The organism is Nocardia camponoti (genome assembly GCF_014646135.1).
Lineage (GTDB): Bacteria > Actinomycetota > Actinomycetes > Mycobacteriales > Mycobacteriaceae > Nocardia > Nocardia camponoti.
The window spans coordinates 1-56790 of sequence record NZ_BMMW01000007.1; the positions used below are offsets into that span (position 1 = coordinate 1).

Below are 56790 nucleotides of genomic sequence, written 5' to 3' on the forward strand. Positions count from 1 at the left end.
AAAAAATTGTGTGTGAGAAACCCCCTCGCGCGCGAGGGTGCGGTGGGAGGGTGTTTTTCGGGCCGGATTCGGTAGCGGCGGGGTCGCTGTAAGTCGGAATTACATCCGTGCGACTCGCAACACCTTGTGTTGTTCCCATCTGTCGGACACAACATCTAGACTATGAGGTGGATCGCCAGGGCGGTCCAGCGAACCATAGGAAAACCCCTGGAAAACGCCGAGGCCCTAGCCGGGAATCGGAACCGGCAGGGCCTCGAGGTGTCTTGGTAGGACCACCCCGATGTTACGTCACCTGGGTTAACGCGGCGCGTTGAACCACGGTGATCCTTTGCTCAGTTCTTGCTTTCCGGCGACAGGCGCCTCTCCTCGGCGTACCCGGTTCCACTACTTCGGCGACCACCGCCGGATCGGAGCAAGAACACGATGACGAGCGAACGGGACGACCCTCCCTCGCAGAACCTGGCCACGACGTCGGCGCCATCGCCGGCCACGACCTTCGCCGCGATGCCGCGCTCGCGGTTGGTGCGGGAGCTGGAAACGCTTCCCCCTGATCAGCTTCGGGTGATCGGACTCGGGCCCTCGATCCTGCTGCTTCTCGATGTCGTCGTGGCCGTCGCGCACGTCGTCGTCGACGACAGCGACCCACGGCCGCTCTCGGAGCGGTTCGACTGGCTCGAGGAGGTGACGGCCCCCCTCGACGCGACGGAGGAGCTCGACGAGTTCCTCCAGCGCTTGACCGCCATGCCGGAGCTCGAGGTGGACCGCTGGGGCAAGCGCCTGACCGATAACGGCTGGCAGCTGTTCGCGAAGCGGTTCCTCGGCGCCGCCCGCTACGACCGGCTGGCCAAGGCTTACCGCGCCGATGCGGCCGCGGTCACCGCGCTGCTGCGCTGGCTCAACGAAAAGATCCAGCCCTTCGCCGTGGCGTTCGACGACCTCATGGCCTACGTGCCAGAGAAGAAGGTCCGCACGCTGCTCGGGCAAAGCGGCGACGGCGCGACCTCGGTCGTGCGGGGGCTGCTCGCGCTCGACTCGGTACTCACCGGTCTGATCGAGGTCGACTTCGATCTGCGCGCGATGGACTCGCGACCGGTCGAGACCGCCGGCGACCTGAGCCAGCTCATCGCCGACCTGCGCACCCTGGCCGCCGGTCCGACCCGGACCCTGCTCAACGAGATGAGCACCCGGCTGAGCAACAAGCTCATCGGCGCCCGGCAGGCAATGGAGACCTCCGTCGACGGCGTCTCCCAAGCCGCGTGCTCACTGACCGAGCTGATCGACCGGCTCATGCGCCAGGCCTTCCCCAACGAAATCGTCATGGGCTGGATCGAGCGCTCCCCCGGCCGCAAACTCAAGGATCTGACCTACCGGAAGAACGACGACCCGGCCAACGAACTGCTGCCGACCAAACGAGCAACGGCCTTGTGCTTCATCTACGGCGGCCGCATCGTCGACGAGCCCTCGCCGTTCCACGATGCGGCCGCGACCGCGGTCGTCGAGATGCGGTTCCAGCTCGAACGGCTCAAGCACGCCGACAGCGGCGACCCTGCCGAGAAGGAAGGCATCGCCCGGCTCGCATTCGGGGTCGAGGCCTTCCTCACCCTCGCCATCCGCATCGGCTGGTTCGCACTCGAAGCCGACCAGCTCCAGGAGATCCGAACTCGGCTCGCCGCCTAGGACGCCAGCGCCCCGCACCGGTCACCAGACCGGCGCGGGGTCCGCGTTCCTGCGGCCCCTCGGCTACGTCGAAAGTGTCGGCCCTGTCCGGCATACTCGCCCCATGGGCGCTGCCGACCAGCCGGACACACCACTCGTCGAAACCCGCGCGACGGTCGCCGACCGGGCGACGGACGCCGAACCCACCTCCAGCACAACTGATCTCGCACCGCAGCTGTCTACGGCTGCTCAACAACGCATCGCGCTCGCCACCGCGGCCGCGAAGGCGCCGAACACACGCGCGGGCTACGCGATCGACTTCGGTCGATTCGAACGCTGGTGCGCGAAAGCCAAGCAGCGTGCACTCCCGGCCCACCCGCACACGGTCGCCGACTACCTCACCGATGCCGCGAGCACCGTTGGGCCCGACGGGAACCCGGCCTACTCCCCCGACACCCTCGCCCGCTGGACAGCGGCGATCGCACACGAGCACCGCGCCGCCGGACATGGCTCACCGTGTAGCGCCGCGGTCGTCTCCGACACCCTCTCCGGCATCCGGCGCCTGTACGCCGCCGCCGGTCTGCGTCGGCCTCGTGGGGCCGATCCCCTTCTCTCCGATGAGATCCGCGCTCTGGTCGGCGCCGCCTCCTCCGGCCATACTCTCGCTCGACGGCTCGCCGCGCGCCGCGACGCCGCCCTCATCCTGATCGGGTTCGTCGGCGCTCTGCGCTCGGATGAACTGTGCGCGGCCGACGGCAATGACATCGTCTGGCACCGGCACGATGGACTGCACCTGATCCTCGGCCGGACCAAAGGCAGCCAGGAGGAAGCGGTCACCGTCGCGGTCCCCCGCGCCACCGACCCGACGGTGTGTCCCCCGTGTGCGTGGCTGCGCTGGCGCGCGGTCCTGCACGCCCACCACGACGGCGGCCGCGGCGCTGTCGGGCTGCTCATCGAGTCCGAGACCGATGCCGGTCTCCCCCACCACATCTGCCTGCGTCCCCCCACCGCTGTGCTTCCCGATCGGTGCTCGGCGTTCCGGCCGATCGACCGCCACGGCAACGTTCGCCCGATGGCACTGGACGCGGAGTCGTTGACCGACATCCTGCGCCGCCACCTCACCACGCTCGGCTACACCACCGCCGAGATCAAGAAGTTCAGCGGCCACTCGCTGCGCGCCGGGTTCGTCACCGCCGCACTGCGGGCCGGAGCCAACGAGCGGCAGATCATGCGCCAGACCCGACACAAGAGCGAAGCGATGGTGCGCCGGTACCAGCGCGAGAACGCTCCCCTGGTCGACAACGCCGTCAACTCCCTGCCACTGCTGTGACCACCGAGAGGGCGCTGGCCCGCTACGGGTACGACTGGGCGCGCTGGACGGACTGGGCGACCGCACGCGGCTACGACGCGTGCCCGGCCGACCCGCTGGCGATCATGGCCTACCTCGCCGCACACGCAGGGTCGACGAGCACCAAGCGCGGCTGGGTGTCGGCGATCAACCACCACCACCGCGCCGCCGGCTACCCACCGCCCGGCCGCGCCGCCGCGGTCAAGGCCGCGTGGACCACGGCGCGCCATCGCGCACAACGAGATCGGGTCGATGAGGTGGTCGCGACCCTGCCGGAGTGGGGCTGGCCGCAGGGCTTGTTCGGTCGCCGTGACGCCGCGATCCTTGTCCTCGCGGCCGCGGGTCTCCCCCACTCGACCATCGCCGCGCTGCGCCACAGCGACATCGTCATCGCCTCCGATTGTGTGATGGTCGGCCCTCAACCGCTGGCGGTCCTCGATGAGCGTGATGACCCTGACCGGTGCCCGGTCGCGATCATCGACCGGTGGCTAACGGCCACCTCGTTGATCGGCGCGAGCATGATCCCGGTGCGGGAGTGGCTGACGACCGGGATCATGAGGCCGGGCAGCCGGTCACCGTCGACTCCGTCCGCGCCGCTGTTCGTTGCCATCGATCGCGATGGTCAAACACCCTTCCCTCCAACGCATCTTGCCCCGAGCTCGGTCCGGGCGATCATCACGAACCACCTCGAGGGGCGATCCCCTGCTCACCAAGCGCGGTGCCGCATCCCGATCGCCAGCTCCCCGCCGCCCGAACCCGAGCCCCCACGGCTACCCGACACGCACGCCCACGGTGTAGCCGCTCGCCGCGCAGCCGTGGATGCGTTCGCCGCGATCGATCAAGAACTGGAAGCTGCTGAGCTACAGTTCGATTTGCGCATTCGCCAGGTCATGACCGAGCTCGGCTGGGAGTAGATTCTTAGCGCGCCTTCAGCGTGGCACCGGACTTGAGCCAATAGTTCGAGCATGCACACGAAGCCTCGATCTCCCCGCCGGTCGGGGGGTGATGCACGGTGCATCACTCGACACGTGGGCCGTCTTCGCCGTGATCAGCGAGGGGGCTGATCGGCACCCGTCGGAGGTGCTACCTCGGCGCCGCCAAACTCCCGACCATCAGTCCGGACCTCGTACGCCATTCACAGATCGCTGTTCCAGCGATACCATGCTTCGAGACGGTCGGGCCGCCTCGTCTCCACACTTCGTTGAGCGATAGGCACTTTCGGCCGCTCCCCGCAGTGATGCACCGTGCATCACTGCCACCACCTACTCTCACTCACCCTCCCGGTGTGTCGCGCCAATTGAGTTCCATTTCGACTGCGCCTCGAGTATGGTGATCAATACAGGGAATACATGTATTTGGGAGGCGCAAGTATGACGACACCCGGTTCCACTGGCAAAAGGCTGCAAAAGCCCGGCTTTCAGAGTCGCATCTTGGGTCGCCCGGGCGGAACCGGCCTCAAGCCCAAGGCTTACGAGGCCGAGATCTCCGGCGCTCAGCATGATGAGATCCCCCCGCAGACTGGAGGACTGGTCAAGGCTCTAGCGTCAATCGCTGACCGCGCTGCCGCTGAAGGTGTTTCCATCGCCCAGTTGCCGGTCAGTCGATTGGCGCCTCATCCGCACAACGACCCGGAGCGCTCCGCGCCTCAGCCTGAGTCAACGCAGTGGAAGGTCCTGCTGAAGTCTGTTCGGGAGCAAGGCGTTCAGATCCCCTGCCTTGTGGTCACCCGCGCAGCTTTCGTAGAGGCTCACCCAAACCTCGCCAGTACGTTGGCCCCCGAGTGTGAGTATGTAATCATCTACGGCCACCGACGGTGCGCGGCGGCAGCTGCGGCGTCGGTGGAGCTTGTGCCAGCGATTGTCGACGATTCGATCCTGGTTGGGGCCGGTGACCTCGATCGAATGACGATGGAGAACTGGGGCCGCGAGGACCTCAACCCCATCGCTTTGGCTCACCAGTTCGCTACGTACAGCACCGAACTGGGCCTGGGACAGCGCAGCATTGGTGAGCGACTGGGCGTCGACCAGGCCACCGTGAGCCGCCACATGCGGCTGCTTTTCCTGGTTCCCGAAGCGCAAGAGGCCGTCCGAACCAAGAAGCTCACGATGAACGTGGCCGTCGAGGTGGCCACCGACTTGCCCTGGGGACCAGCACGTTCATGGCAGAAGAGCGTGGCCCCCGAACAGGACACCGATGAGCGGGCGGAAACGCAGCGCAAGGTGCTCGCATTGGTCACCGAGCACGGGATGACGCCGACTCGCGCAGTGTCGAGGATCGTCGCCGAACGCGAGGCTCGCGCGACCGCGGCAGCTGCTGGAATCGAGGTGATCGCCGATCCCGCCGAGCGCTTCGACTCTGATCCGGAAGCACACCGGATCGCCGATCCCGCGGAGGCTGATACCGACGCGCTACTTGCCGCCATAGACCCTGACACCGGCAACCTCGCCTACTACTCCACCGCCGTACCTGAGCGCGCCACTGGCGAAACGAGCGAAGCTACTGATGGTCGTACCCCGGCCGGGAACAATGACCCCAAAGGCAATCCGCAGCGGTCGAGCGGAAACGATGTCAAGTTGCGCGCGGAGGCACAGAGACTGAGGAGGGTGGCTGTCGCGAAGGTCGCGAGCCGGGGCGTAGGTCGCGACAAGCTCGGCGCCTGGCTGATCGATCAGTTCCGCTTCCGCATTCGAGCCACCGACAACTCGCGCGCGTGGAAGCTCGCCTTCGACTGGGCTACAGCCAATGACGGCCTCGACGCGGCGACCGTAGAAGCCTGGCAATCCGAGCTGGAGCAAGGCGTCGACCTCAAGGCGCGGAACCGTGCCGTGTGGGCAGTCTCGCTGGCCGCTGCTGAACTTCGCGCCTCCGACAAGGCGCATGTCTGGGACGGGGGCGAGCGCGCGTACTTGACCCTGCTGGCCGATGAGGGATACACGCCGACTGAGTGGGAGGCCGCTCAGCTTCGGGGTATCGGGAGCGGCGAATGATGAATCCACTAGGGCAGTCGCGCAGGACTGATGCACGGTGCATCACCCGCGATTCCATAAGCCGGAGCGCCCAAACGACTGCCGCTGATGCACCGTGCATCACCAATGAACTCCACCTGTCCAACGCGGTGATGCACGGTGCATCACTGACGAAGATCGCCGCATAGGAGCCCGATCATGCCCACCTACGCCTTCATGAACCTCGCGGGTTCGACAGGGAAGACGACCACTCTGATCGCCACAGCGTGCGGACTCGTCCGACGCGGATACAAGGTCGAGGTCTACGACTTCGACATGCAGGCCAACGCTTCGACGGTGTTCGGCTACCCCTACTACGAGGGCAACTCGATCGTCGAGGTGATGACGGGGGCCAAGACGATCGCGGAGACCGCGCTCCCTGCGCGCGTACTCAAGGGGCTGGATCCCGAAACTGGCGCCGAGGTCTACGAGGAAATCAAGAACCTCACTATCGTGCCTACCTACCGCAAGGCGTTGTCGGAGATGAGCGTGGACATCCCTCGTAAGCCCGCCAACGTCAACCGCCTACGACGGGCGATGATCGCCGATCTCGACCAGCGCGCTGATGACGAACTTCCGGATGTGCGGTTGATCGACTGCGGCGGGGTCGCCTCTCCACTGCACCCCGTCGCGGCGTTGGCGACTACCGCAGAAGACGATGACCGGCCGGGCGCATCGGGGATCATCACGTGCGCCAAACCGGCTGGCAAGGAAGTCGAGGGCGTGCCGGACTTGATCGAGGAGCTGAGCGAGTATGGCGAGACCTACAATCGTTCGGTCGAGTTGCTGAGCATCGTTCCGTGCATCATCCCCGTCCAGGGCGGAGCGGTGAGCAAGGCCGAGCAAGACGAGCGCCAGTATCACTTCCGGGTCGCGAGTGGGTACCGGCCGATGCTGGACGACCTGACGGACGCATATGGGGATGCGTTGATCGGAGGTGTCACGCCTCCTGTCCGGCGGACGACCCACGTCGATCATGCGTTCACCGCCCGAGTGCCTTTCCCGCACTACCGCCCAGCCGAGACCCGCGACGTCGTGGCCGACTACGACGCTGTCGTCGACTTCCAAATTGCTCGTGGCCTGTTCCCGGCGCGGGTTCAGTGATGGCGGAGCGGCAATCGACGGTCAACGTCCCACGAGCACTGCTTGAGCGAGCGCGGAAGGCGGTCCTCATCGTCCGCGATGCGGGCAACCCGAGCTATTCAATGGCTCGATTCACCCGTGAAGCGTTCACCGCCAAAATTGCCGAGATCGAGCGCGTCTACAACGCGGGCCGGGCGATCGTGGGCGAGTCCCGCCCTTTGAAAGCCGGCCGACCAACCAATGAGTGATGCACGGCGCATCACGTCCATTCGACCACGGAGCAGGGGACTGCGATGGTGACCAAACAGCAAGTGAATCCGGCCGAGATGTTGCGCGATCAGGTGCGTACCGCAGCCGAGCTCGTGCCACTTCAGACCGACCCGGTGTTGCTGCAACAGCGGTCAAAGTTGGAGATGCGCAGGGAAGCGCAGAACGCCCGGCGGATCCGTCGGGCCTACCGCCGTGATGCGCTCGCCGCGGAGCTTGAAGAGGTGCGGGCGTTGCGCCGGGCTCGGCGGGCGGTCCGCCGCGAGGAGCAGACACGTCGGTCGATGGAACGTCTAGCCAGCGTGGAGTTGCGTCGCCTGCAGACCTACCGGCGCGCGATGTGGACCTCGCGAGGGCTTGTCGTGTTGGTGTGTGCTGCGCTCGCTTGGTCGGCGGTTAATGTGCAGAGCAATCTCGCCGCGGGCATGTCGCCAACTGACCCACTGTGGTGGTTGTCGTTCGCGGTCGAAGTAGTGATTAGCGGCTTCGTTGTGGCACTGATGCTGGTAGCCACGTCGGCTTCGTTGTGGGGTGTTGACCTCGACCGGGGAAAGATGGTCCGATTCGAGATCGGGCTCATGGCCGTCACCGTCGGCCTCAACGTCGGTCCACATCTGGCCGCGGGGGAGTGGGGGACCGCCGCGCAGTTCTCTGCCGCACCGGTCATGGTGGGTGCCGGAATGTGGCTCCATGGCTGGATCGCGCAGCGCTATTCGCTCATCTTGGCGGAGGCGGACAGTCGTGTCGCGACTGCCGAAGCTCAGGAGGCGGTCCTTCCCGAGCGAGCGGCCGTGGAGGGTTCCTCGGCGCCGGCGGGCGCCAACTCGGAGTCGGCGCCGATGGCGCACCTCGACTTGCGCCGACTGGCCGAGGAGATCGTGGACAAGGTGGGCTACTCCAACCACTACATGCCTGATCGAGTTCGCGTCGTCGAAATCGTAGAGACGATCCTGACGACCTACGAGTCGGGTGAGAGCGTCGACGCGATCGCCAATCAACTCAATCTGCACACGGCCGACGTAGTCGAGGTGATCGATCAAGCAGGACGGCTGGTTGACGAGCACGCTGACGCTTTCACTGTCACAGTGACGTAATTCGGCTGCATTCTTGGCACCCAAGAATTCCTGCCCAATGCCGACTCTCCGGCGGGTTCGACGGAACGGTGCGGCGCTTCTCGAACGACAGAATGTGGTGGAGACCATGGATGAATACGCACGGTTTCCGTGTTAATCTGGACAAGCAAAGAACCATCCCTCGGGGCTTCGGCCCTGACAGACGGTCTGGCCCCTGGTGTCAGCTACGGCCCCCAGGGGCTGCTCTGTATCTGGGGTCAGGTGACCGGATCGACGAAGTGCATACGGGCCCGGATCGGCTCCACCAGATTCTGATCACCGCGGCCGGTAATGGACTTCCGAAAAGCCGAGGAGACCAAGTCCGGCAACCACAGCAGGTGCTCGAACTTGGGGGAGACCATCTGCACCTGCATTCCGCGGTGGATCTTCCCCTCTCGGCGAAGGTCGGCGACGTGCTTGCGGTCAAAATTCGCGCGGTTGCGCGGAGTGCGTTCCTCGAAGACTGCGAGATCGACACGCGGCCAACTGGGGCCGCCGGACGACAGCGCCGACAGCAGGCCTCGCAGGCACGCGCGCCGGGCTTGCTCGACATCGGTGTCGGTTTCGTTCACCTGGTGCTCGTGGGCGAGTAGGCACAGTTCGGTGCCTTGCCCGAGGTACTCGAGCATCGCCAGTGTCTTCTTCCAGCCGTCACCGGTCAGAAGCTCGTCGGTTGTATGCCAGAAGGTTCCTCCGGCAATCTCGCGCAGCCGAAACCGCAGATCGACCATCTCTGCGCGGTCGACTAGTACGGCCGTGAACACGTAGAACGCGGGCAAACCAGCACCAGGGCGCTGGAACGTCTCGTCGAGGTAGGCCACGGGGCCGGCGGTGTTCGCGTACGCCCGATCCAGTCCGGGGTGCGAACGTTCAGCTGACATCGGAACATCCTGGCACACGAGCGATTACTGCTCGACGGGGAGCAATCGGCTGAGACCGAGCTTGGGGCCAAGGCAGCCTCAATGACATCGCTCAGTCCTCCTCGATGAGGGCTGCGCCGAGCTCGCTCATCAGCAGCGCCAGCGCGAGTTCGTCCGGATCGCCGGGGTCTTCGGGCCCGGTGTCGGGCGGCGCGGCGGGTTCTGCGCAGGCTGAGCGGGCACCGGGAGCCACGGATTCCATGTAGTCGTCGTGGTCGGCGGCCACTGCCGAAGCGTTGACGTAGCCGGACAGTTCGCGGGCTGTCCAGTTGTCCAGGACCATGTCCCAGAACCCCCAGAACTCACTGCGTTCGCGCTGATGCCGAGAGATTCGGTCGTTGCGCCGTTGATCTGCTTGTGCGCTGATCAGCGGGATATTCTGGGGGGTGCGCGGTGTCCGGGAGATCCAGCCGTGTCCGTGGTCGACCATGCCTTCGGCGGCCAGGGTAGCGGTGGCACGGGTGACAGTCGCGGCGCTCACCCGCGCCGCGGCGGCGAGCGCACGGGAGCCGATCGAGGCGCCAGGGGAGGGTTCGATCGCGGTCAGGATCGTGTGTACCCACCAGGCGGACAGACCGAGTTCACCCCACACTTGATGGACTGGCTCAGGTTTGGCGGCAAAGGCCTCCCATTCGGCCGCTCGCACGGGTTTTCCACCGATCTGGGGTTCGACCAGGGTTAGCCGGTCGCCGGCGTGTGTGCGTGCCGACCAGGCTTCTACGAGGCGAACAGGTGAGCCGTCCGTGCGGATCAGTTTCTGCAGAACTGTCCGGGTTGTGTCGTCGCCGAGTACCCCGGCTGCCACTGCCAGCCAGCGACCTCCCACCGCAGCGTTTCCTCGTCCGCTGAGGGAGATCGCATAGGCGAGAGCAGTGACGACGGCCAACGCGGAGAAGGTCTGTTTGCCTGTGAATTCACCACTTTCGAGAATCCACTTTCGTGCGGCCGCGAGTTTCCAGCGAATCGGTCGGAGTGCAGACATCCCCCCTGTGTGTAGTTGCTCGGGTTTATGCGCGGAGTGAGACGATTTTCCTGCGATCTTCGCCGCGGCTCGGCCGCGAGCGTGGGCGATGGCCTTGTTCCACTCGACGCCGAGCCGGTGCTGTGCGTCGCGGCGGCTGGTGTAGGCCGCCCAGAACGCGGCCCAGGGCGGGGACTGGCGGGTCGCGCGAATGTCGTTCAGCGACCAGCCGCGTGAGGCGTAGTGGTACAAGGTCGCCTGGCGGGACTCGCTGGGGGACTTGTGGTGTGGCGCCATGGTGCCGTGCGCGCAGAAGTCTGGAACCCACCAGGGCACCGGCTTACGGGTCGGCGCCGGGTCCACGGAGTAGTCGGCGTCGACGACAAGGGCGTCGAGGGCGGGGCCGGTCGCGCGGTCGTGATCCTGTTGTTCCGGCTCGCTGAGTCGGCTGCTCAAGAAGAGTTCGGGCGTCGCGGCCGCGCGGAGCTTTCCGACGAGACCCGGTGCGGAGCGGTGTTCGATGACGTGGAGGGCGTCGTCGAGCTCGCAGAGCAGGGTGCGGAATCCGCCTCCCTTGCAGCGTGATCCGGGGATGGTGATACATCCCTGGCCGGGGTTGAGCATCGGCTGGGCGTCCAACGTCGGCAGTTGCTCGCACAGTTCGCGATACAGCGGCCGAATTGTGCGCTGGGAGACCGAGTCCTGGAGCGGGACGTAGACGTGGACGCCGCCGCGGGGGCTCGCGTCGGCGAACCAGCGGCCGCCGACGATCGTGAGCCAGGACGTGAGGCGGTCGACATCGCGGGCGATGGCGGCGCGACGGTCGGCGAGTGGGCCGGATTTCGGGGGATCGAAGTCGAAGAACAGCACCCAGACGCGCTCGGCGCGGTCGTGTGTCATCACGGCGGCGGGTCGGTCGGGCAGACGGCCCCAGAACAGGCGCCCCTCGTCGTCGTACTTGCCGGTTTCGGAGGCGTACAGCCGCATCCAGTGGCGCCCGGCAAGGCGTGGGGCCAGTTCGCGCCACAGGCGGTGAGCCGTGTCGCGGTCGTCGAACCCGATCGGGGGCTCGAGCAGCGCAGATGCGCTGGTGATGTCAGGAGAGTGGGTCTCGGAATGGTCGACACGGCTCGATCCGGTAGCGCCGGAAAAAGGGCGTGTTGTATCCTCGACCTCAGGTTCCTTCAGCAAGAGAGGTCCTTCTCTACGGGTTGCTGAGGGTGCACCAACGGGGACGAGTTCGCAGCTCGTCCCCAAGACTTAGATTGATGACTCTCGGCTCTGCCAAGCCGGGGGTCATTGGTCTTTTTGGGGCACTTTCGGGTCTATTGAGTTGTAGTTATCGCCGGTCTCGGCGGTTGGGTCTTACGCGGACTCTCGCAGTACCTCCTGGTTCAAGTCCCGCAGCAGTTCCTGTTCTGGGACGCCCACTTCCCGCGCAAGCAGCGCGGTCACGAAGCGCCCTGCGCTGAGCCCACGCTCTTTCGCGATCTCGTCGAGCTTGGTCTTCGCAGTTTGCGACAGCCACAGCCTCTTCGCGACCAGCTCGAATTGCGGGTCGGGTCCGGGTTTTCCGCTCTGACGTGCCATGGCGACCATCCTTACATGCGTGTCATTCAGGAGGCTAGGCGACACGCGAAACCCTGGGTCCAAAGTTCGGGGCATCGGTTTCCTGCACCTCCTTGTCCGCATCGGCGCCAACTAGAACCATTAGATACATTAGTCGGCGAATTGGCAACTGGACGGTAGGTGCCCTAGGCAGTGCAGGTTTCGTGTTGTGCCTGGTCGCGACGGTATTCACGGCTGGACCTCCCGTCGTGGTCGGCGGGCGCGGAACAGGGTCACGTCACCGACTTCGGCGATCTGGAAGTGGCGGAAGGACTCACGCAACGCCCGCTCAAGTCCGGCTCGGTCGTCGGCGTCGTTGTTGAACGCGCCGATGCGGCGGTAGGCGAAGGAGAGTGCGCGCCCGAATCGGGTTCGGGGCCGGCGGTTGAGGATCGTGGATCCGAACAGCACACCGTCATCGGCGAGGATACGACCGAGGTGGGTGAACGCGATGCCCTTGTCGTCAAGCCCGCCCGGTGCGCAGTGCAGGACGAAGTTCATCCCGATCGAGTCGTACTGTGTTCCGGCAGATGCGGGGACGGGCTCGAGTACGCTGCCGATCACTGTGTCCACGGTGGTGTCGCGGTCGGCGAGGCGGCGACTGGTGAACTCCATCGGGGTGGGATTGAGGTCCATCAGAGTGATTTGCTCGCTGGCTGCGGTGGTGTTGGCCAGGTACCAGCCCGATCCAGGTCCGACTTCGAGGTGACGGCGGCCGAGGTGTTCGTCGTAGAGGCTGAGCATCGTTTCGGCGGCGCAGCGCCAGGCGAAACTGTTGGACAGCCGGATGACCCAGAGGTCGTAGATCGCCAGGAAGGGGCTGGTGTAGGGCGCCACGGCGTAGCGCGCGGCGCGGTCTGTGTCCATCGCGAGTTCCTGGATCATCGTCTGGGCGTGGGCCGTAGGCGGAACCCGGCCGGCTTGAGGGTGATCTGTTCGGCGACATCGAGTTGGTAGTCGGGTTCGGGGGCGAGATCGAACGCGAGCAGGATCCGCGCGAGCGAGAGGACGATTTCGTGCTGGGCGAACTGGCGTCCGATGCACGCGCGGGTGCCGGTGCCGAAGGGCTTGTAGACGCGGTTCTGGGGGAGTGCGCGCAGCTGCTCGGGCAGCCAGCGGTCGGGGTCGAATCCCTCAGCAGTCGGGCCCCAGGTGGCCTTGTCGCGCTGGGCCTGCAGCGTGAGCACGAAGACCCAGTCGCCGCGGTCGAATCGGTAGCCGTCGCCGATGGTGATGCCGTCGTGGCGGGCTTCGCGGAAGTACCCAGGCGCGATGGGCCACAGGCGCAGTGTCTCGTCGACGACGCGGCGCAGGTAGCGCAGTTTGGCGACGTCGTCGAACGCGATGTCGGGGCTGTCGCCGCTGCCGAATCGCTCGTCGACTTCTGCGCGGGCCTTCTCGAGAAGGTGCGGGCGGCGGGTCAGCTCGTAGAGGGCGAAAGCCAGGACGCCGGCGGAGGTTTCGTGTCCGGCGACCATGAAGGTGAGGATCTGGTTGCGCACGTTGACCAGGTCGAGCTGTTCGCCGGTGTCCGGGTCGGGCACGGTGAGCATGCGGTCGAGAAGGTCGCCATGCTGGCCGAGGGTGCCGCTGGCTCGCCGGGCGGCGATCACCTCATCGACGACCTTGTGCATGTAGGCAATGTCGCGTTTGTGCTGGGCGGCGGCGCTGCGCCCCAGCGTCTTCTGAAGCAGCGGTGGCAAGTTGGCGTTGCGGTTGATGTAGGTCATCCCGCGCAGCATGGCCTCGACGAACGGGTCGGAGCTGCTGCTGGCAAAGGAGTCGAAGGTGTAGTCGAACCCGGCTCGGGAGATGATTTCCAAGGTCAGCTTGTTCATGTCCTCGGCGACGTCGACGCCGCGGTCAGCGTGCTGCGTCCAGTGGTCGACCAGCTCGTCGACAACCTGCGACATCGTGGCGTGGTAGCCGCGCATCGCGTCCTTGGTGAAGGCTGGGGCCAGGATGTTGTGGGCCTTAGCCCAGTTCGGCTCGTGGTTGTAGGCGGTGAAGAGACCGTCTCGCGCCACCGGCCTGATCTTTTTGAACACGACCCCGACGTGTTTGGTCCAGTTGGTCTCGTCGTTGACCTCGGCGATCAAGTCCGCGCCGGTCACCACAATCATCGGCCAGTTGACGATCAGCCGCTCGAAGATGGGCCCGAGCTGTTGTGCGTCGCGCATCGAGGTCTGGGTCGGCTTGATCGGGTTCATCGTGAGAAGGTCGCCGAGCAGCGGGAGCCGCCACCGTGGGTGGGGCAGAGGTGGCGGGGTAGAGGCCGGGGTCGTACGAACTGCCATGGGTGCTGACTCCTTATCGGCGCGAGTACGTCAGGGTCGGGGCCGTGGTATCGCGCGGAGTGCGCGACCACGCTTTGGCCAGGGCCACAAGCTGATTGAGTTCGGCGGCCAGATCACGGGAACCAGGCTGGACGGCGCGGCTGGCGGCGGTGTCGGCGGCGGGTGGTTGGCCGGCGGACTTGGCGGCGATCGCGGCGGCGATGGCACGGGCATACGTCGCGGGGTCCTGAGCGACGGTGTCGTCGACGCCGTATCGCTTGAGGAACATCAAGCTGTCGCGGATCTCGACGATCAGCCGGTGCAGCCGGGTCGCTGGTTCGACCCGCCCGGCGGGAAGCGGCAAGACGATCTCGGGGACCGCGGCGGTGAGGTCTTGCCAGAGGGGGTGCAGCTGGCGGCACGCTCGGCCGGTGCGGTCCCAGCCAGAGCGCGTCAACACCGTGGCCATCAGTGGGACCGCGACGACCGAGGTCGCCCACACCGTCGCGATGAAGAACGTCCAGGCCTTGGTGATCATCTCCGGATCGGAAGAAGGCTGCCCAGCATGTACTTCGAGCGCGGTGATCACCGGAGTGGCCAGCGCGTCGAGTCCGATGAGTGCAGCGATACCGAGCACGCCGAGGCACAAGATCCGCTCGCGCCAGGTCGTCGTCTCGTCCGCGCCACGTAGTTCGCGGATGCTGATGCGTCCGACAAGGAATGCGATCGCGCCGATCGGCAGGTAGAAGGCTACCCACGCCACGACCGCAGGCCAGCCGAGGGTCTGGTCGATGAGTTCGTCGGCGCGGCGCGCGGGCGTTCCGGCGATCAGGATCACCGTGGTCGAGGCCAACGCGACCAGGTCGTAGCGCCGTTGGCGCTGCCTGGTCATGGTGGGATCGGCGCCAGCCCACAGCTGCGCGAGTCCGTAGATGGCGGCGACGCAGAGCAGAATGCCGCCGAAGGAGAGTTGGCGGGCGACGTTGACGACGTCGGAGTCGGGGAACGGCAGGATGTCGACCAGCATCTGCTCGACGAGCCGTTCCCTCAGCAGCAGGCCGACGAGGGCGGCTGTCAGGGCGCGGTCGATGAGGCGGTCGCCCTCGCTGTCGCTGAGCAGCCACCAACGTCCGAGAAGGACGACCGTCACCAGCGCGAGCGCGGGCCAGGCCAGGAGGCCAGGGATCGGGGAGGTCATCGGTGCCGGGCCCGGAAGAAAGTGGATCGGAATGGGCTGGGCCGCCGGCGGGGCAGCGTGGCCTCCACGAGCAGCATGTCGGCGAAGGTCTCGGCGTCGCGCTCGCGCTCGGTGCTGTAGTCGCGCCGACGCAGCACACTCATGATCGCCTCGGCGGACAGTGACGGCATCAGCGCGCGCAGCGGCAAGTCGCTGGTGTCGGGGGTCTCCTCGGCGCCGTCGTGGCCGTGGCCAAGCAGCATGTGGCCGAGCTCGTGAGCGATGATGTGGTCGGCGTGCCAGGCGGTGTCGGCTCCGTACATAATGACGTCGTCGTGCTGGCGGGCAATCCACACGCCGCTGCCGGTGCCGCACCCGGTTCCCGACAGCGACCCGGGTTCGATGGGGCACAACGTGATCGGTCTGCCGCGATACTCCGCCACCCGCTCGACGTAGGCGACGGTGTCCCAGGGATAGGGGATCGGGACGACCCGGATCAACTCCTGGAACTGCTCGTTCAGCTCGGTCACTGCTAGCCCCCTTCTCGTGGTCAGTGGATCGGCGCGTCCGGTCGATCCTCAGGTTCGTCGCCGCTGCTCGGCGGTTCGCCGTCGGCGAGCCGTTGCAGTTGCGCGATCAGCTCTTCGACGCTGATCTCGGTGCCTCGTAACTCGAGACGCCGGACTCCGGCATCTCGAGCTGCCGCGAGCAACCGAAGTTCCCGGTCGATCGTGACCACGGCCCCGTCGTCACCGAGCAGGTACGTGGCAGGGACCTGGAAGTGTTCGGCGAGCGCAACAAGCAACTGTGGATCAGCCTCGTTGGCGTCGGCGCTCGATCGCAGCGCGGTGATCTGCTCGGAATCGACAGCGCGGCCGAGCCGTGCGCTCACAGCCTGAGCGACGTGTTCGTCGGACTGCTGGGGTTCACCGCGACCATGGAAGGTAGCAAAGAGCTGAGTCACCCGCGCATCGAGCGCTGGGCGTGTTTCATCGATCATCTTCACCACCTCGCTGCTGGTACCTCTGTTCGAACCTGCGGTAGAGATCTTCATCGAGATCCGCAGCCGAACGACCCCCCACCAGCCAACGCCGGTACAGACGCTCTTCCGCGTTCGGATCGTCGGCGGAAACAGGTCCGGACAGCGCCTCGGCGAAGATCCCCTCGATGCCCGGGTGCACGTGTCCTTCGGTGCGATTGCGCTCCAGCATATCGGTCGCCCATCTTCCGAACAGGAAGCTGACTTCCTGATCGAGTCGCGCCGCGACCGCTCGTACCTGCTCCGATGAAATCGGGTCGTCCGACAGCACAACTTCATTGAGGTCGCGCTGAATGTCGAGCAGCGTGTGCAAACGCTCGAGCGGTACCTCGACGGTGGGCTCGGCGAAGCGGATCGGTCGCGCCGAGCCGCGTGGGGTAGCGAGCGGCTCGGGCAGTTCGGCGTCCCAGTACAAGCGGGCAGCTGATCCCTCGACCCAGTCGAGGCCGCGGTCGAACTTGTCGAAGGTCGTCTTCTTGGGGTTGAGCAGTTGCCCCTTCTCCGCGCGCACCGTTGTTGGGACCGTGGGCCCGCCACGGTCGAACAACTCGGCCATCGACAGGTTGAGGCTGTTGCGCCTCGCCTGGCCCACTTGGCCGAAGAACTCGGGATGTCCAGAGGTCCCCATGGCTGGAAAGTGTAGCGATACTTTCCTGAAAACACAGCAACCCTGACCGCAAACCTCCTCATCGTTGCCGATTCTTTTCTCATTTTTAAGTCGTATATTCTTGCTCGCAACCGATCAGCGAACTAGGCTCCTCGAAGAGCGGACGATCGACGCAGGTAGCAGACCAGTCGAATGTTCGGTGAAACGGCGGTGGAACGCGGGGTCCGGACGGTTCCGAGGGCGAGCCAGAGGGCTGATGCTGTGAGCGGCACACGCGATCGAACGCCGACGGGATCGACGTCGACACAGCACAAGGAGGGGGTCCAACATGAACGCAACATCGACCACTCCGGCCACGGGGGCCCGGAAGGGCGAGTCAGGCAGGCTCGCCGGGATTGCGCGCACGACCTCGTTCGTAGGCGGCTTGGACCTCAGGGACGGCGATCTCGAGCGCTGCCGCCAGCCGCTCGGCCGTCGCCACCGGCAAGCTGACGACCTGACCCGCCTCGAGTCGCGCGACATGGGAGATGCTGAGTTCGGCACGCCGGGCCACCTCGGGCAGCAGCAAGCCGCGCCGCACTCGCCAGTCGCCGAGTCGCATCTCATCGTCAGGAATGTCGACGACATCCTCTATCGAGACACCGAGTGCCCGACAGACCTGCGCGAGCTTGTCGACCTGCGGCGACTTGGTGCCGTTCTCCCAGTGCTGCAGTGTGGCGCCGCCGATGTCCGCCAGTCTCGCGACCTCGGCGCGGGTCCGCAGAGCGGGGTTCGGATTCTCTTCGCGCGCGCGACGAAGCCGCGCAGGGTCAAAGCCCCGCGTGACCCTCCTGGTCATCGCATCCGTCCGCGCTGGTCCATCGGTAGACACTGTGCCGCACCCCCTGGCTAAGTTGATCAAGGTATGTGATTATCGGATGGGAATAACGTATCATTGCAGAGTGAGGGGATGTACCTGGTTCGACTCGACACGTGACGACTCGTCACACCCCGCAGTGATCTGACAATTGAAGGGGCCTCCCCCCTGCTGCAAACAGGGAGGAGGCCAGATCGCTCCGGACCGCGGCTGCAACCGCGCCCGGCGCATTGCAGAAACTAGGAGTCCTGCATGTCAACGGTATCTCTTTGGAGGGTCGCCGTGGCAGCACCTGCTGCCGCCGCTGTCCTATTGACCGCAACCGGAGTGGCCTACGCCGCTCCCGCTCCGTCGGAGCAGCCCGGCGTCACCGGACCGGCCGACCAGCCCGGCGTCACCGGCCCCCAGACCACGCCGCCCCAGCCGGTTCAGCCCGAACCGGTTGCGCCTGTGCAGCCGCCACGTCCGGCCGAGCAGAGCCCGCTGGGCGGGCTGGTCCCCGAGCCGCGCAGCTACAACCCCGAGCAGTACCGCGCGCCCCAGCCTGCCCCGCAGACGCGCCCGGCGCCGCCGGTCGCACCGCAGACCACCCCGCAGTACCCGCGCTCCGGGGGCGGGCAGAGCGCGCCGTCGGCGCCCGTGGCCCCGGCCACGCCTGCTCCCAGCCTCGGCGAGGAGTTGCAGGGTCTGCACGCGCCGACTCCGCTTGCGCCCGAGGAAGTTCCGAAGGTGTTCGTCTCTCCGGCAGCGACCAAGCTGGGCCTGGGTGAGTTCTCCATCGACTCGCCGCTTCCGCAGGATGTGAACTGGAAGGTCAACGGCCACTTGGCCAGCGCCCAGCACGAATCGGATGTGTTCCTGCGCAGCATGGGTGTCAGCCCGGAGCGCTCGGAGCGGATGACGATGTTCGCCGTCCTCGGTGGCGCGAGCGCCGGCGCGGCGGGATTCGCGGTCGGTTGCATTCCCGTCGGCCTCGTCGGCGGCGCGGTCGGCGCCGTCGGTGGCGGCCTGGCCGGTGCTGCGATCGGTGCGGCCACCGTGCCCGGCGCCGGGGCGTTGCCGGGTGCGGCGATCGGCGCCGGTGTCGGCGCGGCGGGCGGCGCGGCTGCTGGCTGCCTGGCTGGTGGAGCGGCCGTGGGCATCCCCGCCGCCGCCGCGGGTGCAGTCGTTGGTGCGGCCATCGGTTCCGGCACCGGCGATCAGGATCTCGGCCCGGCACCCCAGCCGCCGACCGTCCACGATCAGGTCGAAGCCACGATCGACAACACCGTCACCACCGCCGAGCAAGCCACAGAGTGGGTGGAGGCTCAGCCCGGTGGCAACGAGGTTGTGGAAGCGGCCGCCGATTTCGGCGAGCAGGCCGTGGCGACCTGGCAGGCCACCGAGGGCCACGAGCAGATCGACGCCACCGTCACCCAGGCCGCGAGCGACTTCGTGGACGCCGCAGCCACCAACCCGGCCACGGCCGAGGTCACCGAAGCGGTCATCGACGTGGTCAGCGAGCAGAAGCCGTTCGAGCACAACGAGTTCGGTGCCCTCACCGACGCGGTGAACAACGGCCTGGCCGTCGTGCAAGGGGTGATCCGGTGATGGCCGCCACCACCGTGAAGCTGGCTACCGCGCTGTCAGTGGCGGGCCTGCTCGCCGCCGTCACCGCGGTGCCCGCCTTCGCCGATCCCGAGACACCCCCGGCGAGCACCGACTGCGCCGACGTGGTGGTGCTGGCAGTCCCCGGCACCTGGGAGACCAACGCGGGCGCGGACCGCAACACCGTGCCGGGAATGCTCGGCATGATCGCCAACCCGCTGGTGCAGATGGCCACCGGTGCCCCGCCGCCCGCCGATGCCGCGACGCCGACGGCCAACCGTCCGGCGGGGGCCACCAGCGCCAAGCCGAGCGCGGCGCCGAAGGCGAACAAGGGCACCACCGTTCGCGCCGAGCAGATCCCCTACGTCGCGCAGGTCGGCGGCCCGATCGCCGGAATGGTGACCGGAAACCCGTTGACGCTCAAGCAGTCCCGCGAGAATGGGTTGGACGCGCTGGAGGCCAGGGCCAAGGAACTGGCCGAGGCCTGCCCGCTGACGAAGTTCGTGCCCATGGGCTACTCGCAGGGCGCGCTGATCGCGGGCGACTTCCTCTCGGCGGTCGGCAACCGCAAGGGCGTCATCGACCCGTCACGGGTCCTGGCCGGGGCACTGCTGTCGGATCCCCGCCGCTCGGCCAGCGCTGCCGAGACGACCTCGGGCTCGTCGAGCTCGTCGACGCAGTCCTCCTCGCGGGCCTCCACGAGCAAGCTGTCCTCGGTCGCCGAGACCATGGTCGGGCCGAACGTCGAGGGCCAGGGTGTGCTGGGCGAACGTGACGGCGGCATGGGTGTCCTCGCCGAGCGAGTGGTCACCATGTGCGCCGAGAACGACACCGTGTGCTCACTGTCAGGCAAGTCCAAGGTCGTCGCCGCGGTGGTGCCGCTGCTCAACCTCACCCCCGAAGACCTGCCCGACTACCTGATCGGGCGGGGAGTCGAGCTGCTGCGCAACGTCGCATCCGCCGATCCGGCGACGATCCAGAAGGCCGTCTCCTCGACCATCACCCAGCTGACGAAGCTGACGGTCGCGGCATCGGTCAACCCTGCAACGCTGCCGATCGAACTCGCCGAGGTCGTGTTCAACTCCACGATGCTCGACGACATCGCCAAGGTCGTGAACATGCCGGAGTTCGACGCGCTGGTCAGCTTGACCAAGCCCGACGAGCTCATCACCCAGGTCAGCCAGGCCGCGTCCTACCTGCTGCTGGATGCTCACCGCTCCTACGGCAACTACAAGGTCGACGGCAACGGCGACACCGCCACCGAGTGGATCCTCAAGTGGCTCACCTCGAAGATCCAAGCCGGATTGTGACGCACTAATCAATTTCTCGGCCGGGCCAGGTATGGGAGTGCCCGACCCGGCCGAGAAACCGGAAACAAATTCACCCGATTCCATTCGGGACAACACACGGATACCGGGCACGGTTTCCGCACATCCAAAATAGCCAGCCATTTCGACATAGGGCCGAGCTGTATCCAATTCTTTCAATTCTGGGGAGTAGTGACGCGATGAACAAGCCGATGAGATGGGCGGTGCTGGCGCTGCTGGCCGTCCTCTTTCCGGTGCTCATCGTCACCGTTTTCGTTGGAGACGACAAAGACAATCCGAGCTTCGCTCAGGGCCAGTTGGCCACCGGCACCGTGCCACCCGAGTACGAGGCGTGGGTCATCCGCGCCGGAACTCTCTGCGACGAGGTCAGCGCCCCGTTGATCGCCGCGCAGATCGAGCAGGAATCGGGATGGAACCCCGAGGCGGTGTCGCCGGCGGGCGCGCAGGGACTGAGCCAGTTCATGCCCTACACCTGGCCTTCATACGGCCGCGACGCCAACGGCAACGGCGTCATCTCACCGTTCGATCCACCCGACGCGATCATGGCCCAGGCCGTTTTCGACTGCCAGACAGCCGAACAGGCCAAGAAGGACATCGCCAGCGGGCGCATCAGCGGCGATCTGATCGACATCATCCTCAACGCCTACAACTGCGGCTACGGCTGCGTCTTGGCCAACGGCGGACCCTCGATCGTCAACGGCGAGACCGAGGGCTACGCCCCCGGCGTCAAAGCGAAGATGGCTAAGTACACCCAGGTCGGCACCGGTGGCGGCGGGTCCATCGCCAACTGCAGCCAGTTCAAGCCCAACGGCGGATTCGGTGCCAACGTGGCCGCGGCCGCGCTGTGCTGGCTGGGCACGCCCTACGCCTGGGGCGGCGGCACGATGGACGGCCCGTCCCAAGGCGTACGCGACGGCGGCGTCGCCGACAGCTTCGGCGACTACAACAAGACCGGATTCGACTGCTCGGGATTGGTGATCTACGCCGTCGGCCAAGCCAGCGGGCGCAGTCTGTCGCTGCCGCATTACACCGTTCACCAACTCAACGATTCGCGCGGAAAGCCGATTTCCGCCGACCAAATCCAGCCGGGTGATGTCGTTTTCCCGGGCGGCGGAAACCCGCAACACGTCGCCATATATGTCGGCGGCGGAAACATCGTCGAAGCCCCGCAGTCCGGCGATGTAGTGAAGGTCTCGCCACTGACCAATCTCGGCTCCGGCATCGATATCAGGCGGTTCGGATGACCGCACACACATTGCAGCAAAAGGAGACACACATGCGCGATCTGACCGACCCGACCTATTACACCGACGCTGTCAATTACCCCGAACAGCTGATGCGCGCGGATTTCGCGCGGGCCTACCAACTGCGTCTGAGCCTCGGCTCGGCGCCCACCGACGTGCACGCCGGTATCCGTGACCAGATCGCCGAGATCGAGCAGCGCTGGATCCGCCCCGACGGCGCGGTGTTCAGCGACTGGCAGACCTTGGTGGAACTCGTCACGACCGGACTTCCCGCGAACCCGGTCGCCGACTGGGTGCTGCCCATCGATGCACGCAGCCGCGAGCAGGCCAGCGAGCTCGTCGCGCTCGGACGCATCGAAGGAGCTTGGCGATGACGGCCCGGACGCGGCGGAGCCTGACCATGCTGGCGGGGATCTGCGTCGCCGTGGCCCTCGCCAGCTGCGCCGACCGGGGCCGCGACACCGAACCGTCAACGCCCGCCGACGGTGCGTCGTCGACGACGACGACGTTCGTCACCCCGACCGCGACCACCTCGCGGGTGCCCGCAACAGTCCCCTCCACCCCGGTGGCGGCGCCGAGCACTCTGCCGCCGGAGATCGGTGCTGTCGACGACAACGATCCCGCCGCAGTAGCGACGGCGGTCGCGCGGATCTGGTTCAGCTGGGACACCACCCGTGACACCTCGCCCTACGACGCGAAGTTGCGTGCGGTGCCACTGCTGGAACCCGCTGTCGCAGACCAGCTTCGCCAGTACCCGCCGGTCGCGGGTCCGGGCGCGGACTGGCTGGAGCTGACCGCACAATCGGCGCGCCTGACAGTGCCCGCCGACGGTGTACGTCCGGCCGCCGAAGCCGGTGGCCCCACCGACACCGACATCTCGGTGTCGCGACTGTTCGAAGTCACGCAGCGCGTCACCACTGCGACCGGACCGAAGCCGGACCGGCAGTTGATCGTCGCCGTGGTGGTCCACCGCATCGACGGCGCGTGGCGCGCAGGGCAGGTGGCGACGCGATGAGCACCCACACCGAAACGCTCTCCGCCGCCGCGCAGATCACCGGGACCTGGAAGCTGACCCGCCGCTGCGGCGTGCTGGTCGCCGCCGCCGGGGCGCAGCTGGCGGCCGGGTTCCTCCTGTTCGCCCTGCTGGCCGAATTGCCCACCGCGCGGGCCGGATTCGGGACGGTGTGGTTCTGGGCCACGGTGCAGCTGCTGGCCTTCAGCGCCGCAGCCGGTGCGGCACTGGCCGCAGCCACCCTGCACGCCACCGGCGAGCCCGTCGGCGCCGAGCGCGCCCGGCACGTGAGCGCACGGATCGAACAGTTCGGGTCATTGGCCGTGGCGGTCGCGATCGCCGCCCTGGGCGCATTCGGAGGTTGGCTGTGAGCACGCAAACACGACGCCCGATCGTCGGCGGCATCGCTGGCGGAGTAGGCACCACCACCGTTGCCCACCTCGTCGACGGCGTCGACGTCGGCGTCGTCGACGCCGAGGGCACACGCCAGGTCGATGTCCTGGTCACCCGCGCTACCGCGGTGGCTGTGAACTGGGCGATCTCGACCGCCAAGGCGATGCGGACCCGGCCGATCCTCGTCGTGGTGGCCAACAGCACCGGGCACTGGCCCGCCGTCGTCGAGCGTCGACTGAAGATGGCCGCGACGAACCTGTCCACCCCGGTCGTTCGGCTGGGCTGGTGCAGCCCCCTCGCCGCGAGCGACAACCCCTGGGAACTGCTGGCCGAGGCCGCCTTCCACCCCGACCGCAAGGCGCACCGCTGGGCCAACGATGCCCTCGAGTGCCACATCGCGGTCGTCAAGGCCGTGCAAGAGCGGCACAGCACCGAAAGCTCGTCGGTCCCCGCCCCTTTCGGCGGTGAGGTCGCCGCCTACCCCGATCCGGCGCCGCTCGCGGCCGTCGACCTCAGCCATCGCCCCGTCAAGCGGGTCTCCTGACCCGCACCAACGAAAGGAATCCACGATGTACCTGCTCACCACCACCACCGACTACCTCGCCACCGCCAGCGACTACCTCGCCCAGGCGGCCGTTCCCGACCCGCCCGCCAAGGAACTGCCGGGCAAGCTCGGCACGTTCATGAACGACCTCATCGGCTGGGGGAAGATGATCTGCCTCGGCCTGTCGGTGCTGGGCATTCTGGCGATCGGCAGCATGCTCGCGGTGGGCCTTCGCGGTCGCTCCGACACCGCCAAGAACGCCCTCGGCCACCTGCCCTACGTCATTCTGGGCACCGTGCTGACCGGCGGCTCCGCCGGTCTGATCCAGGCCTTCCAATGAAGATCCGCCTGCTCGTCGGCTCGGGTATGGCCGCGCTCGCGCTCACCGTGCTCGGCGGGCCCGCGACGGCCCAACCTCCGACGACACCCGCCGCGCCGAGTGGACAGCTCTCGCCGCAGAGCCCCGGCGGTGGGGGCAGCGGCGAACAGATTCCGGTGCGCGACCCGAAGACCGGTGGGGTGCGGTGGGACCAGTTCGGTGGTGACCCCGCCGGAGCAGCAACCGACCTGGACTCCTTCATCGACCAGATCCTCGGCTGGCTCCAGACTTTCGCCGCCTACGCCGGCGTCCTCGGGGTCGTGATCTGCGCCGCGTTGACCGTCATCGGCATCCGCGGTCGATCCGACGCAGCCAAGAAGGCCATGACCTCGCTGCCCTACGTGCTCGGCGGCACGGTGCTCGCGGGCAGCACCGCCACCATCCTGACCGCCATTCTGTGAAAGGCCGACTCCAATGTCACTGACCACCAACGAATTCCGTGAAAACAACCGACGCTGGATCGGCTTTGCCGCCGCAGCAGCGGTACTGGTCACCGGCGCCCTCGTGGTGCAGCTTTTCGTGAGCGACAACGCCGACACCAGCGGCGGGCAAGCTGCCAGTGCCACATCCTCGGTCATGTCGGGCTCGGGCACACCGTCGCCGACGACTTCGGCGAAAGGTTCGCTCGTCGCGCCCGTGCCGGTCTCGCGCACCGCGACCGATCCGGACTGGCTCACCGCTGCGCCCCAGGGCATCTCGTGGCAGCGCGTCGACGGCGTCCCGTTGCCGTTCACCGCCTCCGACGGGCCCACGGCTATCGACGGCGCGGTCGCCAGCCGCTACGCCCACACCCCGCAGGGCGCGACCATCGCGGCGCTGCAGATCAGCATGCGGATGCTGTACTCGCCCGACTACGCCCGCGTGGTCGCCGCGCAGACCGCGCTGCCCGAGGCCGAACGAGCCAAGATCCTCACCGCCCGCGCCGCGAACCCCCGCCTGGACTCGGCTGCGGTACAGGCCGCCACTGTCCAGCCTGCCGCGTTCAAGATCGGCGCCTACAGCGACACCGCGGCCACCGTCTACTACGCCTACCCCCGCCCCGGCGGCTCCTTCCGCGTCGCCCGAATGGCCGTGACCTGGGTCGACGGGGACTGGCGCTACACCAACGCCTTCGGCGCCGACGCCCATCCCGACACCGCCGACCTGACCGGTTTCACCAAGCTCTGACAAGGGGAGACACGCTGATGTTCACGACCAACGAATTCGACGATCGTCCTCGCCGGACGCCGCGGTGGGTGCTGCCGGTCGTGGTGGTCGTGGTGGTCCTCGTCGTCGCCGCGATCGCCTGGCGCATCGTCGAGCGATCCGACGCGGGTACCACGACATCGACGCCGACGGCCATCGACGGGCCCGACCCGGTCGCCGCGCCGAAGGGCTTGGAGTGGCGGCAGGTCAACGGAGTACGGCTGCCCTTCGGCGCCGACGGGCCCGCCCGGACCGATGGCCCGCGCGCGGTCGGCTTCGCCCACACCCCCCAGGGCGCGGTCCTGGCGGCCTGGCAGATCTCGACCCGGCTGATGACCGACGCCCGCTACGAGCAGATCCTCAACACCCAGGTGCGCACTGATCTCGCTGGCCAGCAGCAGATCCGCAACGCGGTCACTCAGGTCCGCAACTTCGACGCCACCCAGTTCTCGATGGCTTTCGCGGCTCCGGTCGGGTTCCGGGTCGAGTACTACTCGCCCAGCTTCGCGCGCATCTACTTCGCCGTCCCCTCCGCCAAGAACGGCGGCTACGACTTCGAGCGCCGCGCGGTGCTGTGGGACCACGGCGACTGGCAGTTCCAGGCCGACTCCGGTCTGCCGCCGCTGCCCAACGCCACCACCATCACCGGCTACACGACCTTCTGAAAGGGCAGATGATGACGACACGAATGCCTGCCTGGACAGCGCGGTTGGTGCTGCTGGCCATCGTGGCGGTCAGCGCGGTGCTCGGCACCGGCTCGACCGCGATGGCCCAGCCCGCCGCGAACATCCCGCAGAAATACTCCGAGCTCACCGAGGAGCAGAAAAGTTGGCGCGACGCCCAGGGCGTGATCTGGTGCGGCGACCACTCCGAGTTCCCCGGCTGCGCCGGGAACCCCACCCAGGGCTACAGCTACCCGAGCGACAACAGCCTGTTCACCGTCCTGCTCAACCGCGACAACGGTGACGGCGCCAGCGGCACCAGCATCGACCTCAATCCCGGCAACGCTGTCGATGCCGCGATCGGCAAGGCCGTCGACTCGAGCTTCGGCAAGGCCGCCGAGAGCATCGGCAAGTTCGCCGGTGACCTGCTGGTCGAGTCGATGACCTGGTGGATCAACACCGACTCGATCAACCTGTCCTACGCCAACGTCATGTCAGGATCGGCGCCGGTACAGAAACTGGTCGTGTTCATCATGATGGCCGGGATCATGGTCTCCTCGATCATCATGATGCTGTCCCGCCGGGCCGAGCCGGGCGTCCAGATCCTCTGGGGCGGGCTGAAATACATGGTCATCTCCTCCCTCGCGCTGGTCGTGCTGTCCGGAGCGCTCAAGGCCGGCGACGACTTCGCCCAGCAGATGGTCGACAAAGACGCCGTCGCCTTCGGCGAACGAGTGCAGATGATGCTGGGCACCAACGTTCTCGGCAACCCCGGCGGCGTGCTGCTGCTGGGCATCATCGCGGTGATCCTCGGATTCGTGCAGTGGGTGATGGGCTTCATCCGCCAAGCCGGAATCCTGGTGCTCTACAACATGATCCTGTTCGCCGCCGCGGGACAACTGACCACCTGGGGCCGCCAGTGGTTCCCCCGCATCGCGGCCGCGTGCATCGCCCTGGTGCTCTACAAGCCGATGGCGGCGTTCATTTACTCGCTCGGGTTCAAGCTGATCGGCACCGAACAAACACTGTCGACCCTGGTCACCGGGCTGATGGTGATCGCGCTGGCGGTGATCGCGCTGCCCGCGATGATGAAGTTCTTCGACTTCATGGGCGCGCACGTCAGCGGCGGCAGCGGTGCGCTCGCCCCGATCATGGGCTCGATCGCCGGTGGCGCACTGATGGCGAACGCCTTCGGCGGCAGCTCCGGCGGATCCGAAACCTCGGGTGGGGACTCCCACGCCAACTTCATGTCCGCGACCGGCCCCTCGGCGTCCTCCGCCGAACGTGACCCCTCACCCGGCAACGGCATGACCGCGCTGCCTGGCGGTTCAGGCGGGGGCGCGATCGAAGGCGGCTCGGGCAAGGCGCTGCCACCAGGCGGCGGGAGTGGCTCGGGGAGCAGTGGCGCGGCTGGCGAGCTTGAGGCCGGGCCGAGCAGTACCAACATGCCGTCCGAACATCCCGATGCCACCGGCACCCCGAGTACCGGTGCCGCGGCGGCCGCCAATGGCGTCGACGTCTCGACCGCCGGTGGGGCCAGCACCCTGGGTGCTTCTGAAGGCGCGGGCGCGGCGGCCGGTGCGGGTGGCGCGGCTGGCGCTGGAGCAGCGGCCGCGACGGGCGGGGTCAGCATGGCAGTGAGCGCCGGAATCTCAGCCGCCTCCACTGCGGTGGACGCCGCCGACTCGGTCGCCGGGGAAATGTCCAGCGGGGCCGAGACCGGGCCGGACATGAAATGAGCAACAACACCGTTGGCGCGTTCGCGCCTCAATTCGTCATCAGCAACGCAGCACAGGGAAGGAATGACCGATGAGCGAAACACCTGGGTACGGCGGATACCGAGAGGTGACTGGCTTCGGGCTGGGCCGGGTTGGCCCGGCGGGAACTGTCGTGATCATCGCGACAGTGGTCGTGCTGGCGTTCATGACCTTCATCGACCTGTTCGTCGCGTTCTTCGGCGCGATCATCGCAATCCCCGTCCTCTCCGTCGCGGTGATCCCGATCGGCAACGCCCGTCGCACAGCGATACAGCATCTGATGTGGAACCTGCGACATGCATGGGGAAGTCGCGGTGCCAGCGACGCCTACGCCGCCGACGTCCTCACCGAGAATCCCCGGGGCGAGCACCTGCCCGGTGTTCTTGCCCCCTTGCAGCCGCTGACGGTGGAAGACGGTCAGGGCGGGCACCAGTGCCTGATCTGGAATCGCCGCACGGGCATCCTGTCGGCAATTCTGCGGGTCTCGCCAGTAGGCACTACCCTCGCCGACCAACATGACGTGAACACCTGGGTCCGCAACTACGGATCCTGGCTCGCCGACCTCGGGTTCACCCCGATCATCGCCTCGGTCGTTTTTACCTGCGAGTCCTCTCCGACCGGCGGCGTCGATCAGCGCTCCTACACCCTGGACCGCATCTCTGCTGACGCTCCCAAGCTCGCCCGGGACATCATGCAAGAGATCGTCGATCAATCGCGGCAGACCACCGCCGATGTCACGATGCGGGTGACGATCAACTTCGATATGTCCAAAGCCTCCCCGACACCAAAGACATTGTCGGCAGGCGCATCCGAAGTCGTGCGGTGGCTGCCACGCATCGAGTCCGCGCTTGCCGCCAGTGGTGCCACGGTGACCGGCCGCGCGACCACAGCGTCGGTAATCCGCAATATCCGCGCGGCGTTCGATCCGGCGGTACGCGTCGATCTCTCTGATGCTCCCGATGCAGAGGCCGATGAACTGCTCACCTGGACGGACGCAGGACCGATCAGGCACGAGACGAACTGGGACGTCTACCGTCACGACTCCGGCTACTCGGTGTCGTGGGTGTTCGATGTTCCGCCGTCAGGGGTTGTGCGTCAACACGTTCTGCTTGGGCTGGTCAGCCCTGGCAAGTACTACCGCCGGTTCTCGATGGTGTACCGGCCCTACCCTGCCGCCGAAGCCGCAGAGATTGTCGAGAACGAGATCCAGGCGGGCACGCTGCGCAGGCTCTGGAACTCCAAGACCAAGAAGGACGAGACCCAACGCGAGTTCGACGATCGCGCCCGTGCTCGCCGGGCCGCGCAGGAAGAGTCCATGGGCGCCGGCCTGGGCAGGTTCACGATGTACATCACCACGACGGTCCGCAACGAGGAAACTCTTGGTCCTGCCTGCGCAGACGTCGAGCAGCGTTATGGGACAGCCAAGCTCCAATTCCGCCGCGCTCGGGGAGCGCAAGCCGCAGCGTTTGCGACCTCCCTCGGCTACGGCATCGATCCGACCGCAGGTCTGTCGAAGTCCAAAGCTGTGAGGTGGCTCGGATGACCAGCATCCTGACTAAGGCTGAGGCCGAAATCGAGGAGACCCATCGCCGCACCGGCGCTCGTGCTGGTGTAGCGGAGCGGATGTTGTCCAAGATCGGCGTTACGCCTGCATATCGGCGCGACGAGCAAGACAGCGACGAAGACTCGACCCCGTTCAACCCCTTCGCGCCGTTCACCAACCTGCCGCCTGTCCCGGATGCCCGTGGCGACGGACGCCGCTTCGGCGGCCGCGCCCACAACGTGGATGCTGGACGGCTGTGGGGCGGGACCACCGCGCAGATCCAGGGCCTATACCCCTTCCCGGCAGCTTCCGGGGCCCGAGTCCGCGGTGTGCCATTCGGCCGACACCTGCATACGGCCGAGCCGATCGGGCTCGATCCCTCTCAGTGGATGCACGACGGGCTGGTCACCAACACCGGGATGTGGTTCCAGGGACAGCCGGGCATCGGCAAATCCGCTGGAATCAAGCGGCTCGGTGTCGGGCTCGTGGCATTCGGATTCGCCATGGTCGTGCCCGGCGATATCAAGGATGAATACAGCGAGCTTGTCGAACAGCTGGGCGGCAAGGTATTTCGCATCGGCCGCGGCCTGGACTCGTTGAACCCGCTCGATCTCGGACCGCTGCGCGCAGCGGTGCGGTCCTCAGTCGGTGCACGGCGCGAGCAGCTTGAGTCGCAGTCACGCGGCCGCCGACTGGACCTGGTGGAATCGCTGATCACGATCGTCGGTGGGCAGGATCTCACCTCCACCGAGCGGCTGCTACTGGCCATGGCCGTCGACATTGCCGACGCCGCGAACAAGCGGCACAACTTGCCTGACCCGACGATCCCCGAGATCGTCACCGTCATCGACAGCGGTAACGCCGAACTGTTCCGGGTGGTCGCCGCCGAGAACGACATCGAATACCGTCGGGCGGTCCGCGACTTCCGCAACACGCTGATGCTGTTGTGCGAGGGGCCGATCAAGGGCATGTTCGACCGGGCGTCGTCCTTCTCAGTCGACGCCGATTTGCCCGCTGTGTCGCTGTCGCTGAAGGCCGTCGAGGACGACGGCGACGACGTCGTGTCGGCGGCGATGATGTGCGCGTGGGCCTGGTCCTCTGGCCTGATCGAGGGTAAGCAGGCTGCGGGTCAACGCCGCAATGTCTTCCAGCCCCAGGACGAGCTGTGGCGCGCGCTGCGCGCCGCACCCGGATTGGTCGAGAAGTCCGACCGAATCACCCGTCTCAACCGCCACCGCGGCGTCGTCTCCGCGCAGTCGACACACTCGATCACCGACCTTGAGGCACTGCCTACCGAGGCCGACCGCGCCAAGGCCAAGGGCATGGTGGCGCGCAACGCGGTCAAGGTGATCGGCGGGCTGGACAACGCGGAAATGGAACGCCTGCACGCGATTTCGCCGTTCACGTCCGGCGAGAGAGACATGGTGACGCGCTGGTCGGCACCGCCGACCTGGGTGCCCGGTCAGCGCCACCCCGGCCGCGGCAAGTACCTGATCAAGTCCGGCAGCCGCATGGGCCTGCCGGTTTCAGTCGACCTGACCCCCGCAGAAATGAAGCTCTACAACACCGACGGCGCGTTCAGCACCACCAAGGCCAAGCGATGAGCGCCCAGCGGCCGACCCGAGAGAGGATTGTCATGCGCGAGGTCATCTTGCCCACCGCCAGGACGGACACCATTAGCGACGAGCTGGTGCTCACCGTTGTCGACGAACCGTCGGCACTACCGAGTGTCGGTGCAGACCGGCTGATCTGGTGCCCGGCGTCGGCGGCGACAGGGACCTGCAGCTGGAATCTGCTGGCCGCCATCAGCTCGGCGGCGGATGCTGACAGCATTTGCGAGCATCTGTTCACCGTCGTGGTCGACGATGCCGCGATGTTCTTCGTACCCGAAGCGAGCCTGCTCACCGCGAACCTGATGCTCGCAGCCGCTCGGGGCGGGCGAACGCTGGGAGAGGTCATCGCCTGGGTCCGGGGAGGGCAACTGGCGCCGGCGGCCGCGCTGCTCGAATCGGTCGGCGAAGCAGGAGCGGTCGAAGATCTGGAGGCCTTCGCTGCGTCCTCGCCCGGCGAGCAGGCCGCGATCTGGGCCGTTGTTCGGCAGGTGATGCTGCCGTTGGGCGCCCCAGCGACGTTGCGCGCTCTGGGCGGGCGCCCGATGCAGGGGTTCACACTGGCTGAGCCTCCGCATGTGGTGTTGTTCGCCTACTCGGTGCCGCACCTGGTCGAGGCGATCACGATCGTCGTCGACCCGCGCTCGCCCCTGGCGGGAGTAGCGAACGCTTTTCGCGCGTGGCTGGTCGTCACCGCTGCACGCTCCTACCGGCCCGTCCGGGTCCTGCGCAGCACGGTCGGAGGCCGGTGATGGGCGACAACGGGCTGGCGTGGTTCTGGATCGCGGTGATCGTCCCGGTGCTCGTCGCGGTCGGCCTCATGCGCCTGCACGCCAGCGGCACGCCCTGGTGGGTGATCATCGTCGGCGCGCTGCTGCTGGTGGTGCTCGCCGCCGCTGCCGGGTTCGGGGTGTGGAAGGTGTGGCCGCGCAACAGCGCGGAGGCGAAACTGCGGGACCACAAACAGATTCCGGACATGCTCGGCAAAGCCGCGGCCCAACGGGGTGTGGGGCTGCGGGCCTCGATCGAGTCGGCGGTGGGTGTGCCGATGCACGAACTGGCCATCAAGATTGGCAAGCTGGGCAAGCGGATGGTCTACGCCTCCTTAGAGGACTTCGTCCTGGTCATCATGGGTCCGCGCTCGAACAAGACCAGCGCCGTGGCGGTTCCGCGCATCCTGTCGGCGCCTGGCCTTGTCGTGGCGACCTCGAACAAACCCGACCTGTGGATCCTGACCAGCGAGCTGCGCGCGAAAATGACCGGCGGCCCGATCTACACCTTCGACCCGGGCAACATCGCGTACGTCTCCCAGACCTGGTGGTGGAACCCCTTTGACGGGCTGCGGACGCTCAAGCATGCCCGCAAGTTGGCCGAGCACTTCATCGACGACAATCGGGCGGGCGGCAGCGGGCAGAACGAGGACCCGTTCTTCGCTCCGACCGGCAAAAACTTGTTGTCGTGGTCGATGCTGGCGGCCGCGGTGTCGGGGCGGTCGATGCGCGATGTGATGGACTGGCTCGACTATTACAAAGACGATGCCATCGACATCCTCAAGGCACACGGACACGCCCGCGCCGGGCGAGCTCTGGCCGCGGTCCTCGACCTGCCCGCCGAGACCCGGGGTGGCGTGTTCGGTGAGGCCCAGACCGCGCTGGCCAGCGTCCAGGACGAAGACACCCTGCGCTGGATCACCCCGCCCTCCACATGGGAGCAACCCACCACCGAGAAGATCGTCGAGCTGGACCTGTGGGACCTGTTCGCCTACGAAGACGGCAAGGCACCCACGCTCTACCTGATGACCCAGGAAGGCTCGGGCAGCGCCGGAGCGGTGATCTCGGCGATGGTCGACAAGCTCTTCGAGATCGGCGATCTGGTCGCCTCCGCTCAAGGAGGCCGGATCGACCCGCCGCCGACGTTCGTGCTCGACGAGTGCGCCAACATCTGCAAGATCAAGCGGCTGCCCGAACTCGCCTCCCACCTGGGATCGAAGTCGATCTGCGTGTGCGCGATCTTCCAGTCCGAAGCCCAGATGAACTCGGTGTGGGGCAACGACAAGGCCTCAGCGCTGTGGGGCGCGTCCACGGTGCGCATCCTCGGCGCCGGTCTGCAGGACGAGCCGTTCCTCAAGAAGATCTCGGCGCTCGTCGGCACGCACCGCCCACGGGAGTCGCGGCGCTCCCACGGACCCGGCGGCACGACCTGGTCGCGGGACCTCGGCAGTCACGAGCCGATCATGCCCATCGAGGAGATCGCCGCCATGAAGAAGCGCAATGCCCTGTTGATCAGGCCGGAGAGCAAGCCGGTCCTGATCGACCTGGTTCCGTGGTACACCGAGCCCGACAAAGACGACATCGAAGCGGTCCGGGACGCGGCCTTGGCAGAGGTTCGCAAGGCTGCTGTGGAACATCTCGGCCCGACCAACCCCGTCGCGATGAAGCTGATGGCGGTCAAGACGCCGGTGGAGCTGCCGTGACCGACCCCACCCCGGACCCGAACGCGCTCGACCCCGCAGCGGTCGCTGCGCTCGTCGAGCAGGTCCGAGCGCTGTCGGAGGAGGTCTTCAACCTCCGTAAAGAAGGTCGGGTGCTGTCGACCACGGTCGAGCGCGTCGCGGGCACTGCGGCCCGATCCGCGCAGGGCCTTGACGAGTTCGAGGCCTCGCTGAGCGAGATCAGCGCCCGCCTGGCCGCTGACGTTGCTGCTGCACCTGGACCGTCGAACGCGGGCCCGACCCCCGCCGAGCAGGCCGCGCCGCCTGCTCCAGCGGCTGCTGAGATCGACGAGCTCGATATGAAGGTGCTCATGGAGTGGGTGATCGAGCACATCGGGAATTGGGCCCAGCGCAAGCTGGCCCGGACGTCGGGCTCGGCGACGGGCTGGTTGTGGTGCTCGTACTGGTACGAGCACCCCGAAGCGGTGACGATCTTGTGGCTGCTGCGCCGTGCATGGCTCGAAGCGGTCTCCCAGCCCGGCGCCGCGTTGTTCGTCTACTTCCGGGACTGCTACTACCCCGCGTTGCGACTCATCGGTGACCCCACCGGGCCGTTTCACGGGTGCACTCACGAAGAGCACAAGGACTCCCCGTTCGTCCCGGTCTACCCGCGGGGGTTCTTCGACCCGCTCCCCTAAAACCACCGCCAGGCACTTACAAATCCGTCACCGCACACTCCCCTCGGCCGTGACGAACCGTGCCTGGCGTTCATGGCGGGAGGACGTTGCGACCCGACACATGCAAGGCTGGACATCCCCAGACCAGCCGTCGGGGCAACGTCCTCCCGCGCTCGGCCAATTCTTCTGCGCCACAGCCTGATTAGTAGACGTAGAGGGCGCTCGGCAGCGACTAATTCGTGTGCAAAGCTGGGCGAGGTAGCACCTAGCTCGCCCAGCGGGCCGCCTACTGGAGCGGCCTCGGGGACTGACCACCGCCCTTTCACCGAACTTCAGCATCCGTCTAGGTCCGCCTCCTGTCCAGGCTGGGAGACTGGGCGGATGGAACTGAACGGCAGGCCGGTGACGCCGCAGGAGTTGGCAGTGCTCGGGCTGGTTGGCTATGGACACTTCACCTCCATGAGGGTCGAACGCGGTGGCGCGGTGCGCGGTCTATCTCTGCACCTGGCCCGATTGATCCGTGACTGTCGCGAGGTATTCGCGATCGACCTCGACACCGATCACGTCCGCCGACTCGTCCGCGACGCGGTGGGCGAGGTGAGTGAGCCGATGGTCGCGCGGGTCACCGTGTTCGACCCCCGGCTCGAACTCGGCAGGCCGGGCGCGGCCGCCGACCCGCAGATCCTGGTCACCAGCCGCAAGGCGCCCGCCACCCCGCTCGGCCCGCTGAGTTTGCAGTCCGCGGTCTATGCCCGCGATTTGCCCAGGGTCAAGCACATCGGGTTGTTCGGCGCCATGCACCAGCGTGCTGCGGCCCAGCGCGCCGGTTTCGATGACGTCGTCTTCACCACCGCGGAGAGCGCGATCAGCGAGATCGCTACCAGCAACATCGGTTTCATCCGCGACGGTCATCTGATCTGGCCGCACGCCGACGTGCTGCCCGGCACCACGATGCAACTGATCAGCCAGACCCGCGACGAAGATGTGCTCGTCGAGAAGGTCACCCTCGCCGACCTAGACCAGTTTGATGCGGTGATCGCCACCAACGCCGCAGTCGGTGTGCGAGCGGTCAGCAACATCGACGACACCACCTGGTCGACCGAGCACGAGATGATCGAGATTCTGCGCAAGCAGTACGAATCGATTCCGCCAGAACAGATCTAGCGAATCGGCAGTTTCCCATCCCTGTGGCTAGGCTCAGGTGCCAGCGCACAGGGATGGGAGCCTGCACTCGATGATCACGCTGCTCGACAAGTGGACCGGTGCCGAGGTGCGCGCGCTGCGCCTGGCTCGTCGGATGAGCTTGGTGGAGTTCGCGGCGCATCTCGGTGTCGATGACCGGCTGGTGTCCAAGTGGGAGGCTGGCGGTGCGAAGGTGCGGCCACGACCGGTGAACCAGGCAGCGCTGGATACCTCCCTGTCGCGGTTGACCAACGACGAGCGACTGCGTTTCACCGAACGGGTTTCACCGGACATGGTCTCGGAGACCCGTGACACCGATGTGCCGATGCAGCCGACCACCGCGCGGCACCCGATCGACGGCAAGTTGATGACCTGGATCCCGGCGGGGATCTATCTGTCCGGTCTCCAGGAGACAGTCGAGTGGGTCGACGGGTTCTTCCTCGACATCTTCCCCGTGACGAACTCCGACTATGCCCGGTTCGTCGCGGCGACCGCGCACCGGCCGCCTCAGCATTGGATCGACGGACGGCCGGCGCCGGAGATCGCCGATCACCCGGTGGTGTGGGTCAGCCACCACGACGCGGCCGCGTACGCGCGATGGGCGGGCAAGTCGTTGCCCTCCGCGACCCAGTGGGAGAAGTCCGCCCGCGGCACCCGGGGCAACGACTGGCCATGGGGTAACCAACCAACCCCGGCCAAGGTGAACTGTCGCGGCACCGGACCCAACACCACGACCCCGGTCGACCGGTACAAGTCCGGGGTGAGCCCGTACGGGGTCTATGACCTGTGCGGCAACACCTGGGAGTGGCTGGCCACCGAAGGCCAATCGCCTGGCCGCTATCAGCTCAAAGGTTCGGCGTTCACCAGCCCGTTCGACCGGGCCTTGCCCGCGATGTTCAACGACGCCGACTCCACGATGCTCGACGACGACACGGGATTCCGTTGCGCCACAACCGACATGGCGTCAGCGGCAGGCGCCCGCTGACCATCCGGTCTCTGTACCCTCGAGGTATTCCGGCACGTCGAAGGGGACTTGGGTCGTGGCCACGTTCGAGGACAAGTACCAAGCCGTACTGACCTACCTGCGCGACAACCAGCCGAACCTCGGCCAGATCGCCAAGGTCGACACCTACCTCACCGAAACAAACGCAGCGTTCGAGGCAGCCGAGCTGGACCCTCAGCGGCGGTTGGAGCTGATTGAGCTGCGCAACGAAGCGATGACCGCCGCGACGTCGGCACGCCGATCCGCACAACAGGCCGACCAGGCTCTGCGCGACGAAATCGCGGCTGCACTCTCCATTCGCAAGGCCTCACCCCTGACAGCCGCCCGCCGAATTTCACCCTCAGTCGCCACCGACAACTACACGCCACCACTGCAGTACCCGGGACATGACCGAGACCGGGGCATCTCACGTTAGTTGCTCGGTCACCCGGATGTGTCGGTGTGGTCTGCGATCCTGGGGAGGGATGAGCGCGGAGGTAGACCGGTGACAACTGACAGCCAATTCGATGCCGCTGGGCCAACGGTGCTGTCCGACGCCGACGTTGAGCTGCTGTCGGGTCTGTCGGCGCCGACGTTGCGCGCGTTCGCCGCGGCGCTTCGGATGTCGTCGCTGGCAGAGAAGACGCAACTGACTTACGTCGAGCGCGTGCACGATTTCCTGCGCTGGCTCGACGCAGCCCGCCATCCCGCCGCGCTGACGACGACCGCTGGACTGAACGGGGCAGCGGCCGCCTACATCACCGGGTTGCAGGACCGCGCCGTCGCCGACTCCACGCTCAACGTGTCGCTGGCCGCGCTCGATGCGCTCGGCCAGTGGCTTGGGCTCGGTTCGATCAGCGCGCCGCGTGCCGTGGTCGACCAGATCACGCCGAAAACGCTCGATCAGCGCCAGCACAGTGCCCTGCTGCGGGCCGCGGCCGCGCGACCGTTGCGGGACTACGCGCTGATCAGCGTCGCGCTCGATGCAGGTCCGCGCCAATCGGAGCTGGCCGCGCTCAACATCGCCGACATCGAACTGGACCCCGCCGCCGGGCGCGGCCGCGCCACCCTCACCAGCCCGAACAAGACCCAACGTCAAGTCCCCCTTGGGCCCGGATGCGTGGCGGTCCTCAACGTCCTGCTGGCAGATCGACGGCGCACCCCCGACGCCGAATCCCGGCGGCAGCGGGCATTGTTCGTCGGCTCGATGCGGCCGACGCGGTTGTCCGAGCGCAGCATCGACCGCATCGTGCGCGAGGTCGGCCGATCGGCCAACCCACCCATGGAGATCTCCCCCAGCACGCTGCGCAACACCTGCGAGGCCCGGCTGCTCGCGGCGGGTCGCAACCTCGACGAAGTGGCGACGTTGATGGGTCAGCAGCAGCCCAATCTCACCCGCATTCGGGCTCTGGTCCCGCCGCCGCAGATGGAACTCGACTTCACCGTCTAGGACCGGGACCAACCGGAGTACGGCTGTCGCCGAACCCCTTCGATATCGGTCGCCGACCTCGTGCCCGCCGGTAGCCGCTGGGCAGCAAGTGCCCCGCACGTGAGTCGAATCTGTGAATACCTCCCGGCGTAGCGCGCCCGCGCCGATATCTGTCGGTGCCCTCGTCTACAGTGCGAAATCGCGGTGAATGCCGTGGGCCAAGTTCAGGCCCGAGCGATGAGCGACCCGTGATCGCCTATCAGTGTCTCGCAGGTGCCCCGCACCGAACCACCTCTACACCTTCACTTTTGCCGCGATGCTTCGGCCTGATATCCGCGCGGTGGTCACGGGCTCACCGTCGATGGGGTTCGCCATGCCGAAAGACCATGCCCGCAAAAACGCTCTCGCCCAACTGAAGCGCGAGTACGAGATCCGCCATCACGACGCGATCGCACTGCTCGACCATCCAGACGGCGACGAGCGCGACACGATGCTGTTCTACCTGGCCAGTTACGAGCACATCACCACCTACGACGAGGCGCTCGCCGAGCTGCACGACCCGCTCAACCAGACCCTGTGCGAGACCTGCGGCTGGACTCTTCGGATGGTCTGCCCGGAATGCCCCGGATGTGGCTGCTACAACGGCCGATGCTCGGGATGGCGCCACCGCGAAGACATGGCCGCGACCGGCGATGACGATGGCTTGCGGGAGATGCGCAGCTGCGCTGAATGTGGCGGGGACACCGAAGCCTATTACGGATGCGACTGCGACTGATGACCCCTCCGCGTTGCCCTGATCCCGGTCCGCTGCTGAACCGCGGACTGGCAGTGTTCCCGCTCCCACCAGGGGCCAAAGCCGCGCCGGCAGGCTGGCAGCACACCATCATCACCGTCGGCGCGTCCGCGCTGGAAGCAGTTCGCGCGAGCTGGCCGACGATGTCCAACATCGGTATCGCCTGCCGCGCATCGGGAGTCATCGGCATCGACTTGGACCGCCACACCACCGGCCACGGTGCCAATGTCGGCGCCGATGGCGTAGACCAGTTCGCCCAGATATGCCGGTGGCATCGCCGACGATGGCCGCACACCTTGGAGGTCGCGACTCCCAACGACGGCCGCCACCTACTGTTCCGAGTGCCGCCAGGTGTGGTCGTGGAATCAGTGTCGGGCGGGACGTCCCGGCTCGGTCCGGGAATCGATATTCGAGGCACCGGCTACAGGCTCGGCGGCTACCTAGCAGGACCGGGGTCGGTGGTCGGCGGCCGCGAGTACACGATCGCGGTCGACACCGACATCGCGATGCTGCCGGACTGGCTCGTCGCACTGATCGGGAAGCGAGATCGTCGATGAAATTCCGGATCACCGGTACCCTCGACGAGCTGCGGCGTGCCCGTGCCCTGCTCGGGGAGACCTTCGATGTTCGTGAGGCGTCCCAGCCCTACCTCAACCGTGGCGATTCCACCCTGTACCGCCTCTACATCGACGCCGAACTCCCCACCGACGCAACAGACCCTGCGGCCGGGGGCTGACCAACCGAGTCAGGAGGACGCCGCCACAGGCGTGACGGTGAAGCTCACCTTGCGGGGATCCATGCCCGCCGAGACCACCTCGTCGATCACTTCGTCGAGGATGTCGATCCAGCGCATCGCCTCCGAGACGCCCTGCAGCCCATGCAGTTCGTGGCACTCGACGAGGAGCCTGGTCACAGCGGCCTCGTCACCAGTGAGGTGGGCGAGATGGATCGCGCACGCTCGGTTCATGATGTCGTGTGTGGGACTGGCTGGTTCGGTCATCGGTTGATCATCGGCCACCACGCCGGTATCGCGTGTGGGATCGGCCGTGCTCCGCGCCGATACTGCCAGGTCGATCCCGGTAGCCGTACGCTGGTCGGCCCAGTCCCGCCGTATCCGTTGGTGTTCGGCAACCACTACCGGAAGCACTGGAAACGGCAATGCCCCCCGAGGCTTAGGTCAGAGGCGCCTCCCGGCGAAAGTGCCGGAAGTGGCGTGTCCCAGAGGCGATCGGGGGGCGTACACCACGAGCGTATCGCACCGAATGCGCGCTCGTCGAGGGGATTTAACGCTGGCGCGGCCCCCTTCCGGCGTCGCGGGTGATCACCATCGGGCCCACCGGCCCGTTGACGACGGCGGCGCCGCCCATCATCCCGACCATCGCCGCGGCATCGTGCATGGCCATATCGCTGACCGACATCTCCTCAGCGGCCGCCCCGCCGTCGCCAGCTGTGCCGTCAGGATCGTCGGCGTTGCTGCCGAGCAGTTCGGCGTTGATCTCCTTCTGCCGCTCCTTCAGGCTGTCGAGACGTTCGGTGTGCTCGAACGGTTTACCCAGCCGGGCGGTAGCCCGGGCGAGTTCATCCTTCTCGGTGGCGAGCTGGTTGGTGGCCACCTCGAGCCGCTTGTCCAGCCCCTCGAGACCATTTTCGAGCCGGACGATGACCGCCATGCCGCCCTTTTCCAGCGTGGCGCGATCGAGGGAGACGTGGTGGTTGTCGCCGAGCTCGGCGAACTTCACCGCAACCTTGGCGTCACGTCCGGTCGGAACGTTGCACGCGTTGAGAGTGAAGCCACCGAGTGTTCCGATGCCGTTGTCCTCGAAGGGCTTCCAGACCGAACGCGGGTCCTCGAGCAGCTTGCGCAGGCGCGCGGCCAGGACGTCACCGGCTTCGACACGGTTGTCGAACCAGCGGCCGCTGATCGTGGCGGTGAACGCATCACCACGGGTCGGCTGGCGCCGGGCGATCGCGGCGGTGAAGTCCGTGATCTCCTCCTCGAGCCTCGGGATGGCGTGTTCGGCGTCGCGGATGCGGATTTGGAGCATCGACTGGCTGCGCTGGTGCGCGCGGCGTAGCCGGTCGAGTTTGGTGACCTCGACGTCGAGTTCGGCCTTCTCCAGCACCAGCGGGTTGCCCGAGGCGATGGCCAGTGCCTCGTTCGCCGACAGCGCCGCATCGCCGATGTCGTCGACCTCCCGGACATCGAGATTGCCCTTCATGAACTGGTTGATGAAGGTGGCCTTGCGGGCTTGGGTCGCCCACATCCGGGCGTCGAACGTGCCCTCGGTGACCACGCGGCCAATCGCTATCTCAGCGTTCTGGTTGCCCTGCCGAACCCCGCGCCCGTCGCGCTGCTCGATGTCGGCGGGGCGCCACGGGCAATCGACGTGCAGCATGGCGACCATGCGGAACTGGACGTTGGTGCCCACGCCCATCTTCGAGGTGGACCCGAGCAGGAACTGGATCGTGCCGTCCTTGGCCTGGGCGAACAGGCGCGCTTTGGCGCGGTCGTTCTTGGCGTCGTGGATGTAGGCGATCAGCTCCGGATCGACGTCGTGGTGGGCGACCAGGCGCTGCTTGATCGCGTCGTAGGCGTTCCAGTTCTCCGACGGGGTGCCCAGGTCGCAGAATCCGGTGACCAGCCCGCCGCGGCGTGGGTGTGGCTCACCGGAGCGGTCGAGATAGACCGTGTCCTTGCTCTGTTCCCACTTCTGATACAGCCAGTCCGCAGCCGCGTTGATCTTGAGCCCGTACTCCTCGGGGTCGTCGATCGCGTCGGCGCCGCCGTGGTCGAACAGCTCGTCGTCCCGGGCGATGTTGCGGGCAGTCAGCAGTCGCAGATCCAGGGCGGCCGCGCGGCCGTCGCTGCTGATCGAGAGCATGTTGTCCTGGGAGGGGTCGACCGCGCGCGACTTCACCAACTGGGCACGGTGGCCCAGGCTCTGAACGTAGTCGAGCTGGGCGGCTGTGGCCGGGACCGAGATGATCTCCGGGGCCCGTTCGCCGTCGCCGGGCCGGCGCGCCAATAGCGGCACCGGCAGGTTCAGGTCTTCGGGCAGCTTCACATCGGCGGCGACGTGGAACATCCGCTGGAGTTCTTGGATGTTGCGGAACCCGGCGAAGCGGGTCTTCATCGCCCAGGAGTTGCCGTCGACCGACATTTCGAGCTGGGTCTTGGTCTTGCCGAATGTCGCGGCCCAGTCGTCGAAGTGGTTGATTCCGGCCTTTTCGAGCAGGTCCGGGCGCAGGTAGCGCTGCATCACGTAGGCCTCGGTGATGCTGTTGGCGATCGGGGTGGCTGTGGCACCGGTGAGGGCGCGCCCGTTGTGCTTGTCGCGCAGGTACTCCACCACCATGTGCAGTTTCTGCGCGCGCTGACTGCCCTCGATCGCGGCGGACTCGATGTTGGAGTCGGTGGCCAGGTTCTTGTAGTCGTGGAGCTCGTCGACGACGAGGTAGTCCATCCCGGTCATCTCGAAGGTGATGCCCGGATCCATCTGGCTGTTGAGCTTGGCCTTGAGCTTCTCCTCCACCTTGAGGATCGCGTCTTCGATTCGTTTGACCGTGTGGTTCTTCGCGCCGTTGGCCTTGAGCTGCTGCAGATGCTGGCGGCGTGGTTCGATCTCGCGATCGAAGTACCAGTGCGCGGTCTCGTTGGAGACCTCGAGGCGCTGGAACGAGCCGCGCGTCATGATCACCGCGTCCCAGTCACCGGTCGCCGCGCGGGCGACGAACGCGCGCCGCTTCTCCCCCGCCAGGTCCTCGGTGCCTGCGGCCAGCACACGGGCCTGCGGGTAGGCCTGCAAGAACTCGGAGGCGAACTGGTCGAGCATGTGGTTGGGCACCACGATCGCGGGCTTGTTCACCAGGCCAAGACGTTTGAGTTCCATGACGCCCATGGCCATTTCGAGGGTCTTGCCAGCACCCACGGCGTGGAACAGTCCGACATTGGGTTCGGCGATCATGCGGGCGACAGCGGCGCGTTGGTGCGGCCGCGGTTCGATGGTCTTCGACAGGCCGGGAAGGCTCAGTTCGGAGCCGTCGTAGGTGCGCAGCACCAGGTTGTTGAAGCGCCGGTTGTAGACCTCGGACAGGCGGGTGGCGCGGGCTGGGTTCTCCCACACCCATTCGGAGAACCGCTCGTTGAGGATTTCGCCCTTCTCGATCGCCGCCTCGGTCTCGGTGGCGTTGAAGATGCGGGCCTCGCCGGATTCGTCGACGTCATAGACCCGGATCTGGGATTGGCGCAGCAGGGCTTGGGCGATCTTGGGCGCCGGGACGCGGCGGGTGCCGTATTCCTCGACCGAGAGCATCCCGCGGTTGCCGCCGGTGATCTTCCATTCCCCCGTCGGTGGATGTTCCACCGTGATCGAGGTGTCGTTGAGTACCTCCTGTAGGAAGGTCTCGACATCGCCGGCGTCGATCCAGGCCGCGCCCAGCCTGGCATCGATCTCGGCCGGTCCCAGGTCCGGCGGGATCACCTCGATCAGCGGCGCGACGTTGTCGGCGTAAATATCGGGGTTCTCCGCGGCCGCCGTGCGGGCGGAGTCGAGCTTGGCTCGCACATCCCCGGACAGGTACTCCGCAGCCGGGACCAGGCGCCCACCCTGATCCGGATCGGGGAAGGCCAGCCCGCGTATCTGGACGCGAGCCTGGTCGGGTTCCACGCCGAGCAGCTCGGCGATGGTGTCGAGTTCGATGCGGCCATGGGTATCGAGGCAGATCGCGACCGCGTCTTCGGCGGTGTCGGCGCCCAGCCGCGCGGTGCGCGGCGCGACGACACGCTGGCGCATGATCGCCATCTTCGAAGCGGTGTCGGTGGTGTCGTCGTAGGACTCGAGTGCCAGCACCACCGGCGAGTGCGGGTCCTCGCGGAAGACCCTCATCACCGGCGGGCGCCGCATCGACAGCACCGGCTCGCCGTCGGCGTTGGTGCGTCCCGTCGGGTGCCACGAGCACCGGTTGATCGCGCCGAAGCGGTCGACGTAGCGGTCATAGCGCAGGTTGAGTTGTGTTCGCAGCGACGCGATCTCGTCGGTGTCCTCGGCTGATGCGGCTTCAGCGCTCAGCAGCGACACGGCGGTGTCGCGCAGATCGAGCAGCGCACTGAGCTCGCTGGCCTGGGTCCGTGGAACCGCGATGTCCTCGTAGACACCGTAGGTGTTGAGCTGCTGGAACCCGATCGCCGTCGGCACGATGTGGCCGGGGAACTCCTCACCACGGGCGGGCGCGGCGGCCGCGGCGCGACGTTCTCCGGCTTCGAGCTCACGGGGGCGGTGCGTGGTCCCGGCCGCGTGCGCCCGCTCGCTGATGCGCGACAGGGCTGCTCGCAACTGCTCGTCGAGATCCCCGGTCGCGCGGACTTCGACCGTCTCGCTGCCGTATTGGCTGGTCCCGGCCCGCAATTCGCCCAGCACCATGTCCGGGTTGGCGGTGAAGTACTCGTTGAGGTTGACCGAGACTTCATCGGCGTCGGTGTTGAGCAGCACCGTGGGGCGCGACCGTTCGAACTCCCCGGCATGGTGGGGTTCGCCGTCGCGGCGGCGCAGCACGAGGATGTCGGTGAGGACATCGGTGCCCGCGACGCGGCGGTGGGCGCCGTTGGGAAGGCGGACCGCGCCGAGGAAGTCGGCGTGCTCGGCGATCTCGCGTCGGGCCGCCGGGTTGAGCGCGTCCATCGTCCACGAGCTGGTGATCACCGTGACCACGCCACCGGGCTTCACCAACGCCAGCGACTTGAGAATGAAGTGGTTGTGCATCGCGTGGTTGCCCAGGTTGTGCACTGGATCGTGCAGCTTGGCCTGCCCGAACGGCACGTTCCCGATCACCGCGTCGACGCTGCCCTCACGCAGCCGGGTGTCGGCGAAGGACTCCGCGCGAATGGTCGCGGCGGGGTGCAACAGCTCGGCGATGCGCGCCGTGGTCGGGTCCAACTCGACACCGACCAAGTCGGTCCCTGCTGGCGCTTGCCCGATGAATGCACCTGCACCGCAACCTGGTTCGAGCACACGCCCGCCTGTGAAGCCCAGCGCGCCGAGGTGCTGCCACATCGCGGAAACGATGCGGGCATCGGTGTAATGCGCGTTGAGGACGGTGCGGTTAGCGGCCTTCCAGGCTCGGTCGTCGGCCAGGAGCTCACGCAACCGTTCGGCTTCGGCAGCGAACTCGTCGCGAGAGGGATCGAATATCTGCGAGGCAGCGCCCCAGGATGTCCATCGGGACAGGACTTCCCGCTCGGGCTCGGTCGCGGCGCGCTGCTCGGCGGTCAGACGCTGCACGAGTTCGATGGCGGCAAGATTGGCGGCGACTCGCGCCTTGGGCGACTGCGGGATGGCGACCGGCGGTGCCGGGCGCAGCGCCGGGGAATCCGGGGCGAGCTGGTGGTCGAGCTCATCCGGTCTCGAACCGGAAGGATTCTGCTCGGTCGCGGGTGGTTGCTGCTGTGACTGTCGGGTGGGCTGGCTTTCAGGTGCTGCATCAGGAGCAGCGTCTTGACCGGGGTCGGTCACCGGCGGCTGTGCCGCAGCGCGGGTGGGACTCACATCGTGTTCGGCGTCCCCGCCCGCGCCGGGTAGTCGGCGCAGGTCCTCGGTCGGCTCGCCGACCAGCACCGGATCGACTACTTGCGTCGGGTCCGGCACCAGGCTGGCACCGCTGTCCTCGGTGAAGGGCAGACCGAGCCTGGTGAGGTCGGACCGCAGGGTTTCCACGCGCCTGTTGCGGATCGCGAAGTCGGTCGCGCGGCGCTGGTACCAGAACTTCTGCGAGCGGGACCAATTGAACTTGCCGTCCCGCAGTGCCTGTCGGAGTGCGAGATTGTCCTTGTCGGTATTACGGACGATCGTGCCCTCGGTGGTGTGCTCAATGGCGATCGGCTCCGGAACTGCCGAGGCAGTAACCGTGTTCGCGGCCGCCTCCTGCGGCTGGTGTTCTCCGTCGGTCGGAGCGCCGGCGTCGAGAGCCTGCGTCGGCGGCGCCGGATTCTGTGCGGCGGGGAGCGCGGCCAGATAGGCGCGGACCCGCGGCATGACCTCGGTGGTCGACACCGCGTCGGCCACCCGGGTGTCTGCGTCTGCGCCGGAACGAGGGTGCACGACCCAGCGATCAGCTCCTCGCGGTTCGATGACGAACTGGTGGTCTCCCACCGACACCGCGGCCTTCGCCCCTCCCAGGAGCCCATCGAAGCGCTCCAGTGGTGGCGTGAGCCCGAGATCCTCGACGATTCCGGCCAGGCGGTCGATGCGGGACCGAATTCCGTCGTGGGTGCCGAGTGCGTAGGGGTCGGTGAGGGTGGCCCGATCGACGAGCTGCCGAGCACTAGCGAAGCGGCCCGCACGGAACTCCGTAGCGGCCTCGCTGATCAGTGGTGCCGCGATCTCGGTTCGTTCGGTCTGGCGAGCCTGCACTGAAGCCGGAGTCTCGTCATAGAGGTGCGGGTTGGCGCGTAGGTAGCACTCCACCAGCAGCCACGTCGGCCCGAATCGATCACCGCCGCTTAGCGATTTCAGCGGACCCTCGGTGAGATAGCGGGGTGCGGTGCCCGGATTGAAGATCTCCTGCGGGCGGTCGTATCCGCCGTAGGTGTATGCCTGGTCTTGGATCGTGCACCGCAGCAACGCCAGCTCGACCGGGGTGAACATCGCGTCGGCCTGCGCCAGCCGCGTCGCCTCCCCCGCGCTGGTCGCGGTGCCGAGGTGGCGGGTTCGGTTCCACTGATCGTCATAGCGTGGAGCGAGAGCGGGATCGGAGATTGGGCGCAGCCCGTCGCCGGTGTCGAGGTAGGACGCCTCTCCGCCGTCGTAGATGCCGCGGTGGCGCGACACGGCCGCGATGACCTCGTTTTCATGGGACCGCTGTTGCCCGAGCTCGACCTCCCGCCCGGCCAACAACAGCCAGCCTTCTTCTACCTGGGATGGCCTGACGACAGTCCGGTAGTCGCTGTCCAGATCGGCCGCGCACGCGCGCGCCGAAGCCTCGTCATCGAAGTACGCCCAATGCGTGTACGGGAAAGATCCTTCGGGGATTTCGCGGGGAACAACCTCCCACACCTGCAAGCCGTCGACCAGGTACTTGCGGTCTCCCGCCTCGACGAGCTCGAAAGCTACTGCTGCAGTGCCGCTCTGGCCGCGTCCTGCCGCAGCATGATCTCGGCCAATTGCGCCCGCTTCTGCGAGGTCGTCAGGTCGTCGTGATCGCCCAGCATCCAGGTCACTTCCTCGACCAGATGCGGCCACCGGCGATCCCACTCGATCGCCTCCGGGCTGCCCGGCTCCATCTCCAGCCGCCGCTCCACCGCCGCTTCTTCCTGCTGCATCGTCAGCAGATCGCGTTCCCGGCTGCTCGGCTCCGGGTCCTCGTCGGCCTCCGGCTCCGGTGGAGTCGAGAACAGCAGCTCGTCCAGCGCCGTCTCCTCGGCCTGCAGCCGCATCGTGTTCAGCGTCCCGACCCGGGCCAGGTAGTCGTCGGGCAGGGTCGGCTGATTCGCCGACAATTTGGCCGCGATCTGATCCACTCGCTCGCTGATCTGCCCGGCCAGGTCCCGGAAGTGGGCCTCCGGATCGCTCAGTTGCGCTGTCGCCTGCGGCAGGTAGGTCCGCCAGTAGCTGCGGACTTTCTCCACGTAGATGGTCATCTCGTTCATTGTCCTTTCTGACTTCCACGGTGGATGGGGTCGGCGTCGGGTCGCCCCATAGATCCTCCAGGCTGAGCTGGTCGTCGCTGTGCTTGTGCCGCGTGCGTCGCGCCATGGCTCCCCCTATCGGGTGTCACGGGGCGACGACTGATTTCTATCACCCCTAATGTATCTAATGTATCTACACTGGAGGTTTGCTGCGATCACGAGATGGCGACACAGCGCGCCATCAGCCCTGGTGAAGGAGGCCTCGCATGTTTGCCAGAAGCGACATCCGGCCGGTCAGACAACGAAAATCGGCCCGCCCCCCGGCTTACACGGCCACCGGGCCAACCTCATTCGTTGATGCGTCATACGGTTCTTCCTCGGGTCGCACAGACCGCATTGGCTCGCGGAGACGAGGTGACGACATAGGCGAAGCAGAGGTCAGTCAGATCGCCGAGGGAACCCTCGCAGTGTCCGGACCGTCCAACATGGGTATGGGAATGGACTCGGTCGACCGCCAGGCGCTACTCGACGCCGGTCTGGATCCGGATGATCCGCAAGTGTGGGCCGTCCAGCAGCGGATCAGCGATCTACTCGTCTGCTACGGCATGATGCGTGCCACGCGCGCGGTGGGAAAGTAGGCGAATCGCAGACAGGTCGGCCCCAGCACGACGAGCACTTCGGGCACGGTTTCAGGGCCGTCGATGCTCCCGCTTCGCCGTGTCGCGCGCGCCTTCCGCAGCGTCGAAGTCGCCGCGCTGCCCACGTTCGAGCAGCCGGGTGGCCGCCGCGACCCGCCGCGCGCGCTGCACGTACTCCCGCAGCGCGGTGTTGACGGCCTCGTCCTTTGTTGCGGCACCCATCAAGCGCATCGCCTCATCGAGCACGTCGTCGTCGAGATCGATGCGGGTGATGGCCATACGCCCACTATCCCTCCATCGCCACCAAATCGGGCAGCGGATCGGGCGCCCTGCTTACGATCTGGACCGATGTCACCACCATCGTCGCCGGGCCTGCTAGCACTGACCCCATCGGGCCAACGATCCCGATCATGTTGTTCGGCAACACATGTCGGACGGGACCGGCACACTGCTCCCATGCCGCAATACCGCCCGAGAGAACTCACCCCACAGGAAGCTCGTGAGCGTGGGATCGAACCCCGATTCACGATCACGATGGTCGATCCCGAGGACCTCAATCCAATCATCGAACTGATGGAACTCGCGGGCATCGAGCAAGGGGGTACATACACCGCGGCCGGACCGTTCACGTTCGACCAGGTGTGGGCGTTGATGGCGCTGTCTCGGAGGGAGGATGTCCGGGTCGACGTATGGCCACGAGGCTGGATTCCCTAGCCCGAACATCGCGATGCGGCACCATCTGGCGCGGAGGACGCCACGGATGGATGCTTTAGATACAGTTGACGGTGAAGGGGGCGATCGAGTGGCAACAGCCGCGACCGGGGCGTCGCAGATGGAGAGGATCACGGTGACCGACAGCGAGGAACGCCGCAGAAGTCCCGAACGATCGAGCTTCTCGGCCACCGACGAGGTGTGGAACGCCGCCAAGACCGAATGGATGCGCCGCCGCCGCGACTACCCGGCGTGGGCGGAATGGCTCGAAGCAGCCCTTGACGAGAAGAGCGCACGAGTTCGCGCCGCGCTCGGTGTCGACGAGCTCGAACCCGCTCCCGACCGGCTGCCGCCAGGCCGTCGAACCACCGAGAGCGGCACCGCTGGGCGCAAGCGCCGCAGCTTCACGTGTACTCCGCGCACCTGGGAACGGGCACGAGCAGCCTGGTGGGCACAGGCCGAGCTGTACCCGGCCCTGACGGACTGGATCGAGGAAGCGATCGAGGAGAAGACCGCGGGCGCCACCTATCCGTCCGAGAGCGCGAAGTCGGTGGCCAGCTCGACGTCCTAGGAGTCGAGCTACAACAGGATTCCCTGTCGTAGCTCAACCCGAAGTCTATTTAGATACACTAGATTCACTAGAACCCGACAAGGAGCAGACCATGGCCGACAGCTCGCTCGACGCGGTGATCGCCGAGATCATCGCGCAATGGCGTACCGACAACCCGACCGCACGCCAGATCCCGCGTGCGGTCCGCAAGGAACTCTCCCGCGCCGTGCGCGAGGACGCCCAGAACCAACGCATGGATACCGAGATCGCGCGCAGCCAGATCGGGTTGGAGATCCTGCATCACCAACGGGCGATGGTCACCGGTTCGCGCCGTGCGCCGGGCCAGAGCGAAACCGATTGGGCGGCGGCCCAGCAACGTCTGGCTGCGCGCGGTGAAGCACTCGAACGCCGGATCCACTCCTTCCCAGGGCTCAACGTCGAGGATCGCGGCAGCGCCGTGGCCGCGCTGCGCCGCGCACACAACGCCGAGGCCTCGGCACCGCCACAGCAGGTGCAGTGGGCGCCGGCGGCGGGCAAGCCCTCTCTCTCGGCGCGGGTCGTCGCGCGACTGTCCGCGATCCGGCTGGGCATCGTCGTGGCGACTCACGGACTGCAGTCCCCGTTGTTCGTCGCGGCGCAGGCCGAGGCCGCCCGCCGCGCGGAAAGTCCACAACAGGCCACCGGTGACTGGCTCACCCCCGCCCAGGCAGCTGCGGTGCAGGAGCTGACCACCGTGGCCACGCGCTTCGAGCAGACCGCCGCCCTGGCGCGCGGCGGCGAGTCCGCCTACCTGAGCAAGGTCGTCGCCGACTTCGGCGCCGCACTCGATCATGCACGCCAGCTGGGCGTGCCCAGCGAACGCCTCGACAGCGAACTCGCTGCGGTTCACCGGCAGGCCGAGGCACCGTCGGCGGCGACCGCATTGTTCGGACGCTGGGGCTCGAAGACTCGTGCCGCGGCCGGGCCGATGACTCCTCCGACGACCTCCGCCGCACCCCAGCGCGCGCCAGCGGCAACCGGGCCGGTCGCAGCGACTGCGGCAGTTGCCGGTCAGAGCCACGTTCCGGGGCGGGCACGATGAACTTGCCGCTCCCGAACATGATCCAGGTACGGCATTGGGCGCGCATCACACGCTCGGAACTGCGCTCTCATCGCCGGGTCCGGCTGGCGCTGCTGCGTGTGGCGGCGGGGATGACCTGCGGCGAGGTACTGCATGCGCTGGTGTCGGAGTACGACGTGGACACCATCCGCGTCGACGGTCGGTGGTTCCTGGTCGGCCCGGAGGAACCGAGCCGCGCACACCGCTGGAGCTGGTGGGTCTGCGGACCGGCCGTCGACGAGGAGGCGCACGCGATGTGCGACATGGCTTTCGAGTCCTGGATCGATGGATTCACCGGCCGCGACGTGCTCGCCTTCTGCCGGGGATGGAACTTCGCCACGACCGCCCTACACGCCGAGAGCATTGCCACCACGTGAGCGCCATGCCACACTGCCTTTAGATACATTCGCACCACCAGCACGGAAGGAGGACGGACCGATGTCGATGCTGTGGGTCTACCCCGCCGTCGCCGTGTTGGTGCTGACCATCGTGATGATCGTCAGGCTGGCCACCCGCGACTCGCGCGTTCCTCGACCTCGGGCCGGTCGGCGCAACACCGCACGGACCGCCGCCGCATTCACCGCGGGTGCCGTGGTTACCGGTGCCGCGATGACCCTGACCGGCTTCGCCAGCTCGGCCAAGCGGCGCTGACCACTCCAAATTCCTCGACCAAATAGGTGGAGCGGGTTCTCCTGCTCCACCTATTTAGATACATTAGATATTTAGATACATTGGAATCTATAGAACCAAGGAGGTGTGCCCATGGCCGACAAGGGATCGTGGGCAACCATCACCGGAGCCCTCAGTCTCAAAGTGGGTGAAGGGCGCCCGGCCGGGTCGTGGACACGATTCTGCTGCCCCGCGCACGAGGGCGACGGCGGGCATCACAAGCCCAGCTTGGGCGTCAAATACGACAGTGCGAAGCAGCGCACCGTGGTGCACTGCTTCGCCGGCTGTTCCGACGAAGCGGTCCTGGACGCTATCGGGCTGAGAGTCCGCGACATGTTCGACCGCAAACTGGAGCCCGGCAAGAAGCGGCCCACCCCGATCCCACAGCAACGCACCCTCAGCGTCGCCGATCGTGCCATCGCCGCAGCGGGCCTTCCTCCACTTGAGCGGAAGGGACCGAAGGTCGCCGACAAGCTCGGCGAACAGCTCACTGCGTGGAAGACGGTCGCGCAGTATCTGTACCGCCACGCCGACGGCACGGTGGCGGGCAAGGTCATCCGCCGCGAAGCCACCTTCGCCAAAGGCCGCGACAAAGACTTTCGTCAGCGCAAGGCCACCGCGACCGGCTGGGAATACACCGCGTTCGACAAGATCCCCTACCGGCTGCCCGAACTGCTCGACGCCATCGCCGCCGGGCGCACGATCTACCTCGTCGAAGGCGAGAAGGACGCCGACAACGGCGCGGCCGCAGGCGCGGACACCACCACAAACGCTGGCGGCGCGGCCGCATGGACCGCCGCGCACGCCCAGTACCTGCGCGGTGCGCGCCGAGTGGTGATCGTCGTCGACCGCGATGCTGCGGGCTACCACCGCGCCGTGCGCGTGATGGCCACCCTCGTCGGCCTTGTCGGCGAGATCCGCGTCGTGGAGGCACGCACCGGCAAAGACCTCACCAACCACCTCGCTGCGGGCCACGGCTTCGCCGATCTCGTGCCCGTGCCGCTGCTCGATCCCCGCACGCCGTTCGCCCCGGCACGACAGTCAGGAGAAGCTGTGAACGCCCCCGCCATCGAGAACACCTCGACCTCGATCACCGTCTACACCAAATCCGACTGCGTCCAGTGCGACGCCACCAAGAACATGCTCGATCGGATCGGCGCCCCGTACCGAGTTGTCGAGCTCGAAGCCGATCCAGCCTCGCGAGCGCGGCTCAAGGAACTCGGATTCATGGCCGCACCCGTCGTAGAAGCCGGTGAGATCCGGTTCGCGGGCTTCCGGCCCGAGCGGCTCAAGGCCTTGGCGAGCAACATCCGCCCCGAACCACCGCCGCTGTCACAGCCCAGTCCCCAGCCGCAGAGCACCGCTGAATCCGACGCGGTCGACCTGGACGCCGTGCGCCAATGGGCCGCGCCGTACCTTCGCTCTGCCCAGCGACGCGGCGACATTCCCGCTGTCGGCTCACCCGCGTGGGTCGCACTGCCGAACGGCGACCCCCGCAAGACCGGCGCGATCGTGCAGGCGGCTCTCGATCAGGCCACCGCGGCCGCGATCGCCCCCGCACCGGCGCGGTCGGCCTTCGACCAAGTCATCCAGCGCAGCACCAACGCCGCCGCGGCCCCACTCACGCCTCCCGTCCGCACGGACGCATCGTCTCAACGAGCGCTTGCGGCGGCACCCGCCGATCACCTCGCCCCGGCACGCCAGCACGTTCCCGCCCGCACCCGATGACCACCACCGACAAGGAAAGCCATGCCTGAGAACGCTCTCCCCAGCATCGACGATGACTACCTCGCCTGGAAGGACAGGCTGACCGAGGTCGCCGAGCTGCGTGGCCAGCAATGGGCAGCGTGGGCGCTGTACGGCGAAGACAGCCCCCCGGCCATCACGATCGGCGACAGGATCGACGAACTGTCGGATCAGTCCGCGTGGCCCGAGAGCTGGCGCCGCTTCGGCGGCCAGGGCGCCGACGATGTCGAAGCCCACCAGGAATTGCTCTCTCGCTCCTACACCGCCTACCGCACCACGATCCTCGACAACGAGAAACGCAGGGCCCAGCGGACCCGCCCGACCTTCACCGAGTTGCAGGCCACGCGCACCGGCGCGACCGTACTCCTCACCCCGCCCACGTCACGGGCGATCTCCCCGGCCCACCACCAGCCTCGGGCAGTGGGAGCCATCGCCCGCACGGGGAGACCTCCGTCCGCCGTCGAGCCGATCATCCAGAACCGCCCCCGCACACGCTGACAGCCTCACGTCCCGACGATCCGAAGGAAGCGACGATGACCACCAACATTCCGAGCCGGTCCGCTCCGACCGACGGCCGCTGGGCCCCGGTGCTGTCTCGGCCCAGCTACCCCGAGCTGAACAAGCCCGAACCAGAGCCGGAGCCCGAACCGGTCGCTGAACCGTCCCCGGAGCCCGCCACGGCACCCGCGCCGCCGCCGGCGGTCGCGCCACCGAAGCCAGCTGCGCACGCGACCACGGGGCGCCGATTCGCGATGTATGGGATCGCGGCGGCCACCGCTGCCGTCGCGGTCGCCGCGATCTCACTCGCAGTGCAGAAGGCCACTACCCCCGAGACGATCATCGTGCCTGCGCCGCCGTCGCCGGTGGCCGCGCCCGCCCCGGAAGAACCCGGCTTCGCTGCGGGCGGGCCGTGCGCGCCGATCACGACCCCGGCCAAAGTTCGGGGCAACGGGCCCGGTGGCACCGACTCGGGCCCGTCAGCGATTCTGGCCTTCGAACACGCCTACTATGCGACGCGCTCTGGAGCCAAGGCCCGCGAAGTGGTCACCCCCGATGCGTCGGTCTCCCCGGTCGAGACAATCCAGCAAGGCATCGACACTGTCCCCGTCGGCACCGTCCACTGCGTCACGATCACCCCGCACGCGGAGCCGGGCAAGTTCAACGTCGAGATCGTGGCCCGCCAGCAGGCCAACTCGTCGAGCTACCGGCAGATCATCACCACCGCGCCCGTCGAGGGGCGAACCCTGATCACCAAGATCACTTCTGCATCGAGCTGAACGACCCCCGTTCTGAAAGGACCGCAATGGCTTTCCCCGCCACGACCCACGACGAGGTCGTCTCCTACGCCGCGAGCCAGGTCGTCGATGACCTCGCACGGGTCTCGGACATGACCGAGATGCTGATCGAGCAGTGCCGGGTGCGCGCTCGCGACAGCGCCGCCGAAGAATCCACCGCCACCCCGTCCGGCCCGACCTACACCGCGATCGTCCTCGGCGTCGACCACACCATCGCCCCACTGCATGGGACCGGGCTGCTCGTCAGTGTCGTTGTCACGACCGAGCTGCGGCCGATTCTCTGACCTAGCTGCGTACCCCCGACAGTCCTTCTAACGACCGAATCCACCGGAGACATTGCTCCGGTGGATTCGCTGTTTCCGGACCGCCTACCCGCCCAGCCGACAGGGCGGGGCGCCTAGTGGCTGTGCCCGCGCGTGCGGTGCTGGGTCGGCTCATTCACCGGTGCCGCCCCGCGCCGCCGCGTACGCGAATGCTGCTGGGACTTACCCTTGCTCGCCGACGGTGGCGTCATCACCGCCTGCGCGGCCTCGGCGCTGGCTCCCGCTGCGGCGGCCGCCGTCTTCTCTTCGCCCGGCTCGTGGTCCGCTGACGCGCTCGCGTCCGCAGGCTGTGTCGCTTCAGCGGCCGCGGGCTCAGCGGCCACGAACGGAACCTCGATGACTTCACCGTCCTGGTCGACGACGAACACGGTGTTCTCGTCGTGGTGTTCCTGCTCGCTGGATTCAGCGACCTCGGTGTCGGGGACCGACGATGCAGCGGGCTCTTCACTGTCGAGGATGCCGGGGAACTTCTTGGCCAGCGCGGCATCGAACTCGTCATCGATCTCGCCCACCAGCGTCGCCGCGCGTGCCCGGTCGAACGGGCTTGAGGCATCGGCGCTGTCGAGCCACTCCTGGGCGACATCGCGGCGGGCTTCGTCCTCGCTCGTGGTCGAGCGGGCGCGCCCGTTCTTGGCCGCGTCGCGCATCACCCACGCGGCGAACCCACTCGGCGCACGGACCTTGCCGCTGTCGAAGTCGATCGCCGCGACAGCCGCGACTAGATGATCCGGATCGACACCCTCAGCGACCAACGAGGCGAACTGCTGCTCGGCGGTCTCCCACCGCGCATCGTCGAGCACGCGGTCGGGCACCTTGCCGCGCAGCCGATCCGCCAGCGGACGCGGCTTCGTGCTCGAGTTCTTCTCGGCGGACTCCGGCCCCTGTGCCGAGTTCGTCTCAGCGGCCTTCTCCTTGATCCAGAACCGGACCAGCTCAGCTTCGTCGCCGCGCTTGTCATGGCGGGAGTCAGCTGCGGCGTAGCGCTGCTCCCAGTCGGCGTGGTATTCGGGCCGGTTCTCGCGGACCCACTTGCGAGCCTGTTGGAATGGCGTGAGCGTGCCGCCGCCGGTGGCCTTGCTCCACTCGGCGATCAATTGCTTCTCGTCCAGGTCACGGTTGACCGTGGAGTCGGTGGCGGCATAGGAGCGCTCCCAGTCCGCTGCTCGGTCGGGGTCGGTTGAGTGCAGCCACTCCCGTGCGGTGGTGAAGTCGCTGCGCTGTTGGTCGCGTCTTTGGTGTCGCGCTGGCCCGGCGGTCCCGGTGTTGTGGATCTCCTCGCTCGACAGGTGCATGACGTCGACGGCTTCGTGGGAGGCGTTAGCTCGCAGCCAGTCTGTGATCCGGTCCGCCATGTCCTTGGACCCGGCCACGGTCTCGGCGTGATGGTCGGCCCATCCGGCTTGGACGCCGAACCGGCCGTTCGACAGCGGGCCGACGCGGATCGTCATCCCCGAATCCTCGTGAAGTTCCGACCGAATCGCCTCGGGGCCCAATCGGTTCCACTCCCCCAGATCGGCGTGGCTGAACCGTCCGATCATCGGCCGGGTCGCGGCGGCACGCTTCCGAGCCGCGTTGTTCGTGTCGTCCCATGCCGCGCGGCCGCGGCGCTCGCGGATCTCGCGCAGCAGGGTGGCCATGGTGCGCGTCGCGAGGGCGAGCCGCATCATCTCGTCGCGAGGCAGACCCATCACCGGGGTCTCTACGGGCTGGTTCATCGCCGATCCTTTCGCTTTTGGGGAAGTTCGCCTCGCCGGGTCTCCGGTCCGGCCTCGGGCCGGCGGCCCGATTCGATCTGCTGGGGTACGGGGGTCGCCGTCTGGTGGGTTGTCGGCGAAGATGCGTGGCCACCGTCGGCACTCGCCGTGACCGGCACCAGGGCAGCAGGCCGGGACTCGGCGCCGTGGGCGCGCACATGCTCGGCAGCCGTCTCGGCACTGCGCATGGCCGTCGTCCGTTCGTGTGTCTGGTGCCAGGCCGCGATCTCGAGTAGGAGTTCGGCCACGGCGACGGCCAACTGTGCGGAGGCGTCGCGTTGTCGGCCGCGGCCCGACAACAGCCGGACTTCGGCGATCTCGCGCGACGCAGCGCGCAGTGTCGCCGCGGCACCGGCCGCCGGGACAGGGGACAGTCCGCGCGCGGTGCGCGTCGCCGGGTCCAGCGCCCACGCCGCACGGGAGAGGGGTCCGCGGCGTTCGGTGCCGTCGGCGACGGCGGCCCACGCGGTGACGACTTCCTGGAGCTCGCGCGCTACCGGGCGTATCTGATCGGGGCTCTGCCGCACGGTGGCAGTCGCCGACTGCACCGCTTCGGTGGCGCCGGCCAGTACCTCGTGAGGTTGCCGCGGGGGCGTTGTGCGCGCGCGTGGGGGTCGCTGCCATCGCGCGGTGATGCGCGGCCACGAGGTATCGGCACCGAGGTGTCGGCTGGGGGCGAACCAGATCGGCTTGCCGGTCTTGGCCGACACGTCCCCCGCCGCGGCGACCGAC

Annotated in this window: 57 protein-coding genes and 1 pseudogene (1 of these 58 only partly in view); 42 read left to right on the forward strand and 16 right to left on the reverse strand. The window is 67.1% G+C overall.

Annotation, left to right across the window (positions count from 1 at the left end):
- Positions 1 to 423: 423 nt before the first annotated feature.
- From IEX78_RS22925 to IEX78_RS22955, 8 genes and pseudogenes are all read left to right on the forward strand, one after another.
- On the forward strand, positions 424 to 1677 hold the full coding sequence (locus tag IEX78_RS22925) for a hypothetical protein (protein WP_188831148.1): 1254 nt from the start codon (positions 424 to 426) through the stop codon (positions 1675 to 1677).
- Between the two features lie 103 nt (positions 1678 to 1780).
- Positions 1781 to 2986, forward strand: a complete 1206-nt coding sequence (locus IEX78_RS22930; RefSeq protein ID WP_188831149.1) for a site-specific integrase — start codon at positions 1781 to 1783, stop codon at positions 2984 to 2986.
- A complete protein-coding gene (locus tag IEX78_RS22935; RefSeq protein WP_188831150.1) occupies positions 2983 to 3918 on the forward strand; it encodes a site-specific integrase in 936 nt (311 codons plus the stop codon). Before IEX78_RS22930 ends, IEX78_RS22935 begins: the two co-directional genes overlap by 4 nt.
- A 456-nt stretch (positions 3919 to 4374) precedes the next feature.
- Positions 4375 to 4860, forward strand: a pseudogene (locus IEX78_RS24905) (hypothetical protein); the annotation flags it as partial.
- A gap of 45 nt (positions 4861 to 4905) precedes the next feature.
- Positions 4906 to 5991: a ParB/RepB/Spo0J family partition protein gene (locus IEX78_RS22940; RefSeq protein WP_188831151.1), complete on the forward strand. Its 1086-nt coding sequence runs from the start codon at positions 4906 to 4908 to the stop codon at positions 5989 to 5991.
- Positions 5992 to 6168: 177 nt separating this feature from the next.
- On the forward strand, positions 6169 to 7113 hold the full coding sequence (locus tag IEX78_RS22945) for a ParA family protein (protein ID WP_188831152.1): 945 nt from the start codon (positions 6169 to 6171) through the stop codon (positions 7111 to 7113).
- Positions 7113 to 7340, forward strand: a complete 228-nt coding sequence (locus tag IEX78_RS22950; RefSeq protein WP_188831153.1) for a 50S ribosomal protein L7ae — start codon at positions 7113 to 7115, stop codon at positions 7338 to 7340. Before IEX78_RS22945 ends, IEX78_RS22950 begins: the two co-directional genes overlap by 1 nt.
- A gap of 45 nt (positions 7341 to 7385) precedes the next feature.
- Positions 7386 to 8453 (forward strand): hypothetical protein, encoded by a 1068-nt coding sequence (locus IEX78_RS22955; protein WP_188831154.1) that lies wholly within the window; start codon positions 7386 to 7388, stop codon positions 8451 to 8453.
- A 236-nt stretch (positions 8454 to 8689) separates the two neighbouring features.
- Here IEX78_RS22955 and IEX78_RS22960 read toward each other — a convergent pair whose 3' ends face one another.
- The 10 genes from IEX78_RS22960 to IEX78_RS23005 form a co-directional block, all read right to left on the reverse strand.
- Positions 8690 to 9352 carry a hypothetical protein gene (locus tag IEX78_RS22960; protein WP_188831155.1) on the reverse strand — a complete coding sequence of 221 codons (663 nt, stop codon included), beginning with the start codon at positions 9350 to 9352 and terminating at the stop codon, positions 8690 to 8692.
- A gap of 91 nt (positions 9353 to 9443) precedes the next feature.
- Complete coding sequence (locus tag IEX78_RS22965) at positions 9444 to 11543, reverse strand: hypothetical protein (RefSeq protein ID WP_188831156.1); 2100 nt, start codon at positions 11541 to 11543, stop codon at positions 9444 to 9446.
- 174 nt (positions 11544 to 11717) lie between these two features.
- A complete protein-coding gene (locus tag IEX78_RS22970; protein ID WP_188831157.1) occupies positions 11718 to 11942 on the reverse strand; it encodes a hypothetical protein in 225 nt (74 codons plus the stop codon).
- A gap of 207 nt (positions 11943 to 12149) precedes the next feature.
- Complete coding sequence (locus IEX78_RS22975) at positions 12150 to 12845, reverse strand: class I SAM-dependent methyltransferase (RefSeq protein WP_188831158.1); 696 nt, start codon at positions 12843 to 12845, stop codon at positions 12150 to 12152.
- On the reverse strand, positions 12842 to 14257 hold the full coding sequence (locus tag IEX78_RS22980) for a cytochrome P450 (RefSeq protein WP_188831159.1): 1416 nt from the start codon (positions 14255 to 14257) through the stop codon (positions 12842 to 12844). The genes IEX78_RS22975 and IEX78_RS22980 overlap by 4 nt, the downstream gene beginning before the upstream one ends.
- Positions 14258 to 14270: 13 nt before the next feature.
- Positions 14271 to 15434: an MAB_1171c family putative transporter gene (locus IEX78_RS22985; RefSeq protein ID WP_188831160.1), complete on the reverse strand. Its 1164-nt coding sequence runs from the start codon at positions 15432 to 15434 to the stop codon at positions 14271 to 14273.
- Positions 15431 to 15943, reverse strand: coding sequence for a M48 family metalloprotease (locus IEX78_RS22990; RefSeq protein ID WP_188831161.1), 513 nt, complete (start codon positions 15941 to 15943; stop codon positions 15431 to 15433). Before IEX78_RS22990 ends, IEX78_RS22985 begins: the two co-directional genes overlap by 4 nt.
- Before the next feature lie 20 nt (positions 15944 to 15963).
- Positions 15964 to 16413, reverse strand: a complete 450-nt coding sequence (locus IEX78_RS22995) for a hypothetical protein (RefSeq protein ID WP_188831162.1) — start codon at positions 16411 to 16413, stop codon at positions 15964 to 15966.
- Positions 16403 to 17008: a hypothetical protein gene (locus IEX78_RS23000; RefSeq protein WP_229684269.1), complete on the reverse strand. Its 606-nt coding sequence runs from the start codon at positions 17006 to 17008 to the stop codon at positions 16403 to 16405. Before IEX78_RS23000 ends, IEX78_RS22995 begins: the two co-directional genes overlap by 11 nt.
- 427 nt (positions 17009 to 17435) lie before the next feature.
- Positions 17436 to 17897, reverse strand: a complete 462-nt coding sequence (locus tag IEX78_RS23005) for a helix-turn-helix domain-containing protein (RefSeq protein WP_188831164.1) — start codon at positions 17895 to 17897, stop codon at positions 17436 to 17438.
- 300 nt (positions 17898 to 18197) lie between these two features.
- Here IEX78_RS23005 and IEX78_RS23010 point away from each other — a divergent pair, with 300 nt between their 5' ends.
- The 24 genes from IEX78_RS23010 to IEX78_RS23125 all read left to right on the forward strand — a co-directional run bounded on the left by IEX78_RS23010 (position 18198) and on the right by IEX78_RS23125 (position 39389).
- Positions 18198 to 19505, forward strand: a complete 1308-nt coding sequence (locus tag IEX78_RS23010; RefSeq protein ID WP_188831165.1) for a hypothetical protein — start codon at positions 18198 to 18200, stop codon at positions 19503 to 19505.
- A complete protein-coding gene (locus tag IEX78_RS23015; protein WP_229684270.1) occupies positions 19505 to 20812 on the forward strand; it encodes a cutinase family protein in 1308 nt (435 codons plus the stop codon). Before IEX78_RS23010 ends, IEX78_RS23015 begins: the two co-directional genes overlap by 1 nt.
- Before the next feature lie 197 nt (positions 20813 to 21009).
- Positions 21010 to 22074: a C40 family peptidase gene (locus tag IEX78_RS24670; RefSeq protein ID WP_188831167.1), complete on the forward strand. Its 1065-nt coding sequence runs from the start codon at positions 21010 to 21012 to the stop codon at positions 22072 to 22074.
- A gap of 32 nt (positions 22075 to 22106) precedes the next feature.
- Positions 22107 to 22448 carry a hypothetical protein gene (locus IEX78_RS23025; protein ID WP_188831168.1) on the forward strand — a complete coding sequence of 114 codons (342 nt, stop codon included), beginning with the start codon at positions 22107 to 22109 and terminating at the stop codon, positions 22446 to 22448.
- Positions 22445 to 23089, forward strand: coding sequence for a hypothetical protein (locus IEX78_RS23030; RefSeq protein ID WP_188831169.1), 645 nt, complete (start codon positions 22445 to 22447; stop codon positions 23087 to 23089). Before IEX78_RS23025 ends, IEX78_RS23030 begins: the two co-directional genes overlap by 4 nt.
- The gene (locus IEX78_RS23035) at positions 23086 to 23457 is read left to right on the forward strand and encodes a hypothetical protein (RefSeq protein ID WP_188831170.1); all 372 of its coding nucleotides are present in this window, start codon (positions 23086 to 23088) and stop codon (positions 23455 to 23457) included. Before IEX78_RS23030 ends, IEX78_RS23035 begins: the two co-directional genes overlap by 4 nt.
- Positions 23454 to 24023, forward strand: a complete 570-nt coding sequence (locus tag IEX78_RS23040) for a hypothetical protein (protein ID WP_188831171.1) — start codon at positions 23454 to 23456, stop codon at positions 24021 to 24023. Before IEX78_RS23035 ends, IEX78_RS23040 begins: the two co-directional genes overlap by 4 nt.
- A 25-nt stretch (positions 24024 to 24048) precedes the next feature.
- On the forward strand, positions 24049 to 24363 hold the full coding sequence (locus tag IEX78_RS23045; RefSeq protein ID WP_188831172.1) for a hypothetical protein: 315 nt from the start codon (positions 24049 to 24051) through the stop codon (positions 24361 to 24363).
- Complete coding sequence (locus IEX78_RS23050) at positions 24360 to 24803, forward strand: hypothetical protein (protein WP_188831173.1); 444 nt, start codon at positions 24360 to 24362, stop codon at positions 24801 to 24803. Before IEX78_RS23045 ends, IEX78_RS23050 begins: the two co-directional genes overlap by 4 nt.
- A 13-nt stretch (positions 24804 to 24816) precedes the next feature.
- On the forward strand, positions 24817 to 25569 hold the full coding sequence (locus IEX78_RS23055; protein ID WP_188831174.1) for a DUF8175 domain-containg protein: 753 nt from the start codon (positions 24817 to 24819) through the stop codon (positions 25567 to 25569).
- Positions 25570 to 25586: 17 nt separating this feature from the next.
- A complete protein-coding gene (locus IEX78_RS23060) occupies positions 25587 to 26252 on the forward strand; it encodes a DUF8175 domain-containg protein (protein ID WP_188831175.1) in 666 nt (221 codons plus the stop codon).
- A gap of 47 nt (positions 26253 to 26299) precedes the next feature.
- Positions 26300 to 27988, forward strand: a complete 1689-nt coding sequence (locus tag IEX78_RS23065; RefSeq protein WP_188831176.1) for a hypothetical protein — start codon at positions 26300 to 26302, stop codon at positions 27986 to 27988.
- A 70-nt stretch (positions 27989 to 28058) separates the two neighbouring features.
- The gene (locus IEX78_RS23070; RefSeq protein WP_188831177.1) at positions 28059 to 29549 is read left to right on the forward strand and encodes an SCO6880 family protein; all 1491 of its coding nucleotides are present in this window, start codon (positions 28059 to 28061) and stop codon (positions 29547 to 29549) included.
- Positions 29546 to 31153 (forward strand): hypothetical protein, encoded by a 1608-nt coding sequence (locus IEX78_RS23075; RefSeq protein ID WP_229684274.1) that lies wholly within the window; start codon positions 29546 to 29548, stop codon positions 31151 to 31153. The genes IEX78_RS23070 and IEX78_RS23075 overlap by 4 nt, the downstream gene beginning before the upstream one ends.
- Before the next feature lie 32 nt (positions 31154 to 31185).
- The gene (locus IEX78_RS23080; RefSeq protein ID WP_188831178.1) at positions 31186 to 31911 is read left to right on the forward strand and encodes a hypothetical protein; all 726 of its coding nucleotides are present in this window, start codon (positions 31186 to 31188) and stop codon (positions 31909 to 31911) included.
- Complete coding sequence (locus tag IEX78_RS23085; protein WP_229684277.1) at positions 31911 to 33632, forward strand: type IV secretory system conjugative DNA transfer family protein; 1722 nt, start codon at positions 31911 to 31913, stop codon at positions 33630 to 33632. Before IEX78_RS23080 ends, IEX78_RS23085 begins: the two co-directional genes overlap by 1 nt.
- The gene (locus IEX78_RS23090; RefSeq protein ID WP_188831180.1) at positions 33629 to 34288 is read left to right on the forward strand and encodes a DUF4913 domain-containing protein; all 660 of its coding nucleotides are present in this window, start codon (positions 33629 to 33631) and stop codon (positions 34286 to 34288) included. Before IEX78_RS23085 ends, IEX78_RS23090 begins: the two co-directional genes overlap by 4 nt.
- Positions 34289 to 34648: 360 nt before the next feature.
- The gene (locus IEX78_RS23095; RefSeq protein WP_188831181.1) at positions 34649 to 35431 is read left to right on the forward strand and encodes an aminotransferase class IV family protein; all 783 of its coding nucleotides are present in this window, start codon (positions 34649 to 34651) and stop codon (positions 35429 to 35431) included.
- 70 nt (positions 35432 to 35501) lie between these two features.
- Positions 35502 to 36434: an SUMF1/EgtB/PvdO family nonheme iron enzyme gene (locus IEX78_RS23100; protein ID WP_229684281.1), complete on the forward strand. Its 933-nt coding sequence runs from the start codon at positions 35502 to 35504 to the stop codon at positions 36432 to 36434.
- Between the two features lie 55 nt (positions 36435 to 36489).
- The gene (locus tag IEX78_RS23105) at positions 36490 to 36867 is read left to right on the forward strand and encodes a hypothetical protein (RefSeq protein WP_188831182.1); all 378 of its coding nucleotides are present in this window, start codon (positions 36490 to 36492) and stop codon (positions 36865 to 36867) included.
- A gap of 69 nt (positions 36868 to 36936) precedes the next feature.
- Positions 36937 to 37881, forward strand: coding sequence for a tyrosine-type recombinase/integrase (locus tag IEX78_RS23110; protein WP_188831183.1), 945 nt, complete (start codon positions 36937 to 36939; stop codon positions 37879 to 37881).
- A 352-nt stretch (positions 37882 to 38233) separates the two neighbouring features.
- Positions 38234 to 38635, forward strand: a complete 402-nt coding sequence (locus tag IEX78_RS23115; RefSeq protein ID WP_188831184.1) for a hypothetical protein — start codon at positions 38234 to 38236, stop codon at positions 38633 to 38635.
- A complete protein-coding gene (locus IEX78_RS23120; protein ID WP_188831185.1) occupies positions 38635 to 39210 on the forward strand; it encodes a bifunctional DNA primase/polymerase in 576 nt (191 codons plus the stop codon). The genes IEX78_RS23115 and IEX78_RS23120 overlap by 1 nt, the downstream gene beginning before the upstream one ends.
- Entirely contained in the window at positions 39207 to 39389 is a 183-nt protein-coding gene (locus IEX78_RS23125) for a hypothetical protein (RefSeq protein ID WP_188831186.1), read from the forward strand. Before IEX78_RS23120 ends, IEX78_RS23125 begins: the two co-directional genes overlap by 4 nt.
- A 9-nt stretch (positions 39390 to 39398) precedes the next feature.
- On the opposite strand, the gene IEX78_RS23130 is transcribed toward IEX78_RS23125, so the two are convergent.
- From IEX78_RS23130 to IEX78_RS23140, 3 genes are all read right to left on the reverse strand, one after another.
- Positions 39399 to 39653 carry a hypothetical protein gene (locus tag IEX78_RS23130; RefSeq protein WP_188831187.1) on the reverse strand — a complete coding sequence of 85 codons (255 nt, stop codon included), beginning with the start codon at positions 39651 to 39653 and terminating at the stop codon, positions 39399 to 39401.
- A gap of 283 nt (positions 39654 to 39936) precedes the next feature.
- Complete coding sequence (locus IEX78_RS23135; protein WP_229684295.1) at positions 39937 to 46701, reverse strand: helicase-like domain-containing protein; 6765 nt, start codon at positions 46699 to 46701, stop codon at positions 39937 to 39939.
- Between the two features lie 53 nt (positions 46702 to 46754).
- Positions 46755 to 47285, reverse strand: a complete 531-nt coding sequence (locus tag IEX78_RS23140) for a hypothetical protein (RefSeq protein ID WP_229684283.1) — start codon at positions 47283 to 47285, stop codon at positions 46755 to 46757.
- Positions 47286 to 47740: 455 nt separating this feature from the next.
- Here IEX78_RS23140 and IEX78_RS23145 point away from each other — a divergent pair, with 455 nt between their 5' ends.
- A complete protein-coding gene (locus IEX78_RS23145) occupies positions 47741 to 47911 on the forward strand; it encodes a hypothetical protein (protein ID WP_188831189.1) in 171 nt (56 codons plus the stop codon).
- A 51-nt stretch (positions 47912 to 47962) separates the two neighbouring features.
- Here IEX78_RS23145 and IEX78_RS23150 read toward each other — a convergent pair whose 3' ends face one another.
- Positions 47963 to 48190: a type II toxin-antitoxin system VapB family antitoxin gene (locus IEX78_RS23150; RefSeq protein ID WP_188831190.1), complete on the reverse strand. Its 228-nt coding sequence runs from the start codon at positions 48188 to 48190 to the stop codon at positions 47963 to 47965.
- Positions 48191 to 48367: 177 nt separating this feature from the next.
- Between IEX78_RS23150 and IEX78_RS23155 the strand changes: the two genes are divergently transcribed.
- The 9 genes from IEX78_RS23155 (at position 48368) to IEX78_RS23195 (ending at position 54265) form a co-directional block, all read left to right on the forward strand.
- Complete coding sequence (locus IEX78_RS23155; protein ID WP_188831191.1) at positions 48368 to 48625, forward strand: hypothetical protein; 258 nt, start codon at positions 48368 to 48370, stop codon at positions 48623 to 48625.
- 88 nt (positions 48626 to 48713) lie between these two features.
- Positions 48714 to 49193 carry a hypothetical protein gene (locus IEX78_RS23160; RefSeq protein ID WP_229684284.1) on the forward strand — a complete coding sequence of 160 codons (480 nt, stop codon included), beginning with the start codon at positions 48714 to 48716 and terminating at the stop codon, positions 49191 to 49193.
- Positions 49194 to 49284: 91 nt separating this feature from the next.
- A complete protein-coding gene (locus IEX78_RS23165; RefSeq protein ID WP_188831192.1) occupies positions 49285 to 50253 on the forward strand; it encodes a hypothetical protein in 969 nt (322 codons plus the stop codon).
- Complete coding sequence (locus IEX78_RS23170; protein ID WP_188831193.1) at positions 50250 to 50648, forward strand: hypothetical protein; 399 nt, start codon at positions 50250 to 50252, stop codon at positions 50646 to 50648. The genes IEX78_RS23165 and IEX78_RS23170 overlap by 4 nt, the downstream gene beginning before the upstream one ends.
- A gap of 61 nt (positions 50649 to 50709) precedes the next feature.
- Positions 50710 to 50922, forward strand: coding sequence for a hypothetical protein (locus tag IEX78_RS23175; RefSeq protein ID WP_188831194.1), 213 nt, complete (start codon positions 50710 to 50712; stop codon positions 50920 to 50922).
- A gap of 111 nt (positions 50923 to 51033) precedes the next feature.
- On the forward strand, positions 51034 to 52668 hold the full coding sequence (locus IEX78_RS24465) for a glutaredoxin domain-containing protein (protein WP_229684286.1): 1635 nt from the start codon (positions 51034 to 51036) through the stop codon (positions 52666 to 52668).
- A gap of 21 nt (positions 52669 to 52689) precedes the next feature.
- Positions 52690 to 53184: a hypothetical protein gene (locus IEX78_RS23185; RefSeq protein WP_188831195.1), complete on the forward strand. Its 495-nt coding sequence runs from the start codon at positions 52690 to 52692 to the stop codon at positions 53182 to 53184.
- 35 nt (positions 53185 to 53219) lie between these two features.
- On the forward strand, positions 53220 to 53963 hold the full coding sequence (locus IEX78_RS23190; RefSeq protein WP_188831196.1) for a DUF8176 domain-containing protein: 744 nt from the start codon (positions 53220 to 53222) through the stop codon (positions 53961 to 53963).
- 26 nt (positions 53964 to 53989) lie between these two features.
- Positions 53990 to 54265 (forward strand): hypothetical protein, encoded by a 276-nt coding sequence (locus IEX78_RS23195; RefSeq protein WP_188831197.1) that lies wholly within the window; start codon positions 53990 to 53992, stop codon positions 54263 to 54265.
- 113 nt (positions 54266 to 54378) lie between these two features.
- On the opposite strand, the gene IEX78_RS23200 is transcribed toward IEX78_RS23195, so the two are convergent.
- Positions 54379 to 56019 (reverse strand): hypothetical protein, encoded by a 1641-nt coding sequence (locus tag IEX78_RS23200; RefSeq protein WP_188831198.1) that lies wholly within the window; start codon positions 56017 to 56019, stop codon positions 54379 to 54381.
- Positions 56016 to 56790, reverse strand: partial view of a relaxase/mobilization nuclease domain-containing protein gene (locus IEX78_RS23205; protein ID WP_188831199.1) — the final stretch only. It continues 830 nt past the right edge of the window; only the last 775 of its 1605 coding nucleotides appear in the window; its start codon lies beyond the right edge, outside the window; it ends in the stop codon at positions 56016 to 56018. The genes IEX78_RS23200 and IEX78_RS23205 overlap by 4 nt, the downstream gene beginning before the upstream one ends.

Bases quoted from the DNA above. Each gene is read 5' to 3' on its own strand.
- IEX78_RS22925 (WP_188831148.1), top strand. From the start codon at position 424: ATGACGAGCGAACGGGACGACCCTCCCTCGCAGAACCTGGCCACGACG.
- IEX78_RS22930 (WP_188831149.1), top strand. From the start codon at position 1,781: ATGGGCGCTGCCGACCAGCCGGACACACCACTCGTCGAAACCCGCGCG.
- IEX78_RS22940 (WP_188831151.1), top strand. From the start codon at position 4,906: ATGACGATGGAGAACTGGGGCCGCGAGGACCTCAACCCCATCGCTTTG.
- IEX78_RS22945 (WP_188831152.1), top strand. From the start codon at position 6,169: ATGCCCACCTACGCCTTCATGAACCTCGCGGGTTCGACAGGGAAGACG.
- IEX78_RS22950 (WP_188831153.1), top strand. From the start codon at position 7,113: ATGGCGGAGCGGCAATCGACGGTCAACGTCCCACGAGCACTGCTTGAG.
- IEX78_RS22955 (WP_188831154.1), top strand. From the start codon at position 7,386: ATGGTGACCAAACAGCAAGTGAATCCGGCCGAGATGTTGCGCGATCAG.
- IEX78_RS22960 (WP_188831155.1), bottom strand. From the start codon at position 9,352: ATGTCAGCTGAACGTTCGCACCCCGGACTGGATCGGGCGTACGCGAAC.
- IEX78_RS22970 (WP_188831157.1), bottom strand. From the start codon at position 11,942: ATGGCACGTCAGAGCGGAAAACCCGGACCCGACCCGCAATTCGAGCTG.
- IEX78_RS22975 (WP_188831158.1), bottom strand. From the start codon at position 12,845: ATGATCCAGGAACTCGCGATGGACACAGACCGCGCCGCGCGCTACGCC.
- IEX78_RS22980 (WP_188831159.1), bottom strand. From the start codon at position 14,257: ATGGCAGTTCGTACGACCCCGGCCTCTACCCCGCCACCTCTGCCCCAC.
- IEX78_RS22985 (WP_188831160.1), bottom strand. From the start codon at position 15,434: ATGACCTCCCCGATCCCTGGCCTCCTGGCCTGGCCCGCGCTCGCGCTG.
- IEX78_RS22995 (WP_188831162.1), bottom strand. From the start codon at position 16,413: ATGATCGATGAAACACGCCCAGCGCTCGATGCGCGGGTGACTCAGCTC.
- IEX78_RS23000 (WP_229684269.1), bottom strand. From the start codon at position 17,008: ATGGCCGAGTTGTTCGACCGTGGCGGGCCCACGGTCCCAACAACGGTG.
- IEX78_RS23005 (WP_188831164.1), bottom strand. From the start codon at position 17,897: ATGACCAGGAGGGTCACGCGGGGCTTTGACCCTGCGCGGCTTCGTCGC.
- IEX78_RS23015 (WP_229684270.1), top strand. From the start codon at position 19,505: ATGGCCGCCACCACCGTGAAGCTGGCTACCGCGCTGTCAGTGGCGGGC.
- IEX78_RS24670 (WP_188831167.1), top strand. From the start codon at position 21,010: ATGAACAAGCCGATGAGATGGGCGGTGCTGGCGCTGCTGGCCGTCCTC.
- IEX78_RS23025 (WP_188831168.1), top strand. From the start codon at position 22,107: ATGCGCGATCTGACCGACCCGACCTATTACACCGACGCTGTCAATTAC.
- IEX78_RS23030 (WP_188831169.1), top strand. From the start codon at position 22,445: ATGACGGCCCGGACGCGGCGGAGCCTGACCATGCTGGCGGGGATCTGC.
- IEX78_RS23035 (WP_188831170.1), top strand. From the start codon at position 23,086: ATGAGCACCCACACCGAAACGCTCTCCGCCGCCGCGCAGATCACCGGG.
- IEX78_RS23045 (WP_188831172.1), top strand. From the start codon at position 24,049: ATGTACCTGCTCACCACCACCACCGACTACCTCGCCACCGCCAGCGAC.
- IEX78_RS23050 (WP_188831173.1), top strand. From the start codon at position 24,360: ATGAAGATCCGCCTGCTCGTCGGCTCGGGTATGGCCGCGCTCGCGCTC.
- IEX78_RS23055 (WP_188831174.1), top strand. From the start codon at position 24,817: ATGTCACTGACCACCAACGAATTCCGTGAAAACAACCGACGCTGGATC.
- IEX78_RS23060 (WP_188831175.1), top strand. From the start codon at position 25,587: ATGTTCACGACCAACGAATTCGACGATCGTCCTCGCCGGACGCCGCGG.
- IEX78_RS23070 (WP_188831177.1), top strand. From the start codon at position 28,059: ATGAGCGAAACACCTGGGTACGGCGGATACCGAGAGGTGACTGGCTTC.
- IEX78_RS23075 (WP_229684274.1), top strand. From the start codon at position 29,546: ATGACCAGCATCCTGACTAAGGCTGAGGCCGAAATCGAGGAGACCCAT.
- IEX78_RS23080 (WP_188831178.1), top strand. From the start codon at position 31,186: ATGCGCGAGGTCATCTTGCCCACCGCCAGGACGGACACCATTAGCGAC.
- IEX78_RS23085 (WP_229684277.1), top strand. From the start codon at position 31,911: ATGGGCGACAACGGGCTGGCGTGGTTCTGGATCGCGGTGATCGTCCCG.
- IEX78_RS23095 (WP_188831181.1), top strand. From the start codon at position 34,649: ATGGAACTGAACGGCAGGCCGGTGACGCCGCAGGAGTTGGCAGTGCTC.
- IEX78_RS23100 (WP_229684281.1), top strand. From the start codon at position 35,502: ATGATCACGCTGCTCGACAAGTGGACCGGTGCCGAGGTGCGCGCGCTG.
- IEX78_RS23115 (WP_188831184.1), top strand. From the start codon at position 38,234: ATGCCGAAAGACCATGCCCGCAAAAACGCTCTCGCCCAACTGAAGCGC.
- IEX78_RS23120 (WP_188831185.1), top strand. From the start codon at position 38,635: ATGACCCCTCCGCGTTGCCCTGATCCCGGTCCGCTGCTGAACCGCGGA.
- IEX78_RS23125 (WP_188831186.1), top strand. From the start codon at position 39,207: ATGAAATTCCGGATCACCGGTACCCTCGACGAGCTGCGGCGTGCCCGT.
- IEX78_RS23130 (WP_188831187.1), bottom strand. From the start codon at position 39,653: ATGACCGAACCAGCCAGTCCCACACACGACATCATGAACCGAGCGTGC.
- IEX78_RS23140 (WP_229684283.1), bottom strand. From the start codon at position 47,285: ATGACCATCTACGTGGAGAAAGTCCGCAGCTACTGGCGGACCTACCTG.
- IEX78_RS23150 (WP_188831190.1), bottom strand. From the start codon at position 48,190: ATGGCCATCACCCGCATCGATCTCGACGACGACGTGCTCGATGAGGCG.
- IEX78_RS23155 (WP_188831191.1), top strand. From the start codon at position 48,368: ATGCCGCAATACCGCCCGAGAGAACTCACCCCACAGGAAGCTCGTGAG.
- IEX78_RS23165 (WP_188831192.1), top strand. From the start codon at position 49,285: ATGGCCGACAGCTCGCTCGACGCGGTGATCGCCGAGATCATCGCGCAA.
- IEX78_RS23170 (WP_188831193.1), top strand. From the start codon at position 50,250: ATGAACTTGCCGCTCCCGAACATGATCCAGGTACGGCATTGGGCGCGC.
- IEX78_RS23175 (WP_188831194.1), top strand. From the start codon at position 50,710: ATGTCGATGCTGTGGGTCTACCCCGCCGTCGCCGTGTTGGTGCTGACC.
- IEX78_RS24465 (WP_229684286.1), top strand. From the start codon at position 51,034: ATGGCCGACAAGGGATCGTGGGCAACCATCACCGGAGCCCTCAGTCTC.
- IEX78_RS23185 (WP_188831195.1), top strand. From the start codon at position 52,690: ATGCCTGAGAACGCTCTCCCCAGCATCGACGATGACTACCTCGCCTGG.
- IEX78_RS23190 (WP_188831196.1), top strand. From the start codon at position 53,220: ATGACCACCAACATTCCGAGCCGGTCCGCTCCGACCGACGGCCGCTGG.
- IEX78_RS23195 (WP_188831197.1), top strand. From the start codon at position 53,990: ATGGCTTTCCCCGCCACGACCCACGACGAGGTCGTCTCCTACGCCGCG.
- IEX78_RS23200 (WP_188831198.1), bottom strand. From the start codon at position 56,019: ATGAACCAGCCCGTAGAGACCCCGGTGATGGGTCTGCCTCGCGACGAG.